Here is a 57,387-nt window from a genome sequence, read left to right as displayed (position 1 = left end):
GGCATGGCGGCGCGCGGCTGGGCGGCGGGCGCCGGGCGCGGGGCCGGCTGCGGCTGGCGCGGAGCGGGCGCCGCCTCGGCGACCGGCATCGCCGGCATGTCGTCCTCTTCCTCGCGGCGGCTCAGGCCGTTGGCCAGGCGGCGAAGCAGGCTCATCGGCCGGCGGTCCTCGCCGTGATGGGGCTCTTCTTCCGCCGCGCGGGCGTGGGCATGGGCCCGCATCTCGCGCTGCGCCACCGGCGGAAAGTCCTCGATCGAGGGCATGCGCGCCGGCTGCGTGACGGTTTCCGCGACCGGCGGGATATAGGGCTCGACGACCGGCGCATCGGCAACCGGCTCGGCGAGATCCGCCTCGTCCAGATCAGCCAGCGGACCACCGGTGCCGATCATGCCGGGAGCGGGAGAGAAACGGGCGATCTCCACCTCCGGATCGGTCGCGGCCTGCACCGGCTCGGGGATCTCCAGTTCCTGCTCGATCTTCTCCACTGCGGCCGGGCGAACCGGTGCGGCCGGGCGCGGTGCCGCGGCGGCCGCCGGCCTAGGGCGCACCATCGGCGCCGGATCGGAGATCGTCTTGAGGCGCTCGGTCAGCTCGGCCATCCGCGCTTCCGCCGGAGAGACATCGTCCCGCAACTCCTTGTCGATGCCGGTCGCCACGACCGACACGCGGATGATGCCGTCGAGGCTCTCGTCGAAGGTCGCGCCGAGTATAATGTTGGCGTCGGCATCGACCTCCTCGCGGATGCGGGTGGCCGCCTCGTCCAGCTCGAACAGGGTCAGGTCGTTGCCGCCGGTGATCGAGATCAGCAGGCCGCGCGCGCCCTTCATCGAGGTCTCGTCGAGCAGCGGGTTGGCGATCGCCGCCTCGGCCGCCTGCATGGCGCGCTTCTCGCCGGAGGCTTCGCCCGTGCCCATCATCGCCTTGCCCATGCCGCGCATGATCGAGCGCACATCGGCGAAGTCGAGGTTGATCAGGCCTTCCTTGACCATCAGGTCGGTGATGCAGGCAACGCCCGAATAGAGCACCTGGTCGGCCATCGCGAAGGCGTCGGCGAAGGTGGTCTGCGCATTGGCGATGCGGAACAGGTTCTGGTTCGGGATGACGATCAGCGTGTCGACCGCCTTCTGCAGCTCGGTGATGCCGGCCTCGGCGATGCGCATGCGGCGCACGCCCTCGAACTGGAACGGCTTGGTGACGACGCCGACGGTCAGGATGCCCATCTCGCGCGCCGCGCGGGCGATCACCGGGGCAGCGCCCGTGCCGGTGCCGCCGCCCATGCCGGCGGTGATGAACACCATATGCGAGCCGGACAGGTGGTCGTTGATCTCGTCGATGACCTCTTCGGCCGCCGCCGCGCCCACATCGGGCTGCGACCCGGCGCCGAGGCCTTCGGTCACGGCGACGCCCATCTGGACGACGCGCTCGGCGTGGTTGCTGGCCAGCGCCTGGGCATCCGTGTTGGCGACGACGAAGTCGCAGCCCTGCAGGCCGGCCTGGATCATGTTGTTGACGGCATTGCCGCCGGCGCCGCCGACGCCGAACACCGTGATTCTCGGCTTCAGTTCCTGCAGATCAGGCATTTTCAAGTTGATGGTCATGGCTTCCTCGCGACCCTCGAAAGTCCGTTGCCGGAGCTTTCACTCAAACCCTCAGTTCCCTCGTCCTGCGCCGGGGGTTGTGCGACCCGACGCTTCCCGAGGCAGTTTCCCGCCTCAGAAACTCTCCCGGATCCAGTTGCCGACCCTCGCCAGCGCGCTCGATCCGAATGTCCATCTGGTGTTCGCGCCGCGCGGCTCGAACTGCTCGACCTGTGCCACCTGCGGGTAGATCAGCAATCCGACGGCGGCGGCGAAAGCCGGTCCCTTGGCCGCTTCCGGCAGTCCGGCGACGCCGAGCGGGCGGCCGAGCCGGACCTGGCGGCCGAGAACCCGGCGCGCCACCTCGCTCAACCCGGTGAGCTGGCTCGCCCCGCCGGTGAGCACGATGCGCTTGCCCACCCGCCCGGCGAAGCCGGAGGCGGTGAGCCTGTCGCGCACCAGTTCCATGATTTCCTCGACCCTCGGCACGATCACCCGCGTCAGCATCGAGCGCGGGATCTGGTGCGGCAGGTCACTGTCCGCATCGACCGGCGGGATCGAGATCAGATCGCGCTCGTCCGCCTGGCTCGGCAGCGCCGAACCCTGCAGCGTCTTGATCCGCTCGGCATCGGCAAGGCGCGTCGACAGCGCCCGCGCGATGTCCATCGTCACGTGATGGCCGCCGACGGCGATGGCGTCGGTATGCACCATCTGCCCCTCGACGAAGACCGACAGCGTCGTCGTGCCGCCGCCCATGTCGACGCAGGCAACGCCCAGCTCCGCCTCGTCCTCCACCAGGGTGGACAGGCCGCTGGCATAGGGCGTTGCCACCATCGTCTCGACCGTCAGGTGGCCGCGGTTGATGCACAGTTCGAGATTGCGCACCGGCGCCACCTCGGCCGTCACCACCTGCATGTCGACGCCGAGCCGGCGGCCGATCATGCCGCGCGGGTCGCGGATGCCGCGATTGCCGTCCAGCGTGTAGGCGATCGGCAGCGCATGCATGACCGCGCGCCCGTCCGCCACCGTATGGGCGCTGCCGGCCGACAGCACCCGCTGGATGTCCGCCTCGCAGACGGAGTCCGAGGCAAGCCCGACGCTCGCGGTGATGATCTCGGAGGTCAGCCGGCCGCAGGTGACGTTGGTGATCAGCGATTCCACCGTCAGCCCGGCCATGCGCTCGGCCGCGTCCACCGCCAGGCGGATCGCCTGTTCGGCCGCGTCCATGTCGACGACGACGCCGGACTTGAGGCCGCGCGAGCGCTGGTAGCCATAGCCCAGCACCTCGATCGAATGGGTACGCCCCGGCAGCACGCAGTCGTCGTTGCGCGGGCTCAGCTTGGCGATCAGGCAGCAGACCTTGGTCGAGCCGATGTCGAGCACCGAGACGACGACGGCCCGGCGGCTCGGCAGCGGCCGCATGCGCGGCAGATAGATCGGGGCGGATCGGCGGCTCATGCATTGCCTCCCGAACGCCGGGGGCTGCGCGACTTGAGCTCGTTCTCGCGCCGCTCCATCGCCTCGCCGCTCAGGCGCACCACCACCCGGTCGGGCAGGCGGATATCGACGACGGTGATGTCGCGGGTCAGAAGGCCGGTCTCCGCGTCCAGCCGCATCAGGTCGGCAAGCGCCCGCGGCACGTCCGTCTCCGGCAGCCGCACGGTGATGCCGTTCTCCAGCAGCAGGTCCCAGCGCCGGTCGGAGACGAGGCGCGCGGCGCGCACCCTCGGCCGCAGCTCCGGCACCTTCTCCAGCGCCGCCAGGATCCGGTCGCCGCGATATTGCGCGCCGTGGCCCACCAGCATCAGGAGATTGGCATAGCGCCCGTCGACCTCGTCGCTGATCACCCGGCCGCTCGCGTCGATCACCGACAGACGGTCGCCGCGCTGCCACAGGGCGAAGGCCTCGCGCTCGTCGATGCGCACCTGCAGGGTGCCCGGATAGAGCTTCTGCACCGACACCGTCTCGACCCAGGGGATGCGCGCCAGCCGCTCGCGTGCGGCGGCCGCGTCGAACAGGGCGAGCGAGGTGCCCTGCTCGATCTCCAGCGCCTCGAGGATCTCGAATTCGGTCGTCTCGCGCTGGCCGGAGAGCTTAACGGCCGCGATCTCGAAACCGGCGGCCGAGGTCAGTGATTCGCTCACCGTGCGGGCGTAGCCGCCGACGGCCAGGGCATAGAAGATGGTCGCCGACAGGAAGACCAGCGCGCCGGCCGTGCCCGTCCACTCGGGAAGATCCTGCAGGATGCCGGCCGCGCGCCACAGCGGGCGGCGGTGCAAACGGGGCACGCCGCGACCGCGCGGCGCCAGCGCCGCCTCGATCGGCAGGACCATGTCCTCACCCCGTTTTGCCTTCATCGTCCGCAACTTGCGTCCTCCACCAACCAACTGGTCAGCTCTTCGTATGAATGTCCCGCATGGGCCGCGATCTCGGGCACAAGCGAGGTTTCCGTCATTCCGGGCTGAGTGTTCACTTCAAGACAAATCAGTTCGCCGCCGCCGCCGGGTTGTTCGTCGAAGCGAAAGTCCGCCCGCGACACGCCCTTGCAACCGAGTGCCTGATGCGCCCGTAGGCTAAGTTTCTGTACTTCTTGGTAAACAAATGGTGAAATTTCCGCCGGCAGGATGTGTTGTGATCCGCCGGGCGCATATTTCGCGTCAAAATCGTAGAAACCGTGTCCCAGCGGCATCACCTCGGTGACCCCCAGCGCCACGTCTCCCATCACCGCGCAGGTCAGTTCGCGCCCCGGCACGTAGCGCTCGATCATCACCGTGTCGCCATAGGGCCAGTCGTCGCGATAGAGCTCCTGCGGCGGATGCGGCGCATTGTCCTTGACGATCAGCACGCCATAGGACGAGCCCTCGCGCACCGGCTTGGCGACATAGGGCGGGCTCATCGCATGCGCGCGCGCCGCCTCCAGCCTGTGGACGACCCGGTGCTCGGCAACCGGAATGCCGACCGCCTTCATCACCGCCTTGGCCTTCTGCTTGTCCATGGCGAGAGCCGAGGCCGCGACCCCCGAATGGGTGTAGGGAATGCCGAGGATCTCCAGCACGCCCTGGATGCAGCCGTCCTCGCCGAACGGCCCGTGCAGCGCGTTGAAGGCGACGTCCGGGCGCAGGTCGGCGAGCACCGCGGCGATGTCGCGCTGCACGTCGATCCGCGTCACCCGGTAGCCGCAGCGCTCCAGCGCCGCCGCGCAGCCCTCGCCCGACTTCAGGCTCACCGAGCGCTCGGACGACCATCCGCCCATCAGCACCGCCACATGCTTGCGTTCAGCCATCGCTTGCCGCCTCCGCGATCCGCTTGCCGAGAAACGGCTCGACGCTTTGCCCCGCCGCCCACACGCCGAGCCGCTTGATCTCCCAGTCCAGCGCGATGCCGCTGGTCTCCAGCACCCGGGCGCGCACCGTCTCGCCGAGCAGTTCCAGGTCGTGGCCACTCGCCTCGCCGGTGTTGATCATGAAGTTGCAATGCATGTCGGACATCCGCGCCCCGCCGATCTGCAAGCCGCGGCAGCCGGCCGCATCGACCAGCTTCCAGGCCGAGTGCCCCGGCGGATTCTTGAAGGTCGAGCCGCCGGTCTTCTCGCGGATCGGCTGCGCCGCCTCCCGGTGGGCATTGACCTCGGCCATTTCCTGGCGGATCGCCTCGCGCTCGCGCGGCACGCCGCGGAACAGCGCCTGCGTAAAGATCGTGTCGGCCGGCTGCGCGCTGTGCCGGTAGCGATAGGCCATGTCGTCGCGGCTCAACCGCACGATCTCGCCGGCCCGCGTCACCCCGGTCAGTTCCACCATCACCTCGGCGGTCTCGCTGCCATGCGCCCCGGCATTCATCCTCAGCGCCCCGCCGATGCCGCCGGGAATGCCGGCATAGAAGGCAAAGCCCCCCTGCCCGGCCTCCGCCGCCGCCTCGGCGAGCCGCTTGTCCGGTACCGCCGCGCCCGCCCGGATCGCCCCGTCCTCCTCGACCTCGACCGCGCCGAAGCCCTTGGCCGCCAGCCGCACGACGACGCCCTCGATGCCGCCGTCGCGCACCAGGAGGTTGGAGCCAAGGCCGATCGGCAGCACCGGCACCTCCGGCGGCAGAGCTTTCAGGAACAGCGCCAGATCGTCGGTATCGGCCGGCTGGAACAGCAGTTGCGCCGGGCCGCCGACGCGGAACCAGGTCACGGCCGACAGCGGCTGGTTCGGCGTCAGCCGTCCGCGCAGCCCGATCCGGTCGAGACCGTGACGGGCGACGAGGTCGGGCCAGCTCATGCCCTGCCCCCGGTCTTGCGGGCGTCGGCGAGCCGCGCCGGCAGGGCCTGCGCCCATTGCGTGATGTTGCCGGCGCCAAGGCAGACGACATAGTCGCCCGGCTCGGCGATCCGCGCCACGCTCGCCGCCAGCTCCTCCTCGCCGCCGATCACGTGCACGCTGCGATGGCCGCTGGCGCGAATGCCGTCGGCGAGCGCCGTATGGGTGATGCCCTCGCGCGGGGCCTCGCCGGCCGCATAGACCGGCGCGCAGACCACATGGTCGGCATCGTTGAAGCAGGTGGCGAAGTCGTCGAACAGGCTCTCCAGCCGGCTGTAGCGATGCGGCTGCACCACCGCCACCACCTTGCCCGGCGCCACCGCGCGCGCCGCCGCCAGCACCGCGCGGATCTCCACCGGATGATGGCCGTAATCGTCGAACACCTCGATCCCGTCGGCGCTGCCGGTATGGGTGAAGCGCCGCTTCACACCCCGGAACGCGGCCAGCCCCTTGCGGATGCTGTCGCCGTCGATCCCGAGCTTCCAGGCGACGGCGATCGCCGCCGTCGCGTTGGAGACGTTGTGCAGGCCCGGCATCGGCAGGGCGATGTTCTCGATCACTTCTGTCTTGCCGGAAATCCGGTCGCGAAGCTCGACCTTGAAGATCGAACTGGCGCCTTCCGTCTTCAGGTCGAAGAAGCGCACGTCCGCCTGGCGGTTCTGGCCATAGGTGATGACCTGCCGGTCCTCGATGCGCCCGACCATCGCCTGCACTTCCGGATGGTCAAGGCACATCACGGCAAAGCCGTAGAACGGCACGTTCTCGACGAATTGCAGGAAGGCATCGCGCACCCCGTCGAAATCGCCGTAATGGTCGAGATGCTCCGGATCGATATTGGTGACGACGGCGATGTCGGCCGGCAGCTTGACGAAGGTGCCGTCGGACTCATCCGCCTCCACCACCATCCAGTCGCCCTGGCCCATCCGCGCATTGGTGCCATAGGCGTTGATGATGCCGCCGTTGATCACCGTCGGGTCGAGCCCGCCGGCATCCAGCACCGCCGCGATGATCGAGGTCGTCGTCGTCTTGCCATGGGTGCCGCCGATGGCGATCGCCTGCTTGAAGCGCATCAGCTCGGCCAGCATCTCGGCGCGCCGCACCACCGGCAGGAAGCGCTCGCGCGCCGCCGCAAGCTCGGGATTGTCGCGCTTGATCGCCGAGGAGACGACGACGACGCGCGCCTCGCCGAGATTGGCCGCGTCATGGCCGACGGTCACCGCGATGCCCTTGTCGCGCAGCCGCTTGACATTGGCGCTGTCGGAAACGTCCGAGCCCTGCACGGTGTAGCCGAGCATGTGCAGCACCTCGGCGATGCCGCTCATGCCGATGCCGCCGATGCCGATGAAATGAACCGGACCGAGGTCCTGGGGCATCTTCATGATGCGCTTCCTCTTTGATCGAGATGGGCCGCAAGGGCGCCAACCGGCGCTCCGCTCGCGACGTGTTCGACGAGATCGGCGAGACGGCCGACCGCGTCCGGATGTCCCGCGGCACGCGCCGCCCGTGCCGCCGCCGAAAGACGCTCGGGCGCGGCCATCAGCTCGCCGATGAGGCCCGCCAGCCGCTCGGCATCGAGATCCGCCTGCCGCACCGGCCAGGCGCCTCCGGCGCTCGCCAGCACTTCGGCGTTGCGGCCCTGGTCGTTGTCCAGCGCATGCGGCAGCGGCACGAGGATCGAAGGCCGGCCGATCACCGCCAACTCGCTGACGCTGGACGCGCCCGAACGGCACAGCACCAGATGCGCACCGGCGATCCGCTCCGGCATGTCGGCGAAGAAGCTGGCGAGCTCCGCCTTGACGCCGAGCCGGTCGCAGGCCTCGCGCATGCGCGCCATGTCCTCCGGCCGGCACTGCTGGACGAGCTCCAGCCGCGCCCGCTCCTCGGCCCTCATCCGCTCCAGTGCGCCGGGCATCGCGTCGGAGAAGAAGCGCGCGCCCTGCGAGCCGCCGAACACCAGCAGGCGGAAGGTCTCGCCCGGGCCGGCGGCGACATAGTCGCGCCCGCTCGCGGCGATCACCGCATCGCGCACCGGATTGCCCGTGCGCACGGACTTCGCCGAGAACCGGCTGTCGTCGCCATCGACCAACGGAAAGCTCGTCGCCACCGCCGTCACCCGGCCGGCCAGCATCCGGTTGGCCCGGCCCATCACCGCATTGGCCTCGTGCAGCACGCTCGGCACGCCGCCGAGGAAGGCCGCGAACATCGGCGGAAAGGTCGGATAGCCGCCGAAGCCGACGACCGCGTCCGGGCGCAGGCGGACGATGAGCCGCCGCGCCTGGATCAGGCCCCTGCCGAGCTTCAGGGCGGTGCGGGCGAGCGCCAGCGGCGACTTGCCGGACAGCGTCGCCGAGGAGATCACATGCACGGCGCGCGCCGGAAACTCCTTGCCGAAGTCGCTGACGCGGGCATCGGTCGCCAGCTCCACCACATGGCCGCGGCGGCCGAGTTCGGCCGCCAGCGCCTGCGCGGGAAACAGATGGCCGCCGGTGCCGCCGGCCGTGAGCAGGATGGTACGAGACATCGTTCCCCGCTCACGACAGATGCGCTGGAGACAGGCGCGACACCACCACGCTGTCGGAGCGCGAGGCCTGCGGCCGCCGGCGGGTCAGCGCCAGCACGAAGCCCATCGAGATCGCCATCGCCAGCAGCGACGAGCCGCCATAGGAGATGAACGGCAGGGTCATGCCCTTGGCCGGCATCAGGTTGAGGTTCACCGCCATGTTGATGCCCGCCTGGATGCCGAACAGCACGATCAGCCCGGCCGTCGCCAGACGCCCGAACGGATCGCTGTCCTGCGCCGCGTGGCGCAGGCCGCGCAGCACCACGAAGGCGAAGACCAGCAGCAAGAGCAGGCAGACGACGATGCCGAATTCCTCGGCTGCCACCGCGAAGATGAAGTCGGTATGGCTTTCCGGCAGGATCCGCTTGATCGTGCCCTCGCCCGGCCCCCGGCCGAACCACGAGCCCGACACGAAGGCCTCGATGGCGCGGTCGATATTGTAGGTGTCGCCGGCGCCCGGATCGAGGAAGCGGTCGACGCGGCTCTGCACGTGCGGCAGCATCATATAGGCGGAGACGAGACCGCCGAGGCCGAGCACGCCGAGCGGCACGATGGCGAGCCACGACAACCCGTTCAGGAAGATCAGCGCCGCGAAGACCAGCGCGATCAGCATGGTCTGGCCGAAGTCCGGCTGCGCGACCAGCAGCGCCGCCGACATCACGAAGAGCAGCGTCGACAGCAGCGTGCCGGGCACTTCCGGCCGCCGCCCGCCCTCCGCCATCAGGAAGGCGGCCAGCACGATCAGCGCCGGCTTCAGGAACTCCGAGGGCTGGATCGAGAAGCCGAGCATGTTGATCCAGCGCCGCGCGCCCTTGGCCTCCATGCCGATGAACAGCGTCGCCACCATCAGCACCATGGAGAGGATGAACAGCAGCAGCGCGGCGCGGCGCACATAGCGCGGGCTCAGCGCCGAGATCGCCAGCATCAGGGCCAGCGCCGGCACCAGGAAGAAGGCCTGCCGCTTGATGAAGTGATAGCTGTCGATGCCGAGCCGCTCGGCGACCGCCGGGCTCGCCGCGAAGGACAGCACGATGCCGCCGATCATCAGCACGATGAACCCGGCGACCAGCAGGCGGTCGACGGTCCAAAGCCATTCGGCGAAGGGGCTTCGATCGGCACGGCTGACCATCACGCGATCTCCTGTCCGGTCTGTTGCGGGACGATCCCGCGGACGACCTCGGCAAATGCCCGTCCCCGGGCCTCGAAATTGGGAAACTGGTCGAAGGAGGCGCAGGCCGGCGACAGCAGCACCACCGGCTCGTCCGCCCCGTCGCGTGCCGCATCGCGCGCCGCCGCGGCAACCGCCGCCGCCAGCGTGCCGGACATCTCCGTCTCGACATGGCCGGCCAGCGTCGCGGCAAAGTCCTGCGCCGCCTCGCCGATCAGATAGGCCTTGGCGATCCGGTCGAACCACGGCCGCAGGCTGTCGATGCCCCCCGTCTTGGCCCGCCCGCCGGCGATCCAGTAGATCCGCCCATAGCTCGCCAGCGCCCGCTCGGCCGCATCGGCATTGGTCGCCTTGCTGTCGTTGACGAACAGCACCCGCCCGGCGCGCGCCACCATCTCCATGCGATGGGCAAGGCCGGGAAAGCTGGCGAGCCCCGCGCGGATCTCATCCGCGGGCAGCCCCAGCGCCCGGCAGGCGGCGATGGCCGCGCAGGCATTCTGCGCATTGTGCGCGCCGCGCAGCGACAGGATCGGCGCCAGATCGACAAACACGCTCTGCGCGCCGCCCTCGTCCAGCCATAGCACGCTGCCCTCCGCGTGGACGCCGTCCGCCACCGGATGGCGGGCGCTGATCCGCCGCACGGGCGTGCCGGCGCGCGCCGCCCGCTCGGCGACCGCCACGCTGTGCTGATCGTCGATCCCGACCACGGCGAGCCGGCTCCCGGCGATCAGCCGTTCCTTGACGCTGGCGTAGTGCTCCAGCGTGCCGTGCCGGTCGAGATGGTCCGGCGTGATGTTGAGCAGGATGCCGACCGACGGGTCGAGCGAGGGCGCAAGGTCGATCTGGTAGGACGAGCACTCGATGACATGGATGCGCGCGGGCGAGGGCGCCGCCAGCTCCAGGATCGGCACGCCGATATTGCCGCCCATCTGGGCATCGCGCCCGGCCGAGGTCAGGATATGGGCGATCAGCGCCGTCGTCGTCGACTTGCCGTTGGTGCCGGTGATGGCGACCAGCGGCGCGTCCGGAGCGGTCCGCCGCCGCTCGCGCAGGAACAGCTCCACATCGCCGATCACCTCGACGCCATGGCCGCGGGCAAGCTCCACGCTCCAGTGCGGGCGCGGATGGGTCAGGGGCACGCCCGGCGCCAGCACCAAGGCGGCGATCCGCGACCAGTCCTCCTGGCGCAGGTCCGCAACGGTGAGCCCCGCCTTGCGCGCAGCCTCGCGCCCGGCCTCGCCGTCGTCGAAGCACACGGGCACCGCGCCGCCGGCGGCAAGTGCGCGCGCCGTCGCCAGTCCGGATCCGCCGAGACCGAAGACCGCAACACGGCTGCCCTTGAACCCGCTGACCGCGATCATCGCCTCACCTCAGCTTCAGCGTCGCGAGGCCGACCAGGGCGAGAACCACGGCGATGATCCAGAAGCGGATCACCACCTGGCTTTCGGTCCAGCCGAGATGCTCGAAATGATGGTGGATCGGCGCCATCTTGAAGACGCGCTTGCCGGTGAGCTTGAACGAGGCGACCTGCACGATCACCGAAACCGCTTCCAGCACGAACAACCCGCCGATGATCGCCAGCACGATCTCGTGCTTGGTCGCCACCGCGATGGCGCCGATCATGCCGCCGAGCGCCAGCGAGCCGGTGTCGCCCATGAAGATCGCCGCCGGCGGGGCGTTGAACCACAGGAAGCCGAGACCCGCGCCGATCACCGCGCCGCACAGCACCGCCAGTTCGCCGGTGCCGGGAACGTGGTGGATCTGCAGATATTCGGCGAAGACCGCGTTGCCCGACAGATAGGCGATCAGGCCGAACGAGGCCGAGGCGATCATCACCGGCACGATGGCGAGACCGTCGAGACCGTCGGTCAGGTTCACCGCATTGCCCGCCCCGACCATCACGAAGGCGGCGAAGGGAACGAAGAACAGGCCGAGGTTGAACGCCAGGTCCTTGAAGAAGGGAAAGCCGATCGAGGTGCCGTGCGCGCCGACTTCCAGCAGCGTCACGCACCAGGCGGCGAAGCCCGCGATCACGAATTCCAGCCCCAGCCGGCTGCGGCCGCTGAAGCCCTTGTCCGTCGCCTTGGTGACCTTGAGATAATCGTCGTAGAAGCCGATGGCGCCGAAGCCGACCGTCACGCCGAGCACGATCCAGGTATAGGGATTGGCGAGGTTCGCCCACAGCAGCGTCGCGACGATCATCCCCGACAGGATCATCAGGCCGCCCATCGTCGGCGTGCCCTTCTTGGTCAGCAGATGGCTCTGCGGCCCGTCCGCGCGGATCGGCTGGCCGTGTCCCTGGCGCAGGCGCAGCGAGGAAATGATCATCGGCCCGAACAGGAAGATGAACAGCAGCGCCGTCATGATGGCACCGCCGGTGCGGAACGTGATGTAGCGGAACACGTTCAGCGCCGAGAACTGGTCGGAAAACGCGACGAGGAAATAAAGCATCGATACAGCGTTCCTATTCGGCCCCGTCGTCCTCGACGGGGAATTCGCGTTTCAGGGCCTCGACGAGCGGCCCCATCCGGGTGCCCAGCGATCCCTTGATCATGATGACGTCGCCCGGACGGATATCCTCGACGATCAGCGGCTTCAGGCCCGCCGCCTCCTCGGAATAGGCGCCGCGCTGGTGCTTCGGCAGCACGTCCCACAGGGCATGCATGCGCGGCCCTGCGCAGTAGACGAGATCCGCGCCGGATTCGGCAACCGCCGCGCTCAAGGCCGCATGCAGCCGCAACTCGGCCTCGCCGAGCTCCAGCATGTCGCCGATCACGGCGATCCTGCGGCCGTTGCGCTCGATCGGGGTTTCCTTCAGGAGGTGCAGCGCCGCGCGCATCGAGGCCGGATTGGCGTTGTAGCTCTCGTCGATCAGCGTCGCGCGGCCGCTCGGCAGTCGCAGCAATGCCTGCTGGCCCCGCCCTTTCGGCGCGCGGAAGGCGGCGAGCGCCATGCCGGCCCGGGCGAGATCGCCGCCCAGTTCCGCCACCGCGCCCAGCACGGCGAGGCTGTTGGTGACCAGATGCGTGCCCGGCGCGCCGACCTTGTAGGTGATCTGCTGGTCGAAGACATGGCCGGAAATCGAGGTGCAGCCGGTCTGCGCCGAGATCCGCTCGGCCTGAACATGGGCGGGCCCGAGCCGGCCGAAGGTGGCGATGCGGCGCACCCCGGCCGCCTTGGCCAGATAGGTCAGGAGGTCGAACTGGTCGTTGTCGCGATTGAGCAGCGCCAGCCCGCCCGGCTCCAGGCCGAGGAAGATCTCGCCCTTGGCCTGGGCGATGCGCTCGACCGAGCCGAAGAACTCCAGGTGCACCTTCTCCACCGTGGTGATCACCGCCACATGCGGGCGCACCATCTGCACCAGGGGCGTGATCTCGCCCGGGTGGTTCATGCCGATCTCGAAGACGCCGAACTCGGTGTCCGCCGGCATCCGCGCCAGGGTCAGCGGCACGCCCCAGTGATTGTTGAAGGAGGCGACCGGCGCATGGGTGCGGCCCGATGCGTCGAGCGCCAGTTTCAGCATGTCCTTGGTGCTGGTCTTGCCGACCGAGCCGGTCACCGCGACGATGCGGGCGCGGCTGCGCGCCCGCGCGGCCCGGCCGAGGTCGCGCAGCGCCTCCAGCGGGTCCTCGACGACGAGATAGCGCCCCTGCGGCGGCAGCGAGCCGACCCGTTCGCGCGCGACGATGGCAAGGGCGGCGCCCGCCTCGCAGGCCTTGGCCGCGAAGTCGTGCCCGTCGAACCGCTCGCCGGCGATCGCCACGAAGGCCTCGCCGGGCGCGATGCTGCGGCTGTCGATGGAAACGCCGGTGATATGGGGGATGCCCGTGCCGCGCAGCTCGCCGCCGGTCGCCGCGACCATCTCTTCCAGATACCACAGCGGCCGGTCGGGCTCGGCCTCCACCGGCTCGCGGTCCACCGGCATCGGCTTGACCGTCTGCGCGGCCGGCGCGGTGAACACCGGCACGGCCGGCGCGACAAAGGCCGGATGGACCGCCACCGCGCGCGCGGGAACGGGCACAGGCTCAGGCTCAGGCTCAGGCTCGGGCTCTGCCTCAAGCGCGGCCCCAGCCTCTTCTGCCTCCGCCGGGAGGTCCGGCTCGCTGGCGGCGGCCTCTTCGACCTCGTCCGGCGCCGCCGGCTCGGCGGCCAAGGCATCCGGGAGATCGTGCGGGGGCCACCAGTCGGAGGATGGTTCGTCCTCGATCTCGTCTTCGGCCTCTCCCGCGAAGTCGAGGTCCGCCTCGCTCTCGTCCGGCGCCGCGGCGAACGGCTCGTCCTCGGCCAGGTCGTCTTCTGTCAGGTCGGCCTCGGCGAGGTCCGCCTCGGTCAAGTCGTCTTCGGCGAGGTTGTCTTCTGTCAGATCCGGTTCTGCCGGCTCTTCCTCCGCTGGCTCCCCGTCCTGCAGCTCCCCCTCCGCGTCCAGCGTAGTCTCGCCGTCGCCGGCCTCCGCCGGTTCGCCCAGCAGATCCTCCTCGGACAGCAGGAACTCCGGAAAATCCGGCTCTCCCGGCGCCGCATCGGCCAGGTCATCGTTGTGTCGCGCCAGCAGTTCCTTCGCCAGCAGGTCCGCCATCGACAGGGCGCCGGGCGCGGCGGCATCCTCGTCGGCCATCTCATGGACGTCGGCCTCATGAGCCTCGGCCTCATGGCCCTCATTCTCATCGAACAGGTCGTCGAGCGCCTCGTCCTCGGACGGGCGCTCCGCCGCATCCGTGTCCGCCTCGAAGCGCTGGCTCAGCACCTGCTCCAGCGCGTCGTCGAGATCGAAGTCCCCGCCAGTGTCTGCGCCAGTGTCCCCGCCCGTGTCTGCATCCGCCTCGATGTCCGCATCGGTGTCGAGATCGAGATCCAGGTCGAGCCCGAAGTCGATGGCCCCGTCCTCGGCCGCCTCGAACAGCGCGCTTTCGGCCACCGCCGCAATCGCCGCGCGGGCGACCTCGTGATCGGAGAAGGGCAGCACCTCGTTGCCGACGATCTGGCCCGGCTCGTGCCCCTTGCCGGCGATGCACAGCACGTCGCCCGGCTGCAGCATGCCGATGGCCGCTTCGATGGCGTCGCGCCGGTCGCCGATCTCGATCGCCGCCGGCGCCCCGTCCAGCACCTCGGCGCGGATCTTTGCCGGGTCCTCGCTGCGCGGGTTGTCGTCGGTGACGATGACGATGTCGGCCTGCCGGCTGGCGGCCTGTCCCATCAACGGCCGCTTGCCCGGATCGCGGTCGCCGCCGGCGCCGAAGACGACGATCAGCCGTCCTTGGGTAAAGGGGCGCAGCGCCGCCAGCGCCGTGTCGAGCGCATCCGGCTTGTGCGCGTAATCGACAAAGACCAGCGCGCCGTCGTCGGTCTCCCCGACCAGTTCCAGCCGGCCCGGCGCGCCCTCCAGGCTTTCCAGCGCCGCCAGCGCCACATCGGTGGCGATCCCGCAGCAGATGGCGAGCCCGGCGGCGATCAGCGCGTTCGACACCTGGAAGCGGCCGGCCAGCGGCAGGCGCACCTCGAACGGCCCGTCCGCCGTCTCCAGCGACAGGATCTGGGTAAAGCCCTCGTGGCGGATGTCGAGAAGCTTCAGGTCCTCGCCGCCCTCGCCGACGGTGAAGACCGGGTGGCCGCGCTCGCGCGCCACCGCCAGCACCCGCCCCGCATAGGGCGCCGCCGGCTCCAGCACCACCGGCCGGTCGGCGTCGAGCAGCGTTTCGAACAGCCGCAGCTTGGCGGCGAGATAGTCCTCGACATCGGCGTGGTAGTCGAGATGGTCGCGCCCCAGATTGGTGAAGGCCGCCGCCGCAAGACGCAAGCCGTCGAGCCGCCGCTGGTCGAGCCCGTGGCTGGACGCCTCCAGCGCCGCATGGGTGATGCCGTCGCCGGCGAGCTGCGCCAGCGTCTGGTGCAGCGTCACCGGGTCCGGCGTCGTCAGGCTGCCATACTCGGCGCCCCGGCTCGTCACCGTGCCGATGGTGCCAAGGCTCGCCGCCTCGAAACCGGCATGGGCGAAGATCTGGCGGGCGAAGACGGCGACGGAGGTCTTGCCGCTGGTGCCGGTCACCGCCACCAGCGCCTCCGGCTGGCCGTCGTGGAAGCGCGCGGCCATCAGCGCCAGGTCCCGGCGCGGATCGTCGCTGACGAGGACGGGGCAGCCGCCCGCATCCGGGCCGAGCGCCGCAAGCGGCGTGTCGCTGCCGACCAGCAGGGCGCTGGCGCCGGCCTGGCGCGCCGCCGCGATGAAGCGCGTGCCGTCCGCCTTCGCGCCCTTCAGCGCCGCGAACATATATCCCGTGGAAACCGTTCGGCTGTCCGCTGACAATCCGGCGATCTCGGTTTCGAACTCGGGCGCGGTGAGCGCCTGTTCGCCGGTGAGGTCCTTCAGCAGCATATCCTGCGCCAATATCCGTTGTGCGTCGTCATGGGAACCTCAAGGCGGCTTTGGTGCGACCCCGCCGCCAGGCGATCCGGTCAGTAGGAAATCGATACGGTCTCCGTCTTGTCTCCGAACTTCGGCAACACTCCCAGCATCGGGGCGACCCGCCGGATGATGGCCGAGGTGACAGGGGCGGTGTTGAGGCCCGCAGTGGCGGCGACGCCCTCGCGCTCCGGCTTGGGCTCGTCCAGCACGACGAGGACCACGTAACGCGGGTTGTCCATCGGGAAGGCAGAAAGGAAAGAATTGCGGCGCTTGTTGGATACGTAGCGGCCGTTTTCGATCTTTTCCGCCGTTCCGGTCTTGCCGCCGACCACATAGCCGGGCACTTCGGCGCGGCGGCCGGAGCCGTTCAGCACGTTGAGGCGGAACAGGTAGCGCATGATCTCGCTGGTCCTCGGCGAGATTACCTGCTTGGCAAGCTTCTCCGCCTCCTCGCGCGAGCGCGGTTGGAAGGTCGGCGGGATCAGCCGGCCGCCATTGACCAGCGCAGCGGTCGCCACCGCCGTCTGCAGCGGCGTCACCGAAATGCCGTGGCCGAAGGAGATGGTGATCGCCGCCAGCTCGTTCCAGCGCGGCGGCAACAGCGGCGTCGCCACTTCCGGCAGGTCGGTCTGCAGCCGGCTGGTCAGCCCGATGCGCTCCAGGAATTCCTTCTGCCGGTCGATGCCGGCCGCCAGCATCATCTTGGCGGTGGCGATGTTGGAGGAGTAGATATAGGTCTCGGCGACCGACAGGATCCGCCCCTTGCCGTGGAAGTCGTTAATCGTCCGCCCGCCGACCCGCAGCGGCCGCGAGGCGTCGAAACTGTCGTTCATCGTCACCCGGCCGCTGTCCAGCGCCATGGCGACGGTGAAGCCCTTGAACACCGAGCCCATCTCATAGACGCCGCCGGAGGCGCGGTTCATGCGATCCTTCTCCAGCGCCTGGGCGCGGTCGTTGGGATCGAAGTCCGGCAGCGACGACATGGCGACGACCTCGCCGGTCTCCGCGTCGAGAATGATGCCGACGCCGGCGATCGCCCGGTAGCGCTCCATCGCCTTCACCAGCTCGTCGCGCACCACATGCTGCACCCGCAGGTCGACCGACAGCCTCACCGGCTCCATCGGCCGCCCCCTGGCGAAGCCGAGCTCGCGCAGGTCGCCGAGCCAGGCCCGGTCGACGGCCAGTTCCATGCCGGAAATGCCCTGGTTGTCGACATTGACCGAGCCGACGATATGGCCGGCCGTCGGCCCGCCCGGATAAAAGCGGCTGTTCTCCTCCAGGAAGCTGATGCCCGGGATGCCGAGATCGTGGATCTGCTGGCGCTGGCGCGGGGTCAGTTCGCGCTTCAGCCAGATGAAGCCGGCCTTGCTGGCCAGCCTCCGGCGCACCGAGTCGGTGCCCAGCTCCGGCAGCACGCTGGCGATGCCTTCCAGCGCCTCGTCGACGTCGAGGATCTTGCGCGGCTCGGCGAACAGCGAGGCGGTCTTGATGTCGGTCGCCAGGATCTCGCCGTTGCGGTCCAGGAGGTCGGGGCGGGAGGCGGCGACGCTGTCCTGCGCCGACAGATAGGAGGCCGACTTCGCCTCCTCGCTCAGCCCCAGCATCACCAGCCGGCCGCCGATCGCCAGATAGGCCAGTGCGAACACCGCCATCGCCATGTGCACGCGGGCGCGCACCGCCCGCGTCGAGGGGCCGCGCGGCACGTGCCGTTCGCCGACGCTGCGGCGCTGCAGGAAGGAGACGGGCTGATCGCTGATCGCCATCCTCGCCCCCTAGCGAACCGTTGGTGACGTGCCGGCATAGCCGCCAAGCGTCACGTTGCTGTTGATCGGCTCGAGCTGCACCGGCCTCACCGGCACGTCCTCGATCCGGGTGATCTGCTCCACCGAGAGCGGCTGCAATTGCAGATGCTCGTTGTAGCGCTCGACCAGGCGCTGCAGGCGGCTCGGGTCGTTGAGCAGGCTCCATTCGGCGCGCAGCAGTTGAAGCTGCGAGCGCTCCTCCTGGATCTGCCGCTGCAGGGCGGCGACATGCTCGGCGGAGCGCTCCGCGTCATGCTTCATCTCGTAGACGACCGCGGCGGCGGCCAGGACGCCGATGGCGAGGATGACGTTGGTATAGCGGCTCATGGGCTTACTCCTCCCCGACCGGCGCGGCGACCGACGGGGCGCCGAGGTCGCGGGGGTCGACTTCGCGTGCGGGGGCATCGAGGCGGCGGGCGGCGCGCAGCTTGGCCGAGCGCGCGCGCGGGTTGGCGGCAGTCTCGGCCTCGCCCGGCTCCACCGCGCCGCGATGGATCGGCTCGAACGTCGCCGGCGGCACATCCAGGTCCGGCATGTGGCGGGACCCGCCGGCGCGGGTGCGGCTGCGCTCGGCGATGAATTTCTTGACGATCCGGTCTTCCAGGCTGTGGAAGGTGACGACGACGAGCCGCCCGCCCGGCTTCAGCGCCCGCTCGGCCGCGGCCAGCGCATCGACGACTTCGCCGAGTTCCCGGTTCACATAGATGCGCAGCGCCTGGAAGGTCCGCGTCGCCGGATGGATCTGCTTGCCCTTGAACGAGCGCCCGACCACCTTCTCGACCACGGCGGCAAGGTCCGCCGTGCGCTCGAAGGGGCGCTCCTGGCGCCGCTCGGCGATGGCGCGCGAGACGGCGGAGGCACGCCGCTCCTCGCCCAGGATGCCGATGAGGCGGGTCAGATCGCGCTGCGGCAGGGTGTTGACGACATCCGCTGCCGACAGCCCGCGCGCTTCCATGCGCATGTCCAGCGGCCCGTCATGGCGGAAGGAGAAGCCCCGCTCCGCCTCGTCGAGCTGCATCGAGGAGACGCCGAGATCCAGCACCACCGCATCAACCTGCGGGTACCCGGCCCCGGCCGCATGGGCATCGAGCGCGGAAAACCGGCCCTCGACCAGGGTCAGCCGGCCGCCACTCCGGGCGACCAGCGCCTGCCCGCCGGAGATCGCAGTGGGATCGCGGTCGATGGCGATCACCCGCGCGCCCGCGTCGAGCAGCGCCGAACTATAGCCGCCGGCGCCGAAGGTGCCGTCGACGACGGTGGCGCCCGACACGTCGCCGAGCGCCTCCAGCACCTCGCTCAGGAGAACCGGGACATGGCGGGGCGCCGCCTCGTCCTTGCGCTGTGCCATCATTGGCCGCCCCCCGAGCCTGAGCCCGCGCGGGCCGAGGACAGCACCGACATGGCGCGCTTCTGGGCGTCGGCGCGATGGGCGCGGAAGCGCTCCGGCTCCCAGAGTTGGAACTTGTAGCCCTGGCCGACAAAGGTGATCTGGTCCGTCACCCCGGCATGTTCGCGGATCATGTCGGAGAGCATCACCCGGCCGTCGGCGTCGATCTTCAGGGTTTCGCTGGCGCCGAACAGCGCCGTCGACAGGGCGTCGTGGTCCTCGGTCAGCGTGTCGAGCCCATCCAGCCGCTTCTGGATTTCCGCGACGAGCTGGTGCCCGCCCGCGTCCACGGCCATCTGATGCAGGGAGGGAAAGCAGTAGAGGCCTTCGAAGCCGTCGCGGGAGAGGGTCTGGCGAAAGGGAGCCGGAACGGAAACCCGCCCCTTGGCGTCGAGTCGATTTGTGTAGTGCGACACGAAGCCGGACATCGATTCTCTCGCCCCATCGCCGGATGCGCCGCACCCGGCCCCTACCAAACTCCCGATCCCTGGAAACGCCGATGCGTAACGCAACGTCGGCGGCCCGACCGCATGTCGGCCCGCACTGTCGAATTGTGAGCCGCTTGAGCCCCGTTGCAGCCTCTCGAAACGGGATGATTTGGGATATCATGGGATCCTATGGGTGGTCAATGGAATCCGATGGTTTCCGCCCCCTCCCCGCCATTGCACAAAAACCCCGTGCGACAGTTATCCACCGTTAAGCTTAATTTTGGGTTGCCAACGGCTCGCATCCTGCAAGCCAGCGGATTCGCGGTCTTTCGCGCCGCTCTCCCCCGCCGCGCGCGGCGGATAGCGCGACTTGCCCACAGGCGGACCTGTCCTTCGCGCCGGCCGCCCCCGCCGGTCTGCTCTTCGCGCAGGTCCCGTCGTTCCGCTCGCACCATCCTCTCCCGCGTCTGCAGGCGTACGGCCGGACGCCGTGGAGACTGCGGCCGCCTCATCACCGCTCTGGCAGCCAATGGCCCCCGGGTCGCGCTCACGCTTGCCCGGGGCGACCTCGGTGGGGGAGGCAAGACAGTGCCAGTTTCTCAGGCCGTCATCCCGGCCGCAGGCGAAGCCGGAGAGCCGGGAACCATTGGCAACCCCGGCAGGCATGAGGCGTGACGGCCTCTACCCGCGCCCTCCCGCACGCTGCGCCGCCCTCTCCTTTCGTCATCCCGCACGCAGCGAAGCGGAGATGCGGGACCGGGGAGCCAAGGGCCTGTCGGAAACGCTTTGAGCGTCCCTCAAGCGACCTCGCTTCCCCGAGTCCCGGCGCGCGCACCGTGCCGGAGCACCCGCCGGCATCGCCGTATTCATCGTCAGAAAGGAAAAGTGTCAGCCGGCCTGTAAGCCGGGTTCTGTATGGCGCGGCATTGCTGCCGCACGTGACGGCCATTCATCTGGGACGCCCGTTGCCGGGCGCCTCGCGCAACCAACCCGGGCGGCTGGCCTGGAAAGGGCCGGACCCCTTGCGAGGTCCGCGCCGCCCCTATTCGGTTTTGCTCCCGGTGGGGTTTACCGTGCCGCTTCCGTTGCCGGTCGCGCGGTGGGCTCTTACCCCACCCTTTCACCCTTACCGCGGCCGCAGCCGCGGCGGTTTGCTTTCTGTGGCACTTTCCCTGGGGTCGCCCCCGCCGGGCGTTACCCGGCACCGTTTTTCCGTGGAGCCCGGACTTTCCTCCCCCGCGGCGTTTCCGCGCTTGCGGGAGCGGCCGTCCAGCCGGCTGACGCGCGACTGGTAGGCGTCGCGGGCGCCGCGGTCAAGCGTGACGCTTCACGGGGCCGGCGATCGCGCCCGCCACTGCTCCCGCCACCGCTTCGGCGCAGGCCTGCGCCTCGCCCTCCTGCGCCCCGGCAAAGCCGATGACGAGGCCGCAGGGGCGGCAATCGATGCCATAGGGCGACAGCGCCGCGACGCTGAAGCCGGCCGCGTTGACCTGTGCCGCCACCGCAAGATCGTCGACCGCAGCGGTAAACCTCAGCGCCAGTTGCACCCCGCCGACCGGGTCCGGCACGTCCGCCGCATCTCCGAGCCGCTGCCGCAGGGCGGACGCAAGATCCCGCCCCCGCGCCTCGCAGGTCTGCTGCACCCGCCGCAGATGCGCCCGGTAGCGGCCCGAAGCGATGAACTCGGCGAGCGCTGCCTGCGTCGTCACATTGGCGAGCATTCCCGACACCCGCTGCGCCACCGCCAGCGGGGCGGCGAGATGCTCCGGCACCACCATATAGGCGACCCTGAGGCCCGGCAGCATGCTCTTGGAGAAGGTGCCGAGATAGATCACCTCTCCTTCCGCCCCGAGCCCCTGCATCGCCGCGAGCGGCCGGCCGGAGAACAGGAACTCGCTGTCGTAGTCGTCCTCCAGCACCACCCCGCCGCAGGCCCGGGCCGCCTCCAGCACCATCGCGCGGCGCGCCAGCGACATGCGGGTGCCGAAGGGATACTGATGCGAGGGGGTGACGTAGATCAGCCGCGGCGGCCGCCGGTCGGCGACCCGGCGCGGATCGGCGCCCTCCGCATCGACCGGCATCGGCACGATGTCGAGCCCGGCGGCGGTGAAGGCCGCGCGCGCGCCGAGATAGCCGGGGTCCTCCAGCCAGGCCGCCTCGCCGGGATCGGCAAGGCTGTTCGCCAGCAGGGTGAGGCTCGCCTGGGTCGACGGGGTGACGAGGATGCGCTCGGGCGTCGCCCGGACGCCGCGCTCGGCCGTCAGATAGGCGGCAAGCTCGCGCCGCAGTTCGGGCAGGCCCCGCGTCTCGCCATAGCTCAGCACGTCGCCGCGCAGGCGCCGGGTGACGCGGCGCAGTGTCCGCGCCCAGTCGTCGGCCGGAAAGCGGTCGAGGCTCGGCGTGCCCGGTTCCAGCTTGCCGCCGCGCCGCCGCTCGGTTCGCGACCAGGGATCGCTGCTCATCGCCCGTCCGCGCGCCGACAGGGCGACTGCCCGCGCGGCGATCGCCGGCGCCTCGCCCTCGCTCAGCGTGCCGGCGGCGGCGGAAACCTTCGGCACCGAACCGCCGCGCACCGTGACGATGCCTTCGGCCACCAGCAGTTCATAGGCCGCATTGACCGAATTGCGCGAGATGCCGAGCGCTGCCGCCAGCGCCCGGCTGGACGGCAGCCGCGCCCCCGCCGCCAGACGCCCGGCACCGATGGCCTCGCGCAGGGCGCGATAGACCTGCTCGGGCAAGGGCACGGCGGAGGAGCGGTCGATGGAGATGAGGCCGGCAAGCATGACTGGATCCTCGGAAATTCGGAAACCCGATATTCGGAAGAACCAGTTGATGCCACATTCCCCGCAGCAAAGCAAAGCGCCACGACGGGCTCGGCCGCGAAAGCCTCAGCCCCGCGCGAGGAGCTGCTTGACCTTGCTGCAATAGCGGCGGCTCACCGGGTTCATGCGCTTGGCGAAGTGGCCGGCATTGTAGCGCAGGATCGTGCCGCAGACGTCGCCACCGGCGAGCTGATGGGCGCCCGCCAGATACTTCATGCCGTAGGTGATGTTGGTCTTGGGATCGTAGAGCGCCTTGGCGCTGCCGCGAAAGCCGACGCCGCGCGCCGTTTGCGGCTTGATCTGCATCAGGCCGATCTCGCCGGCCCGCCCGCGAGCGCTCGGGTTGTAGTTGCTTTCGACCCGCACCACCGCATGGGCAAGGTCGACAGGCACGCCGTGCTTGCGCGCCTCCGCGGCGATCATTGCCTGATAGGTCGCGGTGCGCCCACCCGGTTCCAGGATCTTCGGATCGACCGTCGTGGTGGAGACAGCCGCCGTCTGGCAGGCTCCTGCGGAAAGCGCCAGAAGAAGCGCGCCCATGAGACGCGGCGCCGTGAAGTTGATCATATGTGCCCGACCTTCGAACTGTTCGTCGTTGTTGAGAGGCGGGCTGTATGGCGGCGCGGTGGGACGGAAATCCGGCGCCTTCAATCACGAAATGTTACAAAAACGCCGATAAAATGCGGCTAAAACGTGCAGAAAATCTCGTCATTGACGAAAGCAAGGCCATCATCCCGGCAACTGTGGCCGGGAGATGGCGGTGATTTGCGGATGTTGCGATGCAGCAATCGGCGAGAGACGCAGCGTCAGGCCAACTCTGAATGAGCTTGGCTCATTCAGAGTTGGTCAAGCCCGTGCGGCGCATGAGCAATTTCAAGGCGTGATGCGTCAGCATCGAAAGCCTTGGTATCAGCCGAGATGTGGAACCTTTTGCAGCAGCCGGTGCAGCGTGGTGATGGTCGACATGTCGGCGATGCCGTCGACCCGTTCGCGCCGGTGGTGGCGCTGGAAGGCGGCGACCGCCGCCCGCGTGCGCGCGTCATAGACCCCGGTGATCGGCATCTCGAAGCCGTAGAGCGCCAGCATCGATTGCAGCGCCTCGACCGGCTGTCCGCTATCGCCCTGCTGGAAGAAGCGCCCGCCCGCCACCGGCTCCGGGTCGACCGACAACCCGACCCCTGCCAGCGCCAGCCTGTCCCAGGGGAACAGCTCGCCGGGGTCCTCCTTGCGGTCCGGCGCCACGTCCGAATGCGCCAGCACGTCCTGCGGCGCGATGGCGTGGCGGGCGCAGATGTCGCGGGCGAGGTCGATCACGGACTGCACCTGCGCCTCGGGGAACGGCCGGTAGCCGTTCTCATGGCCCGGATTGACGATCTCGATGCCGATCGAGCGCGAGTTGATGTCCCGCTCGCCCTTCCAGTAGGAGCGGCCCGCATGCCAGGCGCGCCGGCTCTCCGGCACCAGTTGCAGGATCGTCCCATCCTCGTCGACCACGTAATGGGCGGACACCTCGGCGCGCGGATCGCACAGCCGCTGCACGGCCTCCTCGCCGCTGGTCATGCCGGTATAGTGCAGCAGCAGCAGGCAGACCGACCCCTCGCGCTCGTTGTGGTTCGGCGACGGCCGCAGCCGCGCCGGCAGTCCGGTATCCGTCTTCACGCCCATCGGGGCCTTCCATTCCTTCTTGCCGGGCGCGTGCCGGTCACAGTCCCCGCTCCGCCGCGATCTTGCCATAGGCGACGTTCAGCGCCGCCAGCCGGTCGCTGGCGATGCGCACGAATTCCTCCGGCACGCCGCGCGCGATCAGCCGGTCCGGATGGGTTTCCGCGACCAGCCGGCGATAGTGTCGCTTGAGTTCCTCGTCCGTCGCCGCCCCGTCGATGCCCAGCACCTTGTAGGGATCGTCGCCGCCGCGCACATGGCGGGCGAGGATCTGGTTGAAGGCGCGCTCGTCGAGGCCGAAGATCTCGGCAATGCGCTCCAGGTAGGCGACTTCGTACTCGTGCACCACGCCGTCCGCCTTGGCGATGTGGAACAGCGCGTCGAGAATGTCGATGCGGATTTCGGGATCGTCCGGAAACAGCGCCGCCAGCCGCTCCGCATAGGTCTCGAAGCCGGCGACGTCCTGCTTGGCGAGGTTGAACAGCCGGGCGACGTTGCGCTCCTCGCCCGCCGGAATGTCGAAGACCTCGAGAAAGGCGATCTCCTCGTCGCCGGTCACCACCCCGTCCGCCTTGGCCATCTTGGCCGACAGGGCGATCATGGCGACGGTGAAGGCGACGGCCCGGTCGCCGCGCCCCTCGCCGACCGAGACGATGAACTGGACGATGCGGTCGACGATCTGCGCGCCGCCCGCGCCGATCGCCGCCGCCACCGCATTGATCGCGGACCAGATGGACATGTCGCGCGCGCCGCCTCAGACCGACCGGGTGATGCCGCCATCGACGCGCAGGTTCTGCCCCGTGATGTAGCCGGCCCCGTCCGACAGCAGGAAGGCGACGGTCGCCGCCACCTCCTCCACCGTGCCGTAGCGACCCATCGGGATGCGCGCGCGGCGATCCTCCTTCTCCGGCAGGCTGTCGATGAAGCCCGGCAGCACATTGTTCATGCGGATGCCCTCGCCCGCATAGCGGTCGCAATAGAGCTTGGTGAAGGCGGCCAGCCCGGCGCGGAACACGCCCGAGGTCGGAAACGCCGCCTCCGGCTCGAAGGCGGCATAGGTGGAGATGTTGACGATGGCCCCGCTGCCCTGCGCCTGGAACTGCGGCGTCACCAGCCGGCACATCCGCACCACGTTGAGCAGGTAATAGTCCATGCCCAGGTGCCAATCCTCGTCGCTGATCGCCAGCACCTCGCCCTTCGGCCCGTGGCCGGCGCTGTTGACCACCGCGTCGATCCGCCCGAACTGCGCCATCGCCGCCTCGACGAAGGCGGCAAGGTCCTTCGGCGCGAGGTTCGAGCCGGTATGGCCGAGCCCGCCCAGCTCCTCCGCCAGGGCCGCGCCCTTGCCGCTGGACGACAGGATGGCGACGCGCGCACCCTCGCCCGCCAGCTTGCGGGCGATCGCCGCGCCCATGCCGCTGCCTGCGGCGGTCAGAAGTACGACCCGATCCTTCATGCTCTCCCCGAACTGTTTGGCCCGACTCTTTCCCGCGTTCTAGCCCAGCGTTCTAGCACAGACGACCGGTCTCGCCACACGGGGCTGTCGCAGGCCGTCACGAGACCCGCCCCGGCGCGCCGGACGGGTGCCGGAGCGGAAAACGACCTCAGATCTCCGGCATCGGGCCGGTCATCGACGCGGCATCGACGATCCGGTCGAAGGTTGCCGCGTCGATATGGCCCAGCGCCAGCGCCGCCTCGCGCAGGGTCGTCCCCTCGTGATGGGCGTGATGGGCGATCGCCGCCGCCTTGTCATAGCCGATCTCCGGCGTCAGGGCGGTGACCAGCATCAGCGAGCGGTTCACCGTCTCGGCGAGCCGCGCCTCGTCCGCCTCCATGCCGGCCACGGCGAAGCGGGCGAAATGCTCCATGCCGTCGGCCAGCATCCGGCAGCTTTCCACCACATTGGCGCCCAGCATCGGCTTGTAGACATTCATCTCCAGCAGCCCGCCCGCTCCGGCGAAGCTGCTTGCGACGTCGAGGCCGATCACCTGCACGCTCAGCATGGCGAGCGCCTCGCACTGGGTCGGGTTGACCTTGCCCGGCATGATCGAGGAGCCCGGCTCGTTCTCCGGCAGCCGCAATTCGGCGAATCCCGCGCGCGGGCCGCAGGCGAGCAGGCGGATGTCGTTGGCGATCTTGTGCAGCGAGACCGCCAGCACCTTCAGCATGGCGGAGGCCGCCACCATCGCGTCATGGGCGCCCATCACGGTGAACTTGTTCGCCGCCGCCGCGAAGGGCAGCCCGCAGCGCGCCGCCAGTTCCCCCGCCACCTTGCGGTCGAAGCCCTCCGGCGCGTTCAGCCCGGTGCCGACGGCGGTGCCGCCGATCGCCAGCGTCATCAGCCCCTTCAGCGCGAAGGCCAGCCGCTCGTCATTGTCGTCGAGCATGCCGACATAACCGGCGAATTCCTGGCCGAGCGTCATCGGCACCGCGTCCTGCATGTGGGTGCGGCCGATCTTCACCAGCCCCTGCCAGGCATGGGCCTTCTCGGCCAGCGCGTCGCGCAGCACCTTCAGCGCCGGCCGCACCCGGTTGGCGATCATCAGCGCCGCCGCCACGTTGAGCGCGGTCGGCACCACGTCGTTGGACGACTGCGAGCGGTTGACGTGGTCGTTGGGATGCACCGGGTCCTTGGAGCCGATCCGCCCGCCGGCAAGCTCGATGGCCCGGTTGGCGATCACCTCGTTGACGTTCATGTTGGCCTGGGTGCCCGAGCCGGTCATCCACACATGCAAGGGGAACTCGCCGTCGTGCCGGCCGCCGGCCACTTCCTCGGCCGCCTGCACGATCAGGTCGGCGCGCGTCTGGTCGAGCACGCCGATCTGCGCATTGGCCAGCGCCGCCGCGCGCTTGATCTCGGCCAGCGCGTGGATGATCTCCAGCGGGAACGGCTCGCGGCCGATGGCGAAGTGGTGGCGGGCGCGCTCCGTCTGGGCGCCCCAGTAGCGCTCGGCGGGCACCTCCACCGCGCCCATGGAGTCGGTTTCGGTACGCCTGTTGTCTGCGGTCATGGTCTGCTCCGTCTTACCCTGCGTCACGTCTCGCCGGCAGGCAGGAGGCGGACGCATGATTCAATGTCTGGAAACCTTGCGATGTCATGATCCCTCCCTAGGCAGTTTCAACATGCAGGGCACGGCGGCTTCGCGCCGCGAGGGACGGGTCAGGTTGCGCAACCTCAAGACGTTGCTGGGCATCTTTCTCGGCATCATGATCGTCGTCGGCTTCGCCGGCGCGATTCATGCGGCAAATGTATTCTTTTCCCAGGCGATTTACACCCGCGACGCCGAGGAAACGGCACGCCGCATCGGCCGCGACCTGCAACAGCATCTGGATACCCACGGCCCGCGCGGCGAGGCTCCCCTCGTCTCCTTCTCGGGCGGGGATCTGCGGCTGTCGATCGACGGCGCCGGCGACGACGCACGCCGACCGTCCGCCGCCGCCCCGCCCATTGCGCCGGAGCCGGCAACCGTCACCCGCGAGAATGCCGTCGCCGCCTTCATGGCCAATCTCGACCGCAACGAGCTGGTCGGCACGGTCGCCGTGGTCTGGTCCGGCGCACACGCCGCGCCGCTGTCCTCGGCCGATGTGGTGCCGCGCGTCCCGCGCGAGAAGATCGACCGCCTGGCGCCGCGCATCGACGCCTTGCTGCGCACCCTTGCGGCCGGACAACCGCGCGCCGTCGACGTTCCCACCACGTTGTTCGGCCGCATGTCGGACACCACCTTGCTGGCCGTGCCGATCCTGGCGGGCGGTACCGTTGCCGGGGTGCTGATCCTGTCCTACGACCAGGAAACCACCGGCCTGTTCCTCAGCGAGGTGGTGCAGATCGGCGTCGGCATCCTGATGGCGATGATCTTCGCCGCCGTCGCCCTTGCCGCCCTGTTCGTGTGGATGCGCTTCCGCGACCGGCTGAAGGCGAGCAAGACGATCCAGTTCCTCGCCCATCACGACGCGCTGACCGGCCTGCCCAACCGCACGGTGTTCAGCACCAAGCTGAACGAGGCGCTGCGGCTGGCCAGCGCCCGGGCCTCCAACATCGCGGTGATGCTGATCGACGTCGACAAGTTCAAGGACATCAACGACACCTACGGCCATGCCGTGGGCGATCTGTTCCTGCAGGTGATCGCCGACCGCTTGAGCAACGTCTACAACGGACATCTGGTCGCCCGCCTGTCCGGCGACGAGTTCGCCGTCTTGATCGCCCGCGACATCGACCGGCGGGCGGTGACGCAGCTTGCCTCGGCGATGATCGCGGCGACGCGCACGCCGACCAACATCGACGGCAAGGACATTCCGATCTCGCTGTCGATCGGCGTTGCCCAGGCATCCGAGGCCGCCTGGCGCGCCTCGCGCCTGCTGCATTGCGCCGACCTTGCCCTCTACCGGGCCAAGCATTCGGGCCGGTCCACCTATGTCTGGTACACGCCGGACATGGACGCGGAGGCCCAGAAGCGCAAGCTGCTGGAAGGCGACCTGCGCAAGGCCCTGGCCCAGGACGAACTGCGCCTGCTCTATCAGCCGCAATTCTCGCTGCGCGACCTCGAGCTCACCGGCTACGAGGCCCTGCTGCGCTGGGAGCATCCCGAACACGGCACCATCTCGCCGACGGTGTTCATTCCCATCGCCGAGGAAGCCGGGCTGATCGAGGAGATCGGCGCCTGGGTGCTGGAGCATGCCTGCCTGGAGGCGTCGCGCTGGCGCGATGCCTCGCTCACCGTCGCCGTCAACCTCTCGCCCGCCCAGTTCCGCCCCGGCCGCACCGAGGAGCGCGTCGCAAACGCGCTGAAGGCCAGCGGCCTGTCGCCCGACCGGCTGGAGGTGGAGATCACCGAGAGCCTGCTGATCGCGGACACCGATGCGGTGGTGAAGACGCTGACGCAGATCCGCCACATGGGCGTCTCCATCGCGATGGACGATTTCGGCACCGGCTATTCGAGCCTCAGCTACCTGTCGCGCTTCCCCTTCGACACGATCAAGATCGACCGCTCCTTCGTCGCCTCCGTCGGCAAGAACCCGACCACCGACGCGATCATCGCCTCGATCGTCGGCCTGGGGCGCTCGCTGGAGGTGACGATCACCGCCGAGGGCGTCGAGGACGAGATGCAGGTCGCCCTGCTGCGCGCCGCCGGCTGCGACAAGGTTCAGGGCTTCCTGTTCGGCCGGCCGATGGATCTGTCGAACCTCGCCGCCACCGACGCCGTCGCTCTGTCCCAGAAGGCGCGCCGCGACCAACTGGCGCTCACCACCAGCCTCGGGACCCTGCCGCAACTGCCCTTCCTGCCCCAGTCCGGGCCGGCCGCCTGCGACGGCGCGGCAGCGGACGGTGCCGCGCCGCTTGCCCAGGCGGACGACGGGGCGCGCGCGGGCGTCGGCCGGGACGACAGGCAGAGGCGCGCCGCCGGCGCGGTGTGACACGGTGCCGGCGCCGCCGCGCCTACATGGCGGCTGCGGCGCGGGCGGCCTGGTCGTAATGGCCGGAGACCGAGCGCAGCGTCGCCGCCAGCCGCGACAGTTCTACCTCGTCCATGCCCAGCCCCTTGACCGGGCCGACCAGCAGCGCCTCGCGCAGCCGCCGGTACTCCATGCAGATCGCCTCGCCGGCGCGGGTGATCGCCACCGTCTTCTCCTTGCCGCGCTTGCCCGTCTCCACCAGTCCGGCGGCGGCGAGCTTCTTCAGCGCATAGGTGACGGTATGGGTGTCCTCGATATTCAGCACCAGGCAGATGTCGGAAAGCGACTTCGGCCGGCCGCGATGATTGACCGAGTGCAGCACCAAGGTGTCGAGCGGGCTCATCCCCGGCGCCCCGGCCGCCGCCATGCAGCGCACCATCCAGCGGTGATAGGCGTTGACCATCATCGTCACCGCGAACTCGACTTCCGAAAGCGCCGGCATGGCACCGGAGGCGAGATGAGCGGCCGAGACCACCGGCCCGATGCCGCCGCGCGCAATGTCCTCGGACCCAGTACTGTCTGTCATGAAATTCCTGCCTGAACTGTTCTGGCCAAGGCTACGGCAGGGAGCGGCGACAGGGCAACCGTCCTTCAGGGGGACGGATGGCGTCGCGGCACCAGGCCGGAGTGGAACCAGGTCACGAAACTCTCGATCGAATAGACCGGCACGCCGGTCGCGGCGCGAATATCGGCGGCATAGGGCACCATGTTGGTGCATTCCAGCACGATCGCCCCGACCTCCGGGTTTCGCGCCAGCAGCGCCTGCGCCGCCTCGACATTGTCGGCCCGCGCCGCCGTCACATCGAGCGCCTCCTCGTTGTCGAGGATCGCGCGGGTGAACTCGCGCCCGCCTTCCGTGCCCATCACCGGCGTATCGGCGGGGCAGCCGGCGGCGGCAAGATGCGCCTGCGTCAACGAGCCGGCGGAGATCGTCAGGATGCCGGCGCGCTTGCCCGGCGGCAGCAGCCGGTCGACCAGCGGCACCTGCATCAGGGAGGATGCGGCGACCGGAACCTGGAGCGCGGCCTGCAGGTCGCGCTGGAACAGGGACAGGAAGCCGCAATTGGTGGTGATGCCGTCGACCCCGTCGGCGACGAGTTCGCGCCCCGCGGCGATGAAGGCATCGAGCAGGCCGCTCGCCCCCTGCCGCACCGCCCGGTCGGGCGTCGCCTCGCGCACGATGCGGTAATGCACCGGGAACGGCCAGGTCAGCGCATTGCCCATGTCGCCGGGGATGCGCGGAAACCGCGCCTCCAGCATCAGGATCCCCACCGCCGCGCCGTAAAGCGCCTTGCCGCCGCGCACCGTCATCTCGTTCCTCCCGCGAAGACGTTGCCGCTCCGCCCGTCGCGAACCCTGGGTCAGATCCGGCAACAACGCGCCTCGTCGAGGATCTGCGCACCAGCGCTTGCGCAATACAAGGCCTTTGCGCGCACTATTAGAAACATTTTGTCGATAAATTGTTGACAACGAAACCTGCCCCCACGACACTCGCCGCAATTGGCCGGGGAGAGGCAGGGTGCAGCAGCACGACAGTGGGCGTTTGCGGGTCGCGGTAATCGGCGCGGGGATCGTCGGCGTCAGCGCCGCGCTTCGCCTTGTCGCCGACGGTCACGACGTCACCCTGATCGACCGCGCCGGCCCCGGCGAGGCGACCTCGCATGGCAATGGCGGCGTGCTCGCCTCCTGCGCCGTCGTGCCGGTCACCGTGCCCGGCCTGCCGGCCAAGGCGCCGCGCATGCTGATGGACCCGGACAGTCCGCTGTTCCTGCGCTGGTCCTACCTGCCGCGCCTGCTGCCCTGGCTCGCGAAATATCTCTCCCATTGCACCGCCGGCGAGACCGAGCGCATCGCCCGCGCGCTGCTGCCCATCGTCGGCGACAGCCTTGCCGAGCACCGCGACCTTGCCGGCGGCACGCAGGCCGAACGCTGGGTCGCCCCGTCCGACTATCTCTATGTCTATCGCGACCGCGCCGCCTTCGAGGCCGACGCCTTCGGCTGGCGGCTGCGGCGCGAGGCCGGCTTCACCTGGGACGAGATCGAGGGCGCGGCGCTCGGGGCCTATGACCCGCTGCTGGGCGAGGCCAACCGTTTTGCCGTCCGCCTTGCCGATCACGGCGTCATCCGCGACCCCGGCCGCTATGTGAAGGACCTTGCCGAGACGTTCCAGGCGCGCGGCGGCACCCTTCTGCGCGGCGCGTTGCAGGGCTTTCTCATCGAGAACGGCCGGTTGACCGGCCTTGCCACCGATGGCGGGCCGCTCGCCTGCGACCGTGCCGTGCTGGCGACCGGCGTCTGGTCCGGGCCGCTCGCCCGCGAGCTCGGCATTTCCGTGCCGCTGGAGAGCGAGCGCGGCTACCATCTGGAGCTGGAGGCGCCGAGCGCCCTGCCGCGCGCGCCCGTCATGTTCGCCTCGGCGAAATTCGTCGCCACCCCGCTGGAGGGGCGCATCCGCCTTGCCGGCGTCGTCGAGTTCGGCGGCCTTGCCGCCGGGCCCGGACAGGCGCCGTTCGAGCTTCTGGAGCGCCAGGTGCGCCGGGCCATGCCCGCGCTGCGCTGGGGTTCTGCACGTCAATGGATGGGTCACCGGCCGGCACCGGCCGACTCCATCCCCGTGATCGGGCCGTCGCCGGCATGCGGCGACATCCTGATGGCTTTCGGCCACCATCATATCGGCCTGACCGGCGGTCCGAGGACCGGCCGTCTCGTCGCCGACATGATCGCCGGCCGAGAGCCGAAACTCGACCCCGCCCCCTATTCGCCCGCGCGTTTCGCTGTCTAGAGTACGCCTTGCGAACAGGAAGACGGGCAACCGACCAGAGAGATGGACCGCCGCGAGATCCGGAACAATCGGGTCCCGGCCGATGGAGGACCGAGAATGACTGACCTGCTGAAGAGCACCACCGGCATCGTCACCGCCGCGCTTCTTGCCGCATCCGCCGCCTCCCCGGCGCTCGCCGCCGAGAAGTGGGACATGCCGCTCGCCTATCCGGCGACCAACTTCCATTCCGAGAATGCCGCCGTCTTCGCCGCCTGCGTCACCTCGGGCAGCGGCGGCGAGATCGAGATCGTCACCCATCCGGGCGGCTCGCTGTTCGGCGGCGCCGACATCAAGCGCGCGGTGCAGACCGGCCAGGCGCTGATCGGCGAGCGCCTGCTCTCCGCCCATGCCAACGAGGATCCGCTCTTCGGCATCGACAGCATTCCCTTCCTCGCCAGTTCCTTCGAGGCCTCGGGCAAGCTGTGGGATGCCGCAGAAGCCGCGATCGCCGAGGCGCTCGACGGCCAGAACCTGGTGCTGCTCTACACCGTGCCGTGGCCACCCCAGGGCATCTACTTCAACAAGGAGGTCAACTCCGGCAACGACATGAAGGGCGTCAAGTTCCGCGCCTACAATGCCGCCACCGCCAAGCTCGCCGAGCTGACCGGCATGCTCCCGGTCCAGATCGAGGCCGCCGAGGTGTCCCAGGCCTTCGCCACCGGCGTTGCCGAGTCCATGGTGTCCTCCGCCGCCACCGGCTACGACAGCAAGCTGTGGGAGAACGTCTCGCACTTCTACGAGGTCGACGCCTGGCTGCCGCGCAACGCCATGCTGGTCAACAAGGACAAGTGGGCCGGCCTGTCCGACGACATGAAGAAGGTCTTCACCGACTGCGCCGCCACGGCCGAGGCCGAGGGCCTGGAGAGGGCCAAGGCCTACACCACCAAGACGCTGGAAGGCCTTGCCTCCAACGGCATGCAGGTGCTCAAGCCGAGCGACGAGCTGAAGGCCGACCTTGCCGCCGTCGGCGCGACCATGACCGAGGAGTGGCTGGCGGCGGCCGGCGACAAGGGCAAGGCCATCGTCGACGCCTACAAGGCGCAGTAAGCGGCGCGTTCCGCCGCCTTCGTCACCGACGGTTCGGGCGCGCTCCCTCGGGGCAGCGCGTCCCTGGCTTGCCGCGATCGCAGGATCGCGGCAAGCCACCCGTCCCTGACAGCCGGGTCCCTGCCCTGCCGGCCTGTCCGTCGCCGGACCGCGTCTTGCGCGGCCCGGCATGACGGCGGCCCGTGGCCGGTCCGCAACAGACACGGAACACGACCATGATCGCACTCGGGCGCGGACTTCGCCGCCTTCTCGACGGTCTTTATTTCGCCGGCGGCATGATCGCCGCGCTGGCGCTGGTCTCCATTCTCGCCATCATCGTCGCGCAGATGATCGCCCGCTGGACCGGCGTCCTCTTTCCCGGCGCCGCCAACTATGCCGGCTACGCCATGGCCTCGGCCTCCTTCTTCGCCTTCGCCCATGCGCTCGGCCGCGGCGCCCATATCCGCGTCAGCATCCTGCTCAACGCGCTCGGCCGGCATCGCCGCTGGCTCGAGGTCTGGTGCTTCGCCATCGGCGCCGCGCTCGCCTGGTATCTGGCGCGCTACGCCATCAAGGCGGTCTACTGGTCGTGGAAACTCAACGACGTCAGCCAGGGCCAGGACGCCACGCCGCTGTGGATCCCGCAGACGGCGATGGCCGCCGGCGCCGTGCTGCTCGCCATCGCCATGACCGACCATCTGGTCCGCGTCCTCTTCCTCGGCTCGTCGGGCATCGTCTCCGACACGGTCGAACAGAGCCACGGGGAGTAAGCCGCCATGGAAACCTTCGCTCCCATCATTCTCTTCCTCTTCGTGCTGTTCCTGCTGCTGGGCACCGGCGTGTGGGTCGGCCTTGCCCTGCTCGGCGTCGCCTTCGTCGGCATGGAGCTGTTCACCTCGCGCCCGGCCGGCGATGCCATGATCACGGTGATCTGGGCCGCCTCCTCGTCCTGGACGCTGACCGCCCTGCCGCTGTTCATCTGGATGGGCGAGATCCTCTACCGCACGCGCCTGTCGGAGGACATGTTCCGCGGCCTCGCGCCATGGATGGCGCGCCTGCCCGGCGGCCTGCTGCATACCAATGTCGTCGGCTGCACGGTCTTCGCCGCCGTCTCCGGCTCCTCCGCCGCCACCCTGACGACCGTCGGCAAGATGTCGGTGCCGGAGCTGCGCAAGCGCCAGTATCCGGAAAAGATGGTGATCGGCACGCTGGCCGGCGCCGCCACCCTCGGCCTGATGATCCCGCCGTCGCTGACGCTGATCGTCTACGGCGTCACCATCAACGAATCGATCACCAAGCTGTTCATGGCCGGCATCCTGCCGGGCCTGGTGCTGGCCAGCCTGTTCATGGGCTACATCGCCATCTACGCCAAGGTCTCCAAGAGCTACAACCCGCAGCCCGAGCCGGCGATGAGCCTGCGCGAGAAGCTCGCCAATTCGCGCTTCCTGCTGCCGGTGATCGTGCTGATCATGGTGGTGATCGGCTCCATGTATCTCGGCCTCGCCACCGCGACGGAGGCGGCCGCCCTCGGCGTCATCGGCTCGCTGGCGCTTGCCGCCGGCCAGGGCTCGCTCACCTGGAAGACCTTCGGCGAGAGCCTGATGGGCGCCACCCGCACCTCGGCGATGGTGGCGCTGATCCTTGCCGGCGCCGCCTTCCTGTCGCTGTCGATGGGCTTCACCGGCCTGCCGCGCGCGCTCGCCGCCTGGATCGCCGACATGGAGCTGTCGCGCTTCCAACTGCTGATGGCGCTGCTGGTCTTCTACATCATCATCGGCTGCTTCCTCGACGGCATCTCCTCCGTGGTGCTGACCATGGCGGTGGTCGAGCCGATGATTCGCGCCGCCGGCATCGACGCGATCTGGTTCGGCATCTTCGTCGTGGTGGTGGTCGAGATGGCGCAGATCACGCCGCCCATCGGCTTCAACCTGTTCGTGCTGCAGGGCATGACGCGGCACGAGATGACCTATATCGCCCGCGCCGCGCTGCCGATGTTCGCGCTGATGGTGGTGATGGTGTTCATCCTGATCGCCTTCCCGGAGCTCGCCACCTGGCTGCCGGACAACATGCGCAACCGGCCGTAAGGTCCCGACGTCGCCCCCCCGTCCCCCGCCCCGTTTGCGGGCGAGGGACGGGCGCGAGCGGCAAAAACAACATTGACATTTTGTCGATAAATTGTTGACGTAACGACGATCAAACAATCGCTCGTCCGCGGCAGGCATGCAGGCGGGCAGGGCCGGCAGCGGAGAGACGCATCATGACGAGCGGCAAGTGGGATTTCTGGATCGACCGCGGCGGCACCTTCACCGACATCGTCGCCCGCGATCCCGAAGGCGGCATCCGCGCCCACAAGGTCCTGTCGGAGAACCCGGAAGCCTATCGCGACGCCGCCATCCAGGGCATCCGCGAGCTGATGGGCATCGCGATCGGCGAGCGCATCCCGGCCGAGCGCATCGCCGCCGTCAAGATGGGCACCACCGTCGCCACCAACGCGCTGCTGGAGCGCAAGGGCGACCGCACCCTGCTGGTCACCACCCGCGGCTTCCGCGATGCGCTGGAGATCGGCTACCAGGCGCGGCCCGACATCTTCGCCAAGGAGATCATCAAGCCGGAGCTGCTCTACGAGCGCGTCGTCGAGGTCGCCGAGCGCGTGCGCGCCGACGGCACCATCGAGGCCGAGCCGGACTTGGGCGAGGTCGAGCGCGACCTCAAGGCCGCCTATGACAGCGGCATCCGCTCCGCCGCAATCGTCTTCATGCACGCCTATGCCTTCCCCGCGCACGAGAAGAAGGTCGCCGCGATCGCCCGCAAGGTCGGCTTCCCGCAGGTCTCCGTCAGCCACGAGGTCTCGCCGCTGATGAAGCTGGTCGGGCGCGGCGACACCACCGTGGTCGATGCCTATCTCTCGCCGATCCTGCGCCGCTATGTCGAACAGGTGGCGAGCGAATTGCAGATCGAGGGCACCGACTGCCGGCTGATGTTCATGCAGTCCTCCGGCGGCCTCACCGCCGCCGACCTCTTCCAGGGCAAGGACGCGATCCTCTCGGGTCCGGCCGGCGGCGTCGTCGGCGCCATCGAGACCTCGAAGATGGCCGGCTTCGATGCGGTCATCGGCTTCGACATGGGCGGCACCTCCACCGACGTCTCCCACTACAACGGCGAGTATGAGCGCGCCTTCGAGACCGAGGTGGCGGGCGTGCGCATGCGCGCGCCGATGATGATGATCCATACGGTCGCGGCCGGCGGCGGCTCGATCCTCCATTACAAGGACGGCCGCTTCCAGGTCGGCCCGGATTCGGCCGGCGCCAATCCCGGCCCCGCCTGCTACCGCCGCGGCGGCCCGCTCGCCGTCACCGACGCCAATGTCATGGTCGGCAAGCTGCGTCCCGACTTCTTCCCGAAGATCTTCGGACCGGGGCGCGACGCGCCGCTCGACCGCGACGCGGTGGTGGCGAAGTTCGAGGAGATGGCAGCCCGCATCGGCGACGGCCGCTCCGCTGCCGAGGTCGCCGACGGCTTCCTGAAGATCGCCGTCGAGAACATGGCCAACGCCATCAAGAAGATCTCCGTCCAGCGCGGCTACGACGTCACCGAATATGCGCTGACCTGCTTTGGCGGCGCCGGCGGCCAGCACGCCTGCTCGGTCGCCGACAGCCTCGGCATGACCACGGTGATCGTCCACCCACTGTCGGGCATCCTCTCCGCCTATGGCATGGGCCTTGCCGACATCCGCGCCACCCGCCAGCAGGCGGTGGTGCGCCGGCTCGAGCCGGCGATGCTCGACGACCTTCAGGCGCTCGCCGGTCGCCTCTCGGCCGAGACCCGGGCCGAGGTCGCCGGCCAGGGCGTCGCGGAGGCTGAAATCCGCGACCTGCCCCGCGCCCTGCTGCGCTACGAGGGCACGGACACGCCGATCCCGGTCGCCTATGTGCCGGGCGACATCGATGCCATGGTCGGCGCCTTCGCCGATGCGCACCGCGCCCAGTTCGGCTTCGTCTACGAGAACAAGCCGATCGTCGTGGAAGCGCTCGAAGTGGAATCCGTCGGCGGCGGCTCCGGCATCGACGAGCCGGACCTGCCGCTCGTCGCCGGTTCGCCCACACCGGCGGACACGGGCACCATCTTCGCCGAGGGCGCGTGGCGCGAGGCCGGCTTCTTCGCCCGCGCCGGCCTCAAGCCGGGCCACAAGCTGTCCGGCCCCGCGCTCATCGTCGAGCCGCACCAGACCATCGTCGTCGAGCCGGGCTGGCAGGCGGAGATCACCGCCAAGGACCATGTCGTCCTGCGCCGCGTCGAAAAGCTCGCCCGCGCCGAGGCCATCGGCACCAAAGCCGATCCGGTCATGCTCGAGGTCTTCAACAACCTCTTCATGTCCATCGCCGAGCAGATGGGCGTGACGCTGCAGAACACCGCCTATTCGGTGAACGTCAAGGAGCGCCTCGACTTCTCCTGCGCGGTCTTCGACGCCTCCGGCGCGCTGGTCGCCAATGCCCCGCATATGCCGGTGCATCTGGGTTCCATGGACCGTTCCGTCGAGACGGTGATCAAGCTCAACGCCGGCGAGATCCGCCCCGGCGATGTCTTCGCGCTCAACGCGCCCTATAACGGCGGCACCCACCTGCCGGACATCACCGTCGTCTCGCCGGTCTTCGACGATGCGGGCAAGGAGATCCTGTTCTGGGCGGCGAGCCGCGGCCACCATGCCGATGTCGGCGGTTCGGCGCCCGGTTCCATGACCCCGCGCGCCACCACGGTGGACGAGGAAGGCGTGCTGATCGACAACTTCAAGCTCGTCGACCGGGGCCGCTTCCGCGAGGAAGAGCTGGTCGAGGTCCTCACCGACCATCCCTGGCCGGTGCGCAACGTCACGCAGAACGTCGCCGACCTGAAGGCGCAGATCGCCGCCAACGAGAAGGGCGTGCAGGAGCTGCGCAAGATGGTCGCGCACTTCGGCCTCGACGTAGTGCAGGCCTATATGGGCCACGTCCAGGACAATGCCGAGGAGAGCGTGCGCCGGGTCATCGAGGCGCTCACCGACAGCGAATACGAGTACCCGACCGACCAGGGCTCGGTGATCCGCGTCAGGATCACCGTCGACAAGGCGAGGCGCGAGGCGACCGTCGACTTCACCGGCACCAGCGAGGTGAAGCCGAACAACTTCAACGCGCCCGAGCCCGTCACCCGCGCCGCCGTGCTCTACTGCTTCCGCGTCATGGTCGAGGGCCACATCCCGATGAATGCCGGCTGCCTCAGGCCGATCCACATCGTCATCCCCGACGGCTGCATGCTGAAGCCGGCCTACCCGGCCGCCGTCGTCGCCGGCAACGTGGAGACCAGCCAGCACGTCACCAACGCCCTGTTCGGCGCGCTGGGGGCCATGGCCAACAGCCAGGGGTCGATGAACAACCTGACCTTCGGCAACGCCACCTACCAGTATTACGAGACCCTGTGCTCCGGCTCGCCCGCCGGTCCCGGCTTCAACGGCACCGACGGCGTCCATGTGCACATGACCAACTCGCGCCTCACCGATCCGGAAGTGCTGGAATTCCGCTATCCGGTGCTGCTGGAGGATTTCCACATCCGCGAGGGTTCGGGCGGCACCGGCAAGTGGCATGCCGGCAACGGCACCAAGCGCACCATCCGCTTCCTGGAGGAGATGGAACTGGCGATCCTGTCGTCCCACCGCACCATCGCGCCGAAGGGCGGCGACGGCGGCGGCGACGGCCAGCTTGGGCGAACCCTGGTGCGCCGTCTCGACGGCAGCATCGAGGAGCTCGCCGGCTGCGACCAGACGGTGCTGAAGGCGGGCGAGGCGGTCACCGTCATCACCCCGACCGCCGGCGGCTGGGGCAAGGCCTGACTGACGGATCGGCCGGGACCGGCGGCGGAGGGTGGGCGCGTCGGCGTGCCGTCGCCACCGCTCTGGGAACGAATAGCCCCCGGCTCTGCGCTTGCGCGCGGCCGGGGTGACGGCCGAGAGGGAGGGATCGCCGTCGCCCCACCCTCGGAAGGTCACCCCGGGCAAGGCGGAGCCGCGACCCGGGGCCTATTGGCTGCCAGAGCGCCAGCGAGGACACCGAAACCTCTCCTTTCGTCATCCCGCACGAAGCGCAGCGGAGATGCGGGACCGGCGAGCCGAGGGCCTTTCGGCAGCGCTCCCGGCCGTCCCCACGACCGCCGTGCCTCCCCGGTCCCGGATCGTCGGCCTGCGGCCTCGTCCGGGAAGACGCCCGAAAGGGTAGAGCGAGGCAACACCTGCTGAGGCTGCCTCTGGTTCCCGGCTCTGCGCTGCGCGCGGCCGGGATGACGGCCTGAGAATGACGCTCGGCCCCACCTCCCCTCCGAGGTCACCCCGGACGAGCATCGCGAGATCCGGGGCCTATTGGCTGCCAGAGCACTGATGAGGACGCGCTGGCCGAGCCCCACTCTCCGGCTGTCGTCCCGGTCTCAGTGAAGCCGAAGACCGGGATCTAGCAACCCCGAACGGTTCGGCTCACGCCCCGGTGCTGCAGCATCCTCCCGGACGCAATCCTCTCCTCTCGTCCTCCCGGACGGCGCGTGAGCGCCGAGCCGGGACCGGCGAGCCGAGGGCCTTTCGTCCTCCCCGCCGTCCCCACGACCGCCGTGCCTCCCGCGCGCAGGCGCCCCCGACCGAAAACACCGGCGCCGGCCAGCCATTTGTGCTGGCAATGCGTCCGCCGGACTCCCATATGACGGGCGTTGTTCTCGACAAGAGCCGATCGGAGGAAATCCCTGATGCAAGCTGCCGCCCGCCGGATGCGCAAGACGACAGCCGTTATTGCCCTTGGAATTGCCGCGCTTTTCGCCGCCGTCGACTTTGCCGAGGCCCGGCGCGCCGGCAGCGGCGGCTTCGGCAGCCGCGGTGCCCGCACCTTTTCCGCCCCCGCCCCGACCAACACCGCCCCCGGCACCGCCGCGCCGATGCAGCGCACGATGACGCCGCAGCCGGCGCAGGGCCAGCAGGCAGTGCCGGGCGGCGCCCGCCAGCCGCAGGCGGCCCAGCCCTCGCGCGGGCTTTTCGGCGGCATGGGCGGCGCCCTGCTCGGCGGTCTTCTCATGGGCGGCCTGATCGGCATGCTCTTCGGCGGCGGTCTCGGCGGCTTTGCCGGCTTCCTCGGCCTTCTCCTGCAGGTGGCGCTGATCGGCTTTCTCGTCGTCCTGGCGATGCGCTTCTTCGGCGCGCGGCGCGAGCAGCCCGCAGCCGCGGCGGCCGGTGGCGCCCGCCCGAATTTCGGCGGCCATGCCGGGGACACCACCCGCACCCCGTTCAGCTTCGGCGGCATGGGGAGCACCGGCATGGGCAGCGGCACGGCCACCCCGGTCCAGGCTTCTGTCATGGAAACGCCGCTCGATCTGGAGGAGGCCGATTTCGATCGCTTCGAGCAGATGCTGGCCGACGTGCAGGACGCCTATGGCCGCGAGGACTATGCCGCGCTGCGCCGTCTGGCGACGCCCGAGGCGATGTCCTTCCTCGCCGAGGAACTGGGCGAGCTCGCCTCTGCCGGCAAGCGCAATGCCGTCTCGGACGTGAAGCTGCTGCAGGGCGACCTCTCGGAGGCCTGGAGCGAAGGCGACGACGACTACGCGACCGTCGCCATGCGCTTTTCCGCCCTCGACGCCATCCTCGACCGCAATTCCGGCCGCGTCCTCTCGGGCAGCCTGGAAGAGCCGCAGGAAAGCACCGAACTTTGGACCTTCCGCCGCCAGAAGGGCGGCGACTGGGTGCTCGCGGCCATCCAGGGCACCGAGTAAGCCTCTCCGGACGCTCCGCGCGACCTTTGAAACCGCCCCGTTCGGGGCGGTTTTTTTTGCGACTGCCGCACGCTATAAGCTTTTTCTAATAAATACCCAGATTGCGATGGCGCTTATCGCCGATGATTCCATAAGGGAAAATACAAATACATTGATTTTGATGAAAAAAGACTTAGGCAATTTTTACGATGCAACCAACTGAACTAAAAAATATTTCAAATTATTTATATGCAACTTCAGGTTATTTTATGTTTTTGTTAATTGGCGATGAGGATCATGAGGCGCACGGAAACCTGCATCAGTGTCGAAGCTGCAACCTTGACGATTGACGACTTGACGCCGATTCTCAACACAAGGTTTTGAAAAATGATCTCTTCGCGCCACCGAACCAGCCGCCTGCGCTCAATCGCCGCGAAAATTCTCGGCCTCGTCGCGTTCCTCGGGGCAATGATGCTCGTCATTGCCGCAACCGGTCTCCTGCAAATGCAGAAGATCGGCGAGGAACTGACGGAGATTGCCGAGGAGACCATTCCCCTGACGGTGAACGTCACCAATGTCACCCTGCACCAGATGGAGCAGGCGCTGCTGCTGGAACGGCTGCTGAGGGCCGCCGATCTGAAGGCGTCCGAGGCCACCGGCACGATCGCCGACCTGACAGCCGGCCTGACGAGGCTGGCTGCGACCGTCCAGGCGGAGATCCTCCAGGCGGAAGACCTGGCCGAGCACGGCATCAAGCTCGCGACGACGCCGGAGCACCGGCTGAAATACGAGGCCGTGCTGGCGCAGTTGAAGCGCATCGAGACGGAACACCAGACCTACGACCGGCACATCCGCGAGGTCATCGACCGGATCGGTGCCGGGGACATCGCCAGGGCCTCGACTGTCGCGGTGGAACTGGAGCGCGAGCAGCAGGCGCTGAACGCGGAACTGGCGGCGCTGACCGCTGATCTCAACAGGTTCACCGAGGACTCCGCCCGCGAGGCCAAGGCGCACGAGCTGCACGGGCTGAAGATCATGGCGACCGTGTCGCTCTTCGCCCTGACGGCGGGGCTCGCCATCGCCCTGCTGCTCTCGATCTTCGGCATCAGCCGGCCGCTGCGCGCCGTCGTTCATGCGCTCAACCGGCTGGCGCAGGACGACACCAGCGTGCAGATCGCCGTGCGCAGCCGCGACGAGATCGGCGAACTCGCCGTGGCGTTCGAGTCCTTCCGCGAGAAGACCATCGAGATCCGGCGCCTGCAGGAGCAGGCGAGGGAAGAGGAAGAGCGCATCGAGCACGAGAAGCGCGCGGCAACGCTCCGCCTTGCCGACAGTCTCGAGACCACGGTCAAGGGCGTTTCCGACAGTATCGCAACCGTCGTGAAGGAGCTGGAAGCCACAGCGCAGATGCTGGCGAAGAACGCCAACGAGACCTCGGGCACCGCCAATACGGTCGCGGCCGCCGCCGAGGAATCGAGCCGCGGCGTCCAGACCGTCGCCTCGGCGGCCGAAGAGCTCTCCGCCTCCATCGGCGAGATCAGCCGCCAGGTGACCGCCGCCCTCGGCGCCGCCGGCACCACCTCCGAGAATGCCCGCAGCTCCAGCCAGACGGTCGGCGCGCTCTCCGCCTCCGCCCGCAAGATCGACGCCGTGGTCAAGCTCATCAACGACATCGCCGAGCAGACCAACCTGCTCGCCCTCAACGCCACCATCGAGGCGGCGCGGGCCGGCGAGGCCGGCAGGGGTTTTGCCGTGGTCGCCGGCGAGGTCAAGGCGCTGGCCAACCAGACCGGACGGGCGACCGAGGACATCAGCCGCCAGGTCGGCGACATGCAGTCGGGCGCCGCCCTCACCTCCTCCGCCATCGAGGCGGTGGTCGCCGCCATCGGCCAGATCAACGGCCAGATCTCGGCCATCGCCTCGGCGATCGAGGAGCAGAACGCGGTGACCGCCGAAATCGCCCGCAATGTCCACGAGGTGGCACAGGGCAGCGACGAGATCACCCGCAGCATCTCCACCGTGCGTGAAAGCGCCATGGACTCAAGCTCCGGCGCCCGCCAGGTGCTGTCCACCGTCGGCGTGCTGTCGCAGCAGTCCAGCGCCCTGCAGCACGAGCTTGCCACCTTCCTGCGCAACATCCGGGCGGCCTGACGGCTGCCCTGGCCTGCGCAACATCCGGGCGGCCTGACGGCCGCCCGGTTCGCGCCGGTCAGGCGGAAAAATTATCCGCTTTTCAAGGGAAACAGCCCGGCTGTATCGTCTTGCGCCGGCAATGGAGCCGCGCTTGACCCTGGGGCTAGTCGTATGACCGCAAAAACAATTCTGGCCGCCGTGACCCTGCTGCTGGTCACCGCCGGCACCGCTGCGGCGACCGAGTGGAAGTTCGATCTGGAAAACCGCTCGGCCGCCAATGTCACCTCGTTCCGCACCCAGGAAAACGGCGTGTGGAGCGACAACTGGCTCGATGAGATCATCCTGCCGGGCGACACGTTCGAGATGGACTTCGGCACCAATGAGGGCGAGTGCACCGTGCGCACCCGCATCGACTTCACCGACGGCACCTATGTCGACGCCAATATCGACTATTGCAACATGACGACGATCACCGTCCGCAACAAGGACGTGGTCTGGAAGTAGCCGCACCGATCGCGGAAGCCGATGGCAGCGGGCCGTCCCACCGGGCGGCCCGCATCCGGTTGCGGCAACAGCACCACGCCGCCGCCACCGTGCTCCCCTACCTGCCCGCCGCCGCGAACATCCAGTTGAGCACCAGCCGCCAGTCGGTCATGCGGATCGGCGTGCCGTGGGTGCCGGTCTCGAACAGCACGAAGCGCGCCGGATAGTCGGACTTGCGCGCCTTCAGCCGCTCGTAGAAGGCGGCCTGCCGCTTCCAGTTATAGACCTCGTCCCAGCTCCCATGGCCGAAATAGATCGGCAGCCGCCCGGAGCGGAACGTGCCGCTCGACAGGAAGTCCTCGTCCCAGGTCGAGCCCATCAGCAGCATGCCGCCCATCATCGCCGCCGCGCCGCTGTCGCGCGCCAGCCGCCAGCACAGGAAGCCGCCCATCGAGCCGCAGGCGACATAGACCCGCGCCTGCGGCGCCTGGCTCACATAGTGCTGCATCAATGCCTTGACGTCGCCCGCCCCGCGCGCGTCGAAATCCTTGACGTCCAGCGTCATGTAGAGGCCGGAATTGCGCACCATCAGGTTCTTGATGCGGTTGAAATTGCCGCCGAAGCTGACGTCGTTCATGCCCTGGAAGCGGTTGCCGCCCTGGCCATGCACATAGATGACGATGCTGCGCGCGCCGCGCGGCTCGCCGACCCGCATATAGGTGATCGTCCGCCCGCCGGCCGTCAGCTTCAGGTCCTTCTGCGAGCTGCTCGGCCGCATCGAGACATATTCGCCGAAGACCTCGCGCTCCCACTCCTTGTCGCGCTGGTGGATGTCGCGGCGCTTGTCGTAGTCGACGATGACGAAGGCGTCGTCCGCCTTGCCGGCCAGCAATCCCGGATAGGCGAACAGCCGGTCCTTGAACGGCTCCAGTTGATAGGCCGCGGCCGGGCTTGCGCCCACCATGGTCAGCAGGAGCAACAGAGCGGCGACGACGCGCGGCGGCAGGGTCGGGGTGCGGGTCACGGTCGCGGTCACGGTGCAGGCTCTCTCCTCAGCAGTCGGCCGGCGCTTCGGCCCGGTTCCGGATCATTCACCAGCCCTGGCCCGTTTCGCAAGGGCGACCAGGCGCGGGCGCAGCTCGCCCGCGCTTTCCAGCGGCGGGTCGAAGTCGAGCCGCGCCACCCTGTCGCCGTCGACGAGATCGAGCCCCGCCGGATCGAGCGAGGACAGGCGCCAGGGGCCGGGCCGCGCCTTCGCCAGCGTCTGCGCGTAGAGCCGAACCGCGTCGAGATGATCCTGGTTCATGTGCTCGACCGCCCCTGCCTCGGCGGCGGCGAGCTCCGCCAGGACCTCTCCCGACAGCAGCAGGTCCTCCGCCGTCAGGTGATAGGCCTTGCCGAAACCGCCATTGAGGCTCGCGCGCTCGGGGACGATGCGGAAGAAGGCGAAATCGGGAAAGTCGACATAGAGCTGGGCCTTCGGGTGGCGCAGCAGATAGCGCCGCCGCACGGCCGCGTGCGCCGGATCCGCCGGATCGATCCGCTCTGCCCGGCCGACCAGGCTGAGGCGCGGATGCGCCAGCGGGTCGCCCTTGCCCGGCTCGCCGACCAGCAGCGAGCAGCGCGGATCGGCGAGGATCGCCCCCGTGTGCTGCGACAGCCGCGAGACCAGCATCACCGGCGTGCCGTCCATTTCGGTGGCAAGGCCGACGCGCGAGACGAAGGGCATGCCGTCGGCCGGGTCGAGCACGCCGAGCGCGCCGTAGCGCGCCAGCCGCATCAGCCGGCGCGACAGATGCCGCGCCTCGTCGTCGGTGGGCCGGATCACCTCCGGCCGGTCGTCTTCAGCCATGGCGGAGCTCTGCTCGTTTCGGGGTCGCAGGATGGGTCGAACTGGCTGGCGCGGCAGCGCGTGGCTGCCGGTGTTTTGCCCGTGCCGCGGCCGGAAAGCAATGGCCGGCGACGGCCGGGCCGGGCGTCCGGGCCTTGCTGTCGCCACATTGCGAGCAATGGTATGACGGCAGACACCTTTCCAAGGGAGGCCTGCCATGGCCGCAAACGCCGCCCGCCGCGCGGGGCGACTGACCTCCTGGATCGTCAGGGGCGTCCTCACCGCCGTGCTCGCGCTCGCCGTCGACATCACCGCGCCGCGCCCCGCCGCCGCCGAGACCGTCATCCCTGTCGGCAACCATGCCGGCCAGCACCGGGGTGGCCCATACCGGGGCGGTCAGCACCGGGGCGGCCGGCATTGGGGCGGCCACCGCGCGCATCGCCACTATCGGCCGCAGCGGCACTACCGGGTCCAGCGGCACTATCGGCCCTATCGCGACGACTGGAACTACCGCTATGGCGGCAGCGGCGTCTATTTCGGCGCCGGGGCGGCGACGGTGTTCGGCCTTGCCGCCGGCGCCATCCTCGGCCAGGGGCTCGCGGCCCCGCGCTATGTCGCCCCCTATCCGGTTGCCCCGTCCCGCGTCGTCCGCGGTGCGCACGCTCCCTGGACGCCGCAGTGGTACGCCTATTGCGCCCGCAAATATCGAAGCTTTAACCCCAACACCGGATACTATCTCGCCTATTCGGGCCGCTATCGCTTCTGCCGCTGAGTGGCGGTGCGCGGCCCCTGGCGGCAGCCTGCGAAACCTGAACGCCAGATGAACGGGCGTCTCAGTCGACGTTCAAGCGCCGGGTGGCACTGTCGCCCCATGAACACTTAAAGCCACTGGAAGGAACGACCCATGGCCCTGAAGCAACTCTCTGCCCGCGCTCTTGCCGTTGCGCTTGCCGGCGCCCTGCTCGTGCCGGCACTCGCCCCTTCCGCCGAGGCCCGCGACGGCCGCCATGGCTGGGGCAATGGCGGCGGCTACAAGCATCACCGGGTATACCGTCCGCACCGCCCGGGTCCGGACTATCGCCATCATCGCGGCAATCGCGGCAACGATGTCGGCGCGGCCGTTGCCGCCGGCGTGATCGGCCTTGCCGCCGGCGCGATCCTCGGATCGGCGCTCAGCGCGCCGCAGCCGGTCTATGAGCCGGAATACATCTACCGCGATCCGCTGCCCCCGCGCGGCACCGTCTATTTCGACCCGGCCGACCGCAGCAATCCCTACACCCCGGCCCCGCCGGTGGTGGTGACCCGCGGCACCCTGCAGCCCTATACCCCGGAATGGTATTCCTATTGCGCGGCCAAGTACCGGAGCTTCAACCCGAACACCGGCACCTACACGACCTATCAGGGCCAGCAGCGCTTCTGCCAGTAAGGGCGCAAGCCCGCTGACGGCCCCTCCCCGAACGGCCCGGCTCCTCCCGCCGGGCCGTTTCGCGTTTGCCGCGCTTCCCGGCTTGCGGCAGCCGCTGCGTGTATCCACCTGAAAACACTTGCGGCCCGGCCGTATGTGGTGATGATCGTCCCCCGCTGAGCGGAGGAAACCATGCTGTCTGCCCTTGATCTTGCCCGGTCGCTGGATGCCGGGACGCTGACCATCGATGCGCTGTACGACGAGATCGCCGCGCGCATCGCCGGGCAGGAAGCGGTGGTCCAGGCCTTCGTCCAACACGACCTGGAGGCCGCCCGCCGCGCCGCCCATGCCGCGCGCGGCCCGCTGATGGGCCTGCCGCTCGCCGTGAAGGACAATATCGACACGGCCGGCTTCCCGACCAGCTACGGCTCGCCGATCCATGCCGGCCATCGTCCGGCGGTCGACGCGGCCGTCGTCGCGCTGGCAAAGCGTGCCGGCGCCGCGATCCTCGGCAAGACCGTCACCACCGAATTCGCCTTCTTCCAGCCCGGCCCGACCCGCAACCCGCACAATCCCGAGCACACGCCGGGAGGCTCCTCCTCCGGCTCCGCCGCCGGCGTTGCCGCCGGCTTCTTTCCGCTGGCCCTCGGCACCCAGACCGGCGGCTCGGTGGTGCGGCCGGCCTCCTTCTGCGGCGTCGCCGGTTTCAAGCCGTCCTTCGGCCATCTGCCGACCGTCGGCCTGAAATATTTCTCCTGGACGCTGGACACGCTCGGCCTGTTCGGCAAGGGCATCGCCGACGTCGCCTTCGCCGGCAGCGTGCTGTCGGCGCGTGACTGGCGGGTGGATGCGATGGTGTCTTTGCCGCCGCGCATCGGCGTCGTCGATCCGCAGCCCTGGGCCCAGGCCGACGACGACATGCAGGGGGCGCTGGACACCGCCATCGCCCGCGCCGGCCGCGCCGGTGCCGCCGTCTCCCGCGTGTCGCTGCCGCCGGTCTTCCGCGAGGCCTTCGCCGCCCACCAGACCATCCAGGATTTCGAGGCGACCCGCGCCCTCGCCGCCGAGGTCGACACGGCGCCCGAACTGATCAGCCCGATCCTGATGAAGACGCTGGAAGAGGGCGCGCTGATCGAACCGGCCGCCTATGACGCGGCCCTGGAGGTCGCGCGGCAGGCCCGCCATGCCTTCGCCGAGGTGATCACCCAGGTCGATGTGCTGATGATGCCCTCCGCGCCGGGCGCGGCCCCGGCCGGGCTCGCGTCCACCGGCTCCTCCGTCTTCAACCGGCTCTGGACGCTGATGGGCGGACCCAGCGTCAACGTGCCGGGCCTTGCGACGGCGGGCGGCCTGCCGCTCGGCATCCAGTTGATCGGGCTGCACGGCCGCGACCGGGCGACGCTGCTCGCCGCGCGCTGGCTGGAGGAGTGCCTGGCGAAGGGAACCTGAGCCCCGCGCAGGGTTCGGGCCGGGCCGATGCCGGATGACCGGGGCCAGGCCTGTCGGGGGTAACGGATCTCGGGAGGACGGAAGGTAAGGAGGACAGGTCCGGGCTCAGCCCTGGCCGATCTCCACCGGCAGCTTCATCTTGCGGGCCATGGCGATGAACTCGCCGCGCGCCGTCTCCAGCGTCAGCGCCGCATAGCGGCGCACCGACTCGGTCGAGCTTGCCGACGACATCCGCATCTTCTTGGCGCGCATCCGCACGACCTTGCCATAGGCCTCGTCGGAGACACCGGCGATGCGGGCCAGCACCAACAGCGGATGCTCGTCCTCGCGCGACAGCAGCGGCACCACGACGTTTTCCGGCCAGCCGACCCGGCCGGCCAGCACCTTGCCGAGGTCGAAGGCGCGGTCCTTGTCGGCGAAGGCGACGACCGCCTGGTCGACGGGCACGGTGCCGGCGATCGCGCCCTCGATCAGTTGCTCGACCTTCGACTTGGCGCCGCCGATCTCGCGCAGGCGGATCTCGATCTCGCGCGCGGAATGCTCGGCCATCGCCTTGGTCAGCACCGGATTGGCGTTCTCCTCGCGCAATTGCTGGGCGAGGTCGCGCGACAGCATCGGCACCAGCTTCGCCGCGATCGGCTCCGGCAGATCCGGCCGGTGCGCCAGCGCCGTCTGCAGACCGGCATCCTTGCGGGCGCGGGCGACCAGCAGCTCGAACGACCCCGTGTCGATCCTGGCGGTCTCGTTGCCGAGCAGCGCGCAGAGCACGTCGCTGTCGCCCTTCTGGGCGAGCACCCGGCTCAGCACCGGCTTGATTCCCTGCCTCTCGCACAGCACCGCCAGATGCCGCGTCGGCAGCCCCTCTCCGGCGACCTCGGCCAGGTCCTCGTCGTTGAGCAGCCCGCCGTCCTCCAGCACCGGCCGGGCGACGGCCAGTTCGCTGTCTTTCGCCAGCGCCTTCAACAGATCGCGCGGCGCCTCCGTCTCGGCGCGCATGCGCGAGGCCATCTGCTTGCGGACCGGGATGTCGAGCCGGTCGAGCACGCGCAGCACCACATCGCCGAACACCGGACTGACCCGGCTACGCTCCTGGCTCTCCGCCCTGAGGAACAGCTCGGTCAGCGCCGAGATGAGTTCGCCGATGCTCTCCGGCGACCCCTGACGCGCCAGTTCCGTCAGATCCGCAGTTTTCATCCCAAGTCCTTCCAAATCTTTCACGCCAGAGCATAGACCGATCCAGTTTCTCTCCAGTTAACCCAGGGTCGAACTCTGTAACTTCCGGTAGGGAATTGTTAGCTAAGGGCTTTTCGGGAGAGGAGCGGAGGCGGCGAGGCGATTTTCGCGATGCTGCAGTGCAGCATGGATTGTCTGGCGGTGCCGCGCAACCGGCCCCCTGTTCCGCCTGCCCCGCGCAAATGACCGGAGACGCACCCGGCGAAACCGCGGCTCGCGCTCGCCATTCCTGACGAGGCCAACGCCGCGCCCATGTGACTGCGACGCAACGCAGCATCTTTTTCGCTTTGCCGGCTGGCCCCGGTAACTTATCCTTCACCCATCGAGAGACTGCGGGAGGCCACAACATGACACTTGTCCGCAACATCAATCTCTTGGCCGTGTGTGCGGCATTCGCCTTCGTCGGTGCCATCGTCATCGGCGTGTTCTGAGGCCGAGAGGCCCAGGCAGGGGCATGCAGGTCGAGGTTCGTGCCCTCCTCTGAGGGAGGGACGCAGGAGACATGCACTTTCCGGATTTGTAGAGCCGCGTATCAATTTTTGGCGATTTCGGAACGGAATTTTGCAAAATTCGTCGCAAAATTCGCGCGCCCCCAACAAGCAATCCTGAGAGGCCGGATGCCGGGGACAACCGGCATCCCCTCGATTCTCGGCTTTTGTCGAGGATCCACCAGTTTCGGCGCCCGGGCCTTGCCCCGGGCGTTTGCATGTGGGGTGCGCGCCGGCGGCCCCGCTTTGCCCGAAGCTCCTGCTTTTGCGCGAAAATCTCCGGTCTCCCGGTGTCTTGCGGAAAGGTTCTGTAAGTTTGCCCCGCTACAGTGGCGACTGGGTTGATGGCAAGCGCGCGGCACGGCAGCCGTGCCGCGGCGTTTGCGGGCAACGGGGGACAGAGTGCATGAGCAAGGTGTCGCGACGGGTCGCAGGCGGCCACTGGACCGGAATTTTTGCGAGCGCGGTTGCAATCGCCGCAAGCGCGGGAACCGCAGCCGCCCAGGGCGCAACGGCCATGGAGATGGCTGCCGATAAACCCTTGGTTCGACTTGGACTTGAGCTGCGAGCGGCGCTTGCCGAGACGCTCGGCGCGGCCGCCGCGATGCCTTCGATGATCTCCGCTGCCATTGCCGGCCGCGCCGGGGATAACCCCGACTGGCTGCTGGCGACGCTCGGCGTGCTCGCCGCCTCGCTCATTGTCGGCGGCTTCGCTCTTGCTGCCTGCGAGCGCTGGTTGTTCGCCCGGCTGCTGCCGGCCCGCCCGCCCGAGGCGACGCGCGCGGCCCGCATCAGCCGCCTGATCGCCCGCGCCATCCTGATGGCGATCGCCGTCGCCGCCTTCTATACCGCCGCCCTGGCCGCCGCCTTCCTCCTGGCCTCGCATCACGCGGCGGGCCGGGTCACCCTGCTCATCGGCCTGCAAAGCTTTGGAATCCTTCTGCTTCTTCGCATCGTCCTGACCGCTGTCCTGTCGCCCGGCAACGCCGGCATACGGATGCTGGACCTCGACGAGGCCAGCGCCGTCAGCCTCTATCGCTGGCTGCTGGCGACCGGCGCGGTCGCCGCCGTCACCGTTGCGCTGCACGAATGGCTGGATGCGATGGACCTCGATCCGGGCGGCCACCGGCTGCTGGCGATTCTCTCGGTCGGCGTCACCTGCCTGATGCTGTCGGGGGTGGCGGTGGCCCATCGCGGCGCCCTCGGCCGCCTCGTTGCCGGCCCCGACGCAGACGGGGACAACGGCTACCGCCGGATGGTCCAGCGCCTCTGGCTTCCCCTGCTTCTCCTCTATTTCGCTGTTGCCTTCGTCGTCTCCACCGGCCGGCTTTTGCTGGAGCGCGAGGCCGCCATCGGCCTCGTCGCCGCGCCGGTTCTGGCCGGCCTGATCTGGGCCGCCGCCTATGGCGCGCTGGTGCTGGTCATCGACCGGCTGCTGCTGCCGCGCCTCGACAGTTCCAGCCGCCAGACGCGGCGCAGCGAGGATTTGGCAAGGGCGGAGGAAGCGGCCGGCGAACTGCCGGACCGCGAGGCGGTGCAGGCGCAGGCCGCCGCCGAGGCGGTGGAGGCCGAGGGTAGGCGTTCGCCCTATCGCAACCTGCTCGACCATGGGGCGACGATCCTGTCGGCCGTGATAGCTCTCGGATACGTGCTGTCGCGCTGGGGGATAGATCCCCGCGACAAGAGTTCCCTCGTCGGCAACCTCTTCGAAATCGGCGTCGTCATCTTCCTCGCCTATATGAGCTACCGGGCGGTGGAACTGACCATCGACCGCCAGCTTCACCGCGAACGCGGCCAGCCGGGCGAGCGCAGCGACGAGATCGAGATCGGCGGTCCCGGCCAGAGCCGGCTGTCGACCCTGCTGCCGATTTTCCGCCATTTCCTGCTGATCACCATCGTCGTGATCGGCGGCATGATCGTGCTGTCGCATCTCGGCATCGACATCGCCCCGCTCTTCGCCGGCGCCGGCGTCGTCGGCCTTGCCGTCGGCTTCGGCTCGCAGGCGCTGATCCGCGACATCTTCTCCGGCGCCTTCTTCCTGATCGACGACGCCTTCCGCAAGGGCGAGTATATCGACCTCGGCAGCGTCAAGGGCACGGTCGAGAAGATCTCGATCCGCTCCATGCAACTGCGCCACCACAACGGACCGCTGAACACCGTGCCCTTCGGGGAAATCAAGCACGTGAAGAACTTCTCCCGCGACTGGGCGGTGATGAAGCTGGCCTTCCGCGTCACCTACGAAACGGACGTGGAAAAGATGCGCAAGCTGATCAAGAAGTTCGGCGAAAGCCTGATGCAGCATCCCGACTACGGACCGAAATTCCTGCAGCCGGTGAAGTCGCAGGGCGTCACGGCGCTGGAGGATTCGGCAATGATCGTACGCGTCAAGTTCATGACCCGCCCCGGCGACCAGTTCGAGCTGCGCAAGGTGGTCTATTCGGGCATCCGCGACCTGTGCGAGGCCAACGGCATCCACTTCGCCCACCGCGAAGTGACCGTCCGCGTTGCCCAGGACCCGTCCGATCCGCGCCACTTCACGGACGCCGAAAAACAGGCGATCGCCGGCGCCGTCCGCCCGTTGCTGGAGCAGGCTCCGGTCAAGGACCCGCTGGTGGAGGCGGCCGAGTCCCGCTGAAAACCAAGCTTCCTCGGGTTTGAGCGGTTCCCTCGGGCGGCCAGCCAGTCTGCGATCACCTCCGCGTAGCGCCGGGGATAACCTGAGGGCGCGGCCCGCGCGCGGGCGCCACCTGCCACGTGGAAGGCGGCAGGGAGGTCGATCCGCCCTTGCATCTCGATCGATTTAGGCATAAAGATATCTTTATATCTTCCTGCGATGCTGAAATTCGAGCAGGCCTGCTTCCGAGGATGCGCATGACCACCAACGCGAACACCGCCGCGCTCCCTGCCGCTGCCGCCCCCGCAGCCGGCGAGCCGCTGCTCAGCGCCGAGCAATTGCTGGCCGGCCTGCGCACGGTCGGCGAGGACACGCGGCTGCGCCTTCTGGCCCTGCTGGCCGATGGCGAGCTGACCGTCAAGGACGCAACCGTCATCCTCGGCCAGAGCCAGCCGCGAATCTCTCGTCATCTCAAGCTCTTGACCGAGGCCGGCCTCGTCCAGCGCTTCCCGGAAGGGGCCTGGGTGTTCTACCGGCTCGGCGACGGCCCGATGGGCGATCTCGCCCGCCTGCTGCTGTCCCGCCTTGATCCGCAGGACGCGGTGCTGGCCGGCGACCGGGTGCGCCTTGCCGCCACCCGCCGCGCCAAGGCCGAGGCCGCAGCCGCCTTCTTCGCCTCGCGCGCCAAGACCTGGGACCAGGAGCGCTCGCTGCATGTGCCGGAAGCGGCCGTCGAGCAGGCCCTGCGCGAGATGGTCGGCGAGCGGCCGTTCCGCTCGTTGCTGGACCTTGGCACCGGCACCGGCAGCCTGATCTCGCTCTTTGCCGGCCAGTATGAGCAGGCACTCGGCCTCGACGCCAGCCACGACATGCTGACCGTCGCCCGCGCCAATCTCGCCCGCCAGGGCCTGCGCAACGTGCAGGTCCGCCAGGGCGACATCTACGCGCTCAACATTCCGGCCGAAAGCCACGACCTGATCACCCTGCATCAGGTGCTGCATTTCCTCGACGATCCGGGCCGGGCGATCGAGGAGGCGGCGCGGGTGCTCAGGCCCGGCGGCCGGCTGCTGATCGTCGACTTCGCCCCGCACGCGCTGGAGTTCCTGCGCGACGAGCACGCCCATCGCCGCCTCGGCTTCTCGCGCGAGCAGATGGGGCGCTGGCTGCACGCCGCCGGCCTGGAAGTCACCGAGATCCGCGACCTCAACCCGGAAGCGGGCGAGGCCGACCGACTCACCGTCACCATCTGGCTCGCCCGCGATCCGCGCATCATTTCCGATTTCCCAGAACTTAGCCTGACCCAGGAGGTCGCCTGACATGTCATCGCCCGAGAGATTCCGCCGCTTCGAGCTGGACCAGGGAACCGGCGTTTCCGTCTCCTTCGAGTTCTTTCCGCCGAAGAGCGACAAGATGGAAGCCTCGCTCTGGTCGGCCGTCCAGCGGCTTGAGCCGCTCGGCCCCTCCTTCGTCTCGGTGACCTATGGCGCCGGCGGCTCGACCCGCGAGCGCACCCATCGCACCGTCGAGCGGATGGTCAAGGAGACCCGCCTGGCGCCGGCCGCGCATCTGACCTGTGTCGGCTCCTCGCGCGCCGAGGTCGACGAGATCGTGCGCGGCTACCACGAGATCGGCGTGCGCCACATCGTGGCCCTGCGCGGCGATCCGCAGGAAGGGCTGGGCGCCATCTACCAGCCGCACCCGCAGGGCTATGCCTATGCTTCCGACCTGGTGGCCGGCATCCGCCGCGTCTCCGACGATTTCGAGGTGTCCGTCTCCGCCTATCCGGAGCGCCACCCCGAGAGCCCCGACTGGGCGGCGGAGATCGACAACCTGAAGCGCAAGGTGGACGCCGGCGCGACCCGGGCGATCACCCAGTACTTCTTCAACAACGACCTGTTCGAGACCTTCCTGGAGAAGGTCCGCGCGGCCGGCATCGCCATCCCGATCGTTCCGGGCATCCTGCCGATCGTCAATTTCGAGACCACCATGGTGTTCTCGGCAAAATGCGGCACCTCGATCCCGCACTGGCTGGCGCGGCGCTTCGCCGGGCTCGACCAGGACGCGGAGACGCGCAAGCTGGTCGCCTCGGCGGTGGCCAGCGAGCAGGTGCTGGACCTCGTCGACCGCGGCGTCACCGACTTCCACTTCTACACCATGAACCGCGCGGACCTCACTCTCGCGATCTGCCACATGCTGGGCCTGCGCCCGGCCTCTCTGGAACAGCAGGCGGCCTGAGACCGATCATGCAAGACAAGACCAAGACAGTGGCGTCGGCCCTTGCCGCCGCCGCCCGCGACCGCATCCTGATCCTCGACGGCGCCATGGGCACGATGATCCAGGCCTTGAGGCTGGACGAGGCCGGCTATCGCGGCGAGCGGTTCAAGGACTGGCCGCAGGACGTGAAGGGCAACAACGACCTGCTCAGCCTGACGCAGGGCCCGGCGATCCGCGACATCCACATCGCCTATCTGGAGGCCGGTGCCGACATCGTCGAGACCAACACCTTCTCCTCCACCACCATCGCGCAAGCCGACTACGCCATGGAGGAGCTGGCCTATGAGCTCAACCTCGTCGGCGCAAAGCTCGCCCGCGAGGCCTGCGATATTGTCACGGCCCGCGATCCCTCGCGCCCGCGCTTCGTCGCCGGCGCGCTCGGCCCGACCAACCGCACCCTCTCCATCTCGCCGGACGTCAACAATCCGGGCTATCGCGCCGTCAGCTTCGACGAGATGAGGGAGGCCTATGCGCAGGCCGTGCGCGGCCTGATCGACGGCGGCTCGGACATCCTGCTGGTCGAGACCATCTTCGACACGCTGAACGCCAAGGCCGCCCTCTTCGCCATCGACGAGGTGCTGGAGGAAAAGGGCGTCAGCCTGCCGGTGATGATCTCCGGCACGATCACCGACCTGTCCGGCCGCACCCTGTCCGGCCAGACGCCGGAGGCCTTCTGGTACTCGGTGCGCCATTCCAGGCCGTTCTCCATCGGCCTCAACTGCGCGCTCGGCGCCAGGGAAATGCGCGCCCATGTGGCGGAGCTCTCGCGCGTTGCCGACACGCTGGTCTGCGCCTATCCCAATGCCGGCCTGCCGAACGAGTTCGGCGAGTATGACGAGAGCCCCGAGGCGATGGCCGAACTGGTCGGCGAATTCGCGGCGAGCGGCCTCGTCAACATCGTCGGCGGCTGCTGCGGCACCACGCCCGACCACATCCGCGCCGTTGCGCAGGCCGTTGCCGGCCATGCCCCGCGCAAGCCGGCCGAGCCGCCGCGCCGCATGCGCCTGTCGGGCCTCGAGCCCTTCGTGCTGACGCCGGAGATCAACTTCGTCAATGTCGGCGAGCGCACCAACGTCACCGGCTCGGCCCGCTTCCGCAAGCTGATCAAGGAGGGCAACCACGCCACCGCGCTGGAAGTCGCCCGCCAGCAGGTGGAGAGCGGCGCCCAGATCATCGACGTCAACATGGACGAGGGCCTGCTCGACTCCAAGGAGGCGATGGTCACCTTCCTGAACCTGATCGCCGCCGAGCCGGACATCGCCCGCGTGCCGGTGATGATCGACAGCTCCAAGTGGGAGGTGATCGAGGCCGGGCTGAAATGCGTCCAGGGCAAGCCGGTGGTGAACTCCATCTCGATGAAGGAAGGCAAGGACGCCTTCATCGCCCAGGCCAAGCTGGTGCGCCGCCACGGCGCCGCGGTCGTCGTCATGGCCTTCGACGAGCAGGGCCAGGCCGACACCCAGGCCCGCAAGACCGAGATCTGCCAGCGCTCCTACGAGATCCTGGTGAACGAGGTCGGCTTCCCGCCCGAGGACATCATCTTCGATCCGAATATCTTCGCCGTCGCCACGGGCATTTCCGAGCACGACAATTACGGCGTCGATTTCATCGAGGCGACCCGCTGGATCCGCCAGAACCTGCCGCATGCCCATGTGTCGGGCGGCGTGTCGAACCTGTCCTTCTCCTTCCGCGGCAACGAGCCCGTGCGCGAGGCGATGCACTCGGTGTTCCTGTACCACACGATCGCGGCCGGCATGGACATGGGCATCGTCAATGCCGGCCAGCTCGCCGTCTATGACGACGTCGATCCGGAGCTGCGCGAGCTCTCCGAGGACGTGGTGCTGAACCGGCGCGCCGATTCCACCGACCGGCTGCTGGAGATCGCCGAGCGCTTCCGCGGCCAGGGCGGCAAGCAGAAGGTGCAGGACCTCGCCTGGCGCGAGCGCGCCGTCGAGGACCGCCTGTCCCACGCGCTGGTCAACGGCATCACCGACTATATCGAAGAGGACGTCGAGGAGGCCCGCGCCAAGGCCGAGCGTCCGCTGCATGTCATCGAGGGGCCCTTGATGGCCGGCATGAACATCGTCGGCGACCTGTTCGGCGCCGGCAAGATGTTCCTGCCGCAGGTGGTGAAGTCGGCCCGCGTCATGAAGCAGGCGGTCGCCTATCTGATGCCCTACATGGAGCAGGAAAAGCTCGAGCAGGGCATCGAGGACATGCCGAGCGCCGGCAAGATCCTGCTCGCCACCGTCAAGGGCGACGTCCACGATATCGGCAAGAACATCGTCGGCGTCGTGCTCCAGTGCAACAATTTCGAGGTGAT

Annotated in this window: 42 protein-coding genes, 1 other RNA gene and 1 pseudogene (1 of these 44 cut by a window edge); 16 read left to right on the top strand and 28 right to left on the bottom strand. The window is 69.0% G+C overall.

The genetic code is table 11. The annotated features are described in order from the left end of the window. From ftsZ to TSB10P1A_RS07780, 23 genes and pseudogenes are all read right to left on the bottom strand, one after another. On the bottom strand, nucleotides 1-1,598 hold a 1,598-nt coding region (gene ftsZ / locus TSB10P1A_RS07885; protein ID WP_186387347.1), incomplete at its 3' end, for a cell division protein FtsZ. Between the two features lie 114 nt (nucleotides 1,599-1,712). After that, nucleotides 1,713-2,999, bottom strand: coding sequence for a cell division protein FtsA (gene ftsA, locus TSB10P1A_RS07880; RefSeq protein WP_208984951.1), 1,287 nt, complete (start codon nucleotides 2,997-2,999; stop codon nucleotides 1,713-1,715). 32 nt (nucleotides 3,000-3,031) lie between these two features. After that, entirely contained in the window at nucleotides 3,032-3,934 is a 903-nt protein-coding gene (locus tag TSB10P1A_RS07875; RefSeq protein WP_208984950.1) for a cell division protein FtsQ/DivIB, read from the bottom strand. After that, complete coding sequence (locus tag TSB10P1A_RS07870; protein WP_186387345.1) at nucleotides 3,931-4,860, bottom strand: D-alanine--D-alanine ligase; 930 nt, start codon at nucleotides 4,858-4,860, stop codon at nucleotides 3,931-3,933. Before TSB10P1A_RS07870 ends, TSB10P1A_RS07875 begins: the two co-directional genes overlap by 4 nt. Next, the gene (gene murB, locus TSB10P1A_RS07865; RefSeq protein ID WP_186387344.1) at nucleotides 4,853-5,836 is read right to left on the bottom strand and encodes a UDP-N-acetylmuramate dehydrogenase; all 984 of its coding nucleotides are present in this window, start codon (nucleotides 5,834-5,836) and stop codon (nucleotides 4,853-4,855) included. The genes TSB10P1A_RS07870 and murB overlap by 8 nt, the downstream gene beginning before the upstream one ends. Further along, nucleotides 5,833-7,254, bottom strand: coding sequence for a UDP-N-acetylmuramate--L-alanine ligase (murC, locus tag TSB10P1A_RS07860; RefSeq protein ID WP_186387343.1), 1,422 nt, complete (start codon nucleotides 7,252-7,254; stop codon nucleotides 5,833-5,835). Before murC ends, murB begins: the two co-directional genes overlap by 4 nt. Further along, nucleotides 7,251-8,396 carry an undecaprenyldiphospho-muramoylpentapeptide beta-N-acetylglucosaminyltransferase gene (murG, locus tag TSB10P1A_RS07855; RefSeq protein WP_186387342.1) on the bottom strand — a complete coding sequence of 382 codons (1,146 nt, stop codon included), beginning with the start codon at nucleotides 8,394-8,396 and terminating at the stop codon, nucleotides 7,251-7,253. The genes murC and murG overlap by 4 nt, the downstream gene beginning before the upstream one ends. Before the next feature lie 10 nt (nucleotides 8,397-8,406). Continuing rightward, the gene (locus TSB10P1A_RS07850; RefSeq protein WP_186387341.1) at nucleotides 8,407-9,564 is read right to left on the bottom strand and encodes an FtsW/RodA/SpoVE family cell cycle protein; all 1,158 of its coding nucleotides are present in this window, start codon (nucleotides 9,562-9,564) and stop codon (nucleotides 8,407-8,409) included. Continuing rightward, nucleotides 9,564-10,964 (bottom strand): UDP-N-acetylmuramoyl-L-alanine--D-glutamate ligase, encoded by a 1,401-nt coding sequence (gene murD, locus TSB10P1A_RS07845; RefSeq protein ID WP_186387340.1) that lies wholly within the window; start codon nucleotides 10,962-10,964, stop codon nucleotides 9,564-9,566. Before murD ends, TSB10P1A_RS07850 begins: the two co-directional genes overlap by 1 nt. A gap of 4 nt (nucleotides 10,965-10,968) precedes the next feature. Further along, nucleotides 10,969-12,054: a phospho-N-acetylmuramoyl-pentapeptide-transferase gene (gene mraY, locus TSB10P1A_RS07840; protein WP_186387339.1), complete on the bottom strand. Its 1,086-nt coding sequence runs from the start codon at nucleotides 12,052-12,054 to the stop codon at nucleotides 10,969-10,971. Nucleotides 12,055-12,067: 13 nt separating this feature from the next. Then, nucleotides 12,068-13,528 carry a UDP-N-acetylmuramoylalanyl-D-glutamyl-2,6-diaminopimelate--D-alanyl-D-alanine ligase gene (locus tag TSB10P1A_RS23695; protein ID WP_256376660.1) on the bottom strand — a complete coding sequence of 487 codons (1,461 nt, stop codon included), beginning with the start codon at nucleotides 13,526-13,528 and terminating at the stop codon, nucleotides 12,068-12,070. Nucleotides 13,529-14,500: 972 nt separating this feature from the next. Beyond that, a pseudogene (locus TSB10P1A_RS23690) lies at nucleotides 14,501-15,973 on the bottom strand (UDP-N-acetylmuramoyl-L-alanyl-D-glutamate--2,6-diaminopimelate ligase); the annotation flags it as partial. Between the two features lie 80 nt (nucleotides 15,974-16,053). Continuing rightward, nucleotides 16,054-17,766 carry a penicillin-binding protein 2 gene (locus TSB10P1A_RS07830; protein WP_186387337.1) on the bottom strand — a complete coding sequence of 571 codons (1,713 nt, stop codon included), beginning with the start codon at nucleotides 17,764-17,766 and terminating at the stop codon, nucleotides 16,054-16,056. A 9-nt stretch (nucleotides 17,767-17,775) separates the two neighbouring features. After that, nucleotides 17,776-18,132: a hypothetical protein gene (locus tag TSB10P1A_RS07825; RefSeq protein ID WP_186387336.1), complete on the bottom strand. Its 357-nt coding sequence runs from the start codon at nucleotides 18,130-18,132 to the stop codon at nucleotides 17,776-17,778. 4 nt (nucleotides 18,133-18,136) lie between these two features. Next, the gene (gene rsmH / locus TSB10P1A_RS07820) at nucleotides 18,137-19,156 is read right to left on the bottom strand and encodes a 16S rRNA (cytosine(1402)-N(4))-methyltransferase RsmH (RefSeq protein WP_186387335.1); all 1,020 of its coding nucleotides are present in this window, start codon (nucleotides 19,154-19,156) and stop codon (nucleotides 18,137-18,139) included. Next, entirely contained in the window at nucleotides 19,153-19,620 is a 468-nt protein-coding gene (mraZ, locus tag TSB10P1A_RS07815; protein WP_186387334.1) for a division/cell wall cluster transcriptional repressor MraZ, read from the bottom strand. Before mraZ ends, rsmH begins: the two co-directional genes overlap by 4 nt. 884 nt (nucleotides 19,621-20,504) lie before the next feature. Further along, nucleotides 20,505-20,901, bottom strand: an RNA gene (rnpB, locus tag TSB10P1A_RS07810) — RNase P RNA component class A. 32 nt (nucleotides 20,902-20,933) lie between these two features. Beyond that, nucleotides 20,934-22,403: a PLP-dependent aminotransferase family protein gene (locus TSB10P1A_RS07805; RefSeq protein WP_186387333.1), complete on the bottom strand. Its 1,470-nt coding sequence runs from the start codon at nucleotides 22,401-22,403 to the stop codon at nucleotides 20,934-20,936. Nucleotides 22,404-22,508: 105 nt separating this feature from the next. After that, nucleotides 22,509-23,009 (bottom strand): lytic transglycosylase domain-containing protein, encoded by a 501-nt coding sequence (locus TSB10P1A_RS07800; protein ID WP_244293025.1) that lies wholly within the window; start codon nucleotides 23,007-23,009, stop codon nucleotides 22,509-22,511. Nucleotides 23,010-23,351: 342 nt separating this feature from the next. Beyond that, on the bottom strand, nucleotides 23,352-24,107 hold the full coding sequence (locus tag TSB10P1A_RS07795) for an N-acetylmuramoyl-L-alanine amidase (RefSeq protein ID WP_186387332.1): 756 nt from the start codon (nucleotides 24,105-24,107) through the stop codon (nucleotides 23,352-23,354). Nucleotides 24,108-24,144: 37 nt separating this feature from the next. After that, nucleotides 24,145-24,843 carry a DnaJ family molecular chaperone gene (locus tag TSB10P1A_RS07790; protein WP_186387331.1) on the bottom strand — a complete coding sequence of 233 codons (699 nt, stop codon included), beginning with the start codon at nucleotides 24,841-24,843 and terminating at the stop codon, nucleotides 24,145-24,147. A gap of 15 nt (nucleotides 24,844-24,858) precedes the next feature. Further along, on the bottom strand, nucleotides 24,859-25,560 hold the full coding sequence (locus tag TSB10P1A_RS07785; protein WP_186387330.1) for an SDR family oxidoreductase: 702 nt from the start codon (nucleotides 25,558-25,560) through the stop codon (nucleotides 24,859-24,861). Between the two features lie 148 nt (nucleotides 25,561-25,708). Beyond that, a complete protein-coding gene (locus TSB10P1A_RS07780; RefSeq protein WP_186387329.1) occupies nucleotides 25,709-27,115 on the bottom strand; it encodes a lyase family protein in 1,407 nt (468 codons plus the stop codon). 112 nt (nucleotides 27,116-27,227) lie between these two features. Between TSB10P1A_RS07780 and TSB10P1A_RS07775 the strand changes: the two genes are divergently transcribed. Further along, on the top strand, nucleotides 27,228-29,516 hold the full coding sequence (locus TSB10P1A_RS07775; RefSeq protein WP_208987041.1) for a bifunctional diguanylate cyclase/phosphodiesterase: 2,289 nt from the start codon (nucleotides 27,228-27,230) through the stop codon (nucleotides 29,514-29,516). A gap of 22 nt (nucleotides 29,517-29,538) precedes the next feature. Here the strand turns inward: TSB10P1A_RS07775 and TSB10P1A_RS07770 are convergent, their stop codons facing one another. Continuing rightward, entirely contained in the window at nucleotides 29,539-30,081 is a 543-nt protein-coding gene (locus TSB10P1A_RS07770) for a winged helix DNA-binding protein (protein ID WP_186387328.1), read from the bottom strand. A 65-nt stretch (nucleotides 30,082-30,146) separates the two neighbouring features. Next, nucleotides 30,147-30,866: an aspartate/glutamate racemase family protein gene (locus TSB10P1A_RS07765; RefSeq protein WP_186387327.1), complete on the bottom strand. Its 720-nt coding sequence runs from the start codon at nucleotides 30,864-30,866 to the stop codon at nucleotides 30,147-30,149. A 208-nt stretch (nucleotides 30,867-31,074) separates the two neighbouring features. Here TSB10P1A_RS07765 and TSB10P1A_RS07760 point away from each other — a divergent pair, with 208 nt between their 5' ends. From TSB10P1A_RS07760 to TSB10P1A_RS07725, 8 genes are all read left to right on the top strand, one after another. Continuing rightward, nucleotides 31,075-32,337 carry an FAD-binding oxidoreductase gene (locus TSB10P1A_RS07760; protein WP_186387326.1) on the top strand — a complete coding sequence of 421 codons (1,263 nt, stop codon included), beginning with the start codon at nucleotides 31,075-31,077 and terminating at the stop codon, nucleotides 32,335-32,337. A gap of 96 nt (nucleotides 32,338-32,433) precedes the next feature. Beyond that, complete coding sequence (locus TSB10P1A_RS07755) at nucleotides 32,434-33,423, top strand: TRAP transporter substrate-binding protein (protein WP_186387325.1); 990 nt, start codon at nucleotides 32,434-32,436, stop codon at nucleotides 33,421-33,423. A gap of 215 nt (nucleotides 33,424-33,638) precedes the next feature. After that, on the top strand, nucleotides 33,639-34,172 hold the full coding sequence (locus TSB10P1A_RS07750) for a TRAP transporter small permease (RefSeq protein WP_186387324.1): 534 nt from the start codon (nucleotides 33,639-33,641) through the stop codon (nucleotides 34,170-34,172). A gap of 6 nt (nucleotides 34,173-34,178) precedes the next feature. Then, nucleotides 34,179-35,486 (top strand): TRAP transporter large permease, encoded by a 1,308-nt coding sequence (locus TSB10P1A_RS07745; protein ID WP_186387323.1) that lies wholly within the window; start codon nucleotides 34,179-34,181, stop codon nucleotides 35,484-35,486. A gap of 173 nt (nucleotides 35,487-35,659) precedes the next feature. After that, nucleotides 35,660-39,262 (top strand): hydantoinase B/oxoprolinase family protein, encoded by a 3,603-nt coding sequence (locus TSB10P1A_RS07740; RefSeq protein ID WP_186387322.1) that lies wholly within the window; start codon nucleotides 35,660-35,662, stop codon nucleotides 39,260-39,262. An 896-nt stretch (nucleotides 39,263-40,158) separates the two neighbouring features. Beyond that, nucleotides 40,159-41,175 carry a TIM44-like domain-containing protein gene (locus TSB10P1A_RS07735; protein WP_186387321.1) on the top strand — a complete coding sequence of 339 codons (1,017 nt, stop codon included), beginning with the start codon at nucleotides 40,159-40,161 and terminating at the stop codon, nucleotides 41,173-41,175. A 366-nt stretch (nucleotides 41,176-41,541) separates the two neighbouring features. Continuing rightward, nucleotides 41,542-43,305, top strand: a complete 1,764-nt coding sequence (locus tag TSB10P1A_RS07730; protein ID WP_208987040.1) for a methyl-accepting chemotaxis protein — start codon at nucleotides 41,542-41,544, stop codon at nucleotides 43,303-43,305. A 153-nt stretch (nucleotides 43,306-43,458) separates the two neighbouring features. Beyond that, a complete protein-coding gene (locus TSB10P1A_RS07725; protein WP_186387320.1) occupies nucleotides 43,459-43,791 on the top strand; it encodes a hypothetical protein in 333 nt (110 codons plus the stop codon). Nucleotides 43,792-43,888: 97 nt separating this feature from the next. On the opposite strand, the gene TSB10P1A_RS07720 is transcribed toward TSB10P1A_RS07725, so the two are convergent. Beyond that, nucleotides 43,889-44,806 carry an alpha/beta hydrolase gene (locus TSB10P1A_RS07720; protein ID WP_244293024.1) on the bottom strand — a complete coding sequence of 306 codons (918 nt, stop codon included), beginning with the start codon at nucleotides 44,804-44,806 and terminating at the stop codon, nucleotides 43,889-43,891. A 51-nt stretch (nucleotides 44,807-44,857) separates the two neighbouring features. Further along, nucleotides 44,858-45,622 carry a HugZ family protein gene (locus tag TSB10P1A_RS07715; protein WP_186387319.1) on the bottom strand — a complete coding sequence of 255 codons (765 nt, stop codon included), beginning with the start codon at nucleotides 45,620-45,622 and terminating at the stop codon, nucleotides 44,858-44,860. Between the two features lie 196 nt (nucleotides 45,623-45,818). Between TSB10P1A_RS07715 and TSB10P1A_RS07710 the strand changes: the two genes are divergently transcribed. From TSB10P1A_RS07710 to TSB10P1A_RS07700, 3 genes are all read left to right on the top strand, one after another. Next, nucleotides 45,819-46,373, top strand: coding sequence for a BA14K family protein (locus tag TSB10P1A_RS07710; RefSeq protein WP_208987039.1), 555 nt, complete (start codon nucleotides 45,819-45,821; stop codon nucleotides 46,371-46,373). Between the two features lie 132 nt (nucleotides 46,374-46,505). Continuing rightward, a complete protein-coding gene (locus TSB10P1A_RS07705; RefSeq protein ID WP_208987038.1) occupies nucleotides 46,506-47,027 on the top strand; it encodes a BA14K family protein in 522 nt (173 codons plus the stop codon). 171 nt (nucleotides 47,028-47,198) lie between these two features. Beyond that, complete coding sequence (locus TSB10P1A_RS07700) at nucleotides 47,199-48,455, top strand: amidase (RefSeq protein ID WP_186387318.1); 1,257 nt, start codon at nucleotides 47,199-47,201, stop codon at nucleotides 48,453-48,455. Nucleotides 48,456-48,560: 105 nt separating this feature from the next. Here TSB10P1A_RS07700 and TSB10P1A_RS07695 read toward each other — a convergent pair whose 3' ends face one another. Further along, complete coding sequence (locus tag TSB10P1A_RS07695; protein WP_186387317.1) at nucleotides 48,561-49,649, bottom strand: DUF2336 domain-containing protein; 1,089 nt, start codon at nucleotides 49,647-49,649, stop codon at nucleotides 48,561-48,563. 1,068 nt (nucleotides 49,650-50,717) lie between these two features. Between TSB10P1A_RS07695 and TSB10P1A_RS07690 the strand changes: the two genes are divergently transcribed. The 4 genes from TSB10P1A_RS07690 to metH all read left to right on the top strand — a co-directional run. Next, nucleotides 50,718-52,811, top strand: coding sequence for a mechanosensitive ion channel family protein (locus TSB10P1A_RS07690; RefSeq protein WP_208987037.1), 2,094 nt, complete (start codon nucleotides 50,718-50,720; stop codon nucleotides 52,809-52,811). A 236-nt stretch (nucleotides 52,812-53,047) separates the two neighbouring features. Next, nucleotides 53,048-54,106 (top strand): metalloregulator ArsR/SmtB family transcription factor, encoded by a 1,059-nt coding sequence (locus TSB10P1A_RS07685; protein ID WP_186387315.1) that lies wholly within the window; start codon nucleotides 53,048-53,050, stop codon nucleotides 54,104-54,106. 1 nt (nucleotide 54,107) lies between these two features. Then, complete coding sequence (metF, locus tag TSB10P1A_RS07680) at nucleotides 54,108-55,025, top strand: methylenetetrahydrofolate reductase [NAD(P)H] (RefSeq protein WP_186387314.1); 918 nt, start codon at nucleotides 54,108-54,110, stop codon at nucleotides 55,023-55,025. An 8-nt stretch (nucleotides 55,026-55,033) separates the two neighbouring features. After that, nucleotides 55,034-57,387 carry the 5' portion of a methionine synthase gene (metH, locus tag TSB10P1A_RS07675; protein WP_186387313.1) on the top strand. It continues 1,378 nt past the right edge of the window, so the window shows 2,354 of its 3,732 coding nt (coding positions 1-2,354); it begins with the start codon at nucleotides 55,034-55,036; its stop codon lies off the right edge, out of view.

The sequence above is a fragment of the Stappia sp. TSB10P1A genome, assembly GCF_900185725.1.
Classification (GTDB): domain Bacteria; phylum Pseudomonadota; class Alphaproteobacteria; order Rhizobiales; family Stappiaceae; genus Stappia.
The sequence above is the reverse complement of the archived record's forward strand: the minus strand, read 5'-3'. Positions and strand labels throughout refer to the sequence as shown.

Coding starts and splice junctions, on each gene's coding strand:
- TSB10P1A_RS07750 (WP_186387324.1), top strand. CDS start 33,639: ATGATCGCACTCGGGCGCGGACTTCGCCGCCTTCTCGACGGTCTTTAT.
- ftsA (WP_208984951.1), bottom strand. CDS start 2,999: ATGCGGCCGCTGCCGAGCCGCCGGGCCGTCGTCGTCTCGGTGCTCGAC.
- metF (WP_186387314.1), top strand. CDS start 54,108: ATGTCATCGCCCGAGAGATTCCGCCGCTTCGAGCTGGACCAGGGAACC.
- TSB10P1A_RS07805 (WP_186387333.1), bottom strand. CDS start 22,403: ATGCTTGCCGGCCTCATCTCCATCGACCGCTCCTCCGCCGTGCCCTTG.
- TSB10P1A_RS07710 (WP_208987039.1), top strand. CDS start 45,819: ATGGCCGCAAACGCCGCCCGCCGCGCGGGGCGACTGACCTCCTGGATC.
- TSB10P1A_RS07825 (WP_186387336.1), bottom strand. CDS start 18,132: ATGAGCCGCTATACCAACGTCATCCTCGCCATCGGCGTCCTGGCCGCC.
- murG (WP_186387342.1), bottom strand. CDS start 8,396: ATGTCTCGTACCATCCTGCTCACGGCCGGCGGCACCGGCGGCCATCTG.
- murC (WP_186387343.1), bottom strand. CDS start 7,254: ATGAAGATGCCCCAGGACCTCGGTCCGGTTCATTTCATCGGCATCGGC.
- TSB10P1A_RS07755 (WP_186387325.1), top strand. CDS start 32,434: ATGACTGACCTGCTGAAGAGCACCACCGGCATCGTCACCGCCGCGCTT.
- TSB10P1A_RS07745 (WP_186387323.1), top strand. CDS start 34,179: ATGGAAACCTTCGCTCCCATCATTCTCTTCCTCTTCGTGCTGTTCCTG.
- murD (WP_186387340.1), bottom strand. CDS start 10,964: ATGATCGCGGTCAGCGGGTTCAAGGGCAGCCGTGTTGCGGTCTTCGGT.
- TSB10P1A_RS07780 (WP_186387329.1), bottom strand. CDS start 27,115: ATGACCGCAGACAACAGGCGTACCGAAACCGACTCCATGGGCGCGGTG.
- TSB10P1A_RS07730 (WP_208987040.1), top strand. CDS start 41,542: ATGATCTCTTCGCGCCACCGAACCAGCCGCCTGCGCTCAATCGCCGCG.
- TSB10P1A_RS07800 (WP_244293025.1), bottom strand. CDS start 23,009: ATGATCAACTTCACGGCGCCGCGTCTCATGGGCGCGCTTCTTCTGGCG.
- murB (WP_186387344.1), bottom strand. CDS start 5,836: ATGAGCTGGCCCGACCTCGTCGCCCGTCACGGTCTCGACCGGATCGGG.
- TSB10P1A_RS07685 (WP_186387315.1), top strand. CDS start 53,048: ATGACCACCAACGCGAACACCGCCGCGCTCCCTGCCGCTGCCGCCCCC.
- TSB10P1A_RS07870 (WP_186387345.1), bottom strand. CDS start 4,860: ATGGCTGAACGCAAGCATGTGGCGGTGCTGATGGGCGGATGGTCGTCC.
- TSB10P1A_RS23695 (WP_256376660.1), bottom strand. CDS start 13,528: ATGCCGGTGGACCGCGAGCCGGTGGAGGCCGAGCCCGACCGGCCGCTG.
- mraZ (WP_186387334.1), bottom strand. CDS start 19,620: ATGTCCGGCTTCGTGTCGCACTACACAAATCGACTCGACGCCAAGGGG.
- mraY (WP_186387339.1), bottom strand. CDS start 12,054: ATGCTTTATTTCCTCGTCGCGTTTTCCGACCAGTTCTCGGCGCTGAAC.
- TSB10P1A_RS07830 (WP_186387337.1), bottom strand. CDS start 17,766: ATGGCGATCAGCGATCAGCCCGTCTCCTTCCTGCAGCGCCGCAGCGTC.
- rsmH (WP_186387335.1), bottom strand. CDS start 19,156: ATGATGGCACAGCGCAAGGACGAGGCGGCGCCCCGCCATGTCCCGGTT.
- TSB10P1A_RS07850 (WP_186387341.1), bottom strand. CDS start 9,564: ATGGTCAGCCGTGCCGATCGAAGCCCCTTCGCCGAATGGCTTTGGACC.
- TSB10P1A_RS07875 (WP_208984950.1), bottom strand. CDS start 3,934: ATGAAGGCAAAACGGGGTGAGGACATGGTCCTGCCGATCGAGGCGGCG.
- TSB10P1A_RS07795 (WP_186387332.1), bottom strand. CDS start 24,107: ATGGGCGTGAAGACGGATACCGGACTGCCGGCGCGGCTGCGGCCGTCG.
- TSB10P1A_RS07725 (WP_186387320.1), top strand. CDS start 43,459: ATGACCGCAAAAACAATTCTGGCCGCCGTGACCCTGCTGCTGGTCACC.
- TSB10P1A_RS07770 (WP_186387328.1), bottom strand. CDS start 30,081: ATGACAGACAGTACTGGGTCCGAGGACATTGCGCGCGGCGGCATCGGG.
- TSB10P1A_RS07740 (WP_186387322.1), top strand. CDS start 35,660: ATGACGAGCGGCAAGTGGGATTTCTGGATCGACCGCGGCGGCACCTTC.
- TSB10P1A_RS07715 (WP_186387319.1), bottom strand. CDS start 45,622: ATGGCTGAAGACGACCGGCCGGAGGTGATCCGGCCCACCGACGACGAG.
- TSB10P1A_RS07775 (WP_208987041.1), top strand. CDS start 27,228: ATGCAGGGCACGGCGGCTTCGCGCCGCGAGGGACGGGTCAGGTTGCGC.
- TSB10P1A_RS07705 (WP_208987038.1), top strand. CDS start 46,506: ATGGCCCTGAAGCAACTCTCTGCCCGCGCTCTTGCCGTTGCGCTTGCC.
- TSB10P1A_RS07700 (WP_186387318.1), top strand. CDS start 47,199: ATGCTGTCTGCCCTTGATCTTGCCCGGTCGCTGGATGCCGGGACGCTG.
- TSB10P1A_RS07785 (WP_186387330.1), bottom strand. CDS start 25,560: ATGAAGGATCGGGTCGTACTTCTGACCGCCGCAGGCAGCGGCATGGGC.
- TSB10P1A_RS07735 (WP_186387321.1), top strand. CDS start 40,159: ATGCAAGCTGCCGCCCGCCGGATGCGCAAGACGACAGCCGTTATTGCC.
- TSB10P1A_RS07695 (WP_186387317.1), bottom strand. CDS start 49,649: ATGAAAACTGCGGATCTGACGGAACTGGCGCGTCAGGGGTCGCCGGAG.
- TSB10P1A_RS07790 (WP_186387331.1), bottom strand. CDS start 24,843: ATGTCCATCTGGTCCGCGATCAATGCGGTGGCGGCGGCGATCGGCGCG.
- TSB10P1A_RS07765 (WP_186387327.1), bottom strand. CDS start 30,866: ATGACGGTGCGCGGCGGCAAGGCGCTTTACGGCGCGGCGGTGGGGATC.